This window comes from Mycolicibacterium phocaicum, assembly GCF_010731115.1.
Classification (GTDB): domain Bacteria; phylum Actinomycetota; class Actinomycetes; order Mycobacteriales; family Mycobacteriaceae; genus Mycobacterium; species Mycobacterium phocaicum.
On record NZ_AP022616.1, the window covers coordinates 4,844,676 to 4,900,071 of the forward strand.

Consider the following 55,396-nt stretch of genomic DNA (forward strand, 5'->3'; position numbering starts at 1 on the left):
CGGATGTACCTGATCGGCCCGCGGCCGGCGGTCCTGCAGAACATGCTGGCCCAGCTCGGCCAGGGCGTGCTGGACCATTCGGTGTTCTTCGCGGACACCTCGGCGCGGATCAAGCGCTCGCTGCCGCCGATCTTCCGCACCGTGTACGGCAGCGATGACGCCAACACCGGCACCCAGGTCCGCGACTTCCACCGCGAGATCAAAGGCGACATGCCCGACGGCAGCCGCTACCACGCGCTCGACCCGGAGACCTACTACTGGGCGCACGCGACGTTCGTCGAGCAGGTGCTGTATTTCGCGGACACCTTCGTCAAGCGGCTGACCGAGGCCGAGAAGGAACAGATCTACCTCGAGTCCAAGTCCTGGTACCGCCGCTACGGCGTCAGCGACCGGCCGATGCCGGCCACCTACGCCGAATTCGAGGAGTACTGGGACCGGATGCTGAATGACGTTGCGGTGCCGCACAAGACGGCCCGGTACGGCGTCGGCTATGTGACCAAGGGTTTCCCGGCGCCCAAGGGCGTCAACCCGGCGGTGTGGCGCGTCATCGCGGTGGTGTTCAATCCCGTCGCGGCGTTCCTGACCACCGGCGGCCTCCCGCCGCGGGCGCGGGACCTGTTGGAGCTGCCCTGGTCCGACCGGCAGGAACGCGCCTACCAGCTTTTTGCCGCCGCCTGGCGCACCAAGCCGGTGAACTGGCTGTGGGACCGGTTGCCGATGTCTGTGCGGTACAACAGCTTTGCGCAGCAGGGCTACGCGCGTGCCCGCTGACGCGACGGCCGCGATCCTCGACGCCGCGCTCGTCGAGTTCGAGCAGCACGGCTTCCGCCGTGTCGCGCTCGACGATGTGGCGCGCCGGGCCGGCGTCAGCCGCACCACCATCTACCGGCGGTTCGCGAACCGTGACGAGCTGGTGGCGGCCGTCGTCGAGCGCGAGAACGTCGTGCTGTTCGACGACATCGCGCGCGAGCTGAAAACCGCTGGGCCACAGTCGAATCTGTATGTGGAGGCATTCACGCTGTCGATCCTGCGGTTCCGGCGGCACCGCGTCCTGAACCGGATGATGACGGACGAACCCGCGCTCGTCATCGAACTCATGCAGCGCCACTACGGCGCGGCGGTCGGCCGGATGGCGGCGGCGTTGCGCGTCATCTTCCCGGACGGGTTCGCCGACCGGATCGGCGAGCAGGCGGTCAACGACCTGGCCGACACCATCCTGCGCTACGCCGCGATGGTGCTGCTGTTGCCGAGCGTCGAGGCGCTCGACAGCGCCGAGGAGATCCGTGCTTTCGCCGCACGGCATTTCGTGCCGAGCCTGCCGCCCGCGCTGCAAGGGCAGGCGGGCAAGCCGGCCGCGGAGTCGATGCGCTGACCGCGGCCTAGTGCGCGACGGGCTTCTCGGCGCCCACGCCGGTCAGCGACCGCACCTCCATCTCGGCACTCCGCTCGGGGTCCCCGGTGTCGGACGACGTCAGCGTGCCGATGATGCCGAGCGCGAACGCCAGCGGGATGGACACGATGCCCGGGTTGGCCAGCGGGAAGTACGCGAAGTCCGCACTCGGGATCATCGCCGTCTTGCTGCCCGACACGGCGGGGGAGAACACGATCAGCACGATGGTCGAAATCAGGCCGCCGTACATGCTCCACAGCGCGCCGCGGGTGTTGAACCGCTTCCAGTACAGCGAGTACAGGATCGTGGGCAGGTTGGCCGCGGCCGCCACGGCGAACGCCAGGGCCACCAGGAACGCCACGTTCTGGCCGTTGGCCAGGATGCCGAGCCCGATCGCGAACACGCCGAGCACCACCGCCGTGATCCGGGAGACCCGCACCTGCTCTTCCTCGGTCACCTTGTGGGACTTGAGAACTGACGCGTAGATGTCGTGCGCGAACGACGCCGATGCGGTGATGGTCAGGCCCGCCACGACGGCGAGGATCGTCGCGAACGCCACCGCCGAGATGACGCCGAGCAGGATCACCCCGCCGAGTTCGAACGCCAGCAGTGGCGCCGCGGAGTTCACGCCGCCGGCGGCCTTGAGGATCCGGTCCGGACCCACCAGGGCGGCCGCGCCGTACCCGAGCACCAGCGTGAACAGGTAGAAGGCGCCGATCAACGCGATTGCCCAAACCACCGACCGCCGAGCCTCTTTCGCGGTCGGCACGGTGTAGAAGCGCATCAGCACGTGCGGCAGACCCGCGGTGCCCAGCACCAGCGCCAGGGCCAGCGAGACGAAGTTGATCTTCGAGGTGAGCGAACCGCCGTACTGCGCACCCGGCGCCAGGACGTCGCGGCTGGACACGCCCTTGGTGGTGGCGTGCGAGATCGCGGACTGGGCCGATCCGAGGATGTCGGAGAAGTTGAACCCGAACTTGCCGAGCACCATGACCGTCATCAGCGCGGCGCCCGTGATCAGCAGCACGGCCTTGATGATCTGCACCCACGTAGTGCCCTTCATGCCGCCGACCAGCACGTAGACGATCATCAGGACGCCGACGACGGCGATGACGATCGACTGGCCGCCGCGGCTCTTCACGTCGAGCAGCAGGGCGACGAGGCCGCCCGCCCCGGCCATCTGGGCCAGCAGGTAGAACAACGACACCGTCAGCGTCGAGGTGGCCGCCGCCAGCCGGACCGGGCGCTGCTTGAGTCGGAAGCTCAGTACGTCGGCCATGGTGAATCTGCCTGTGTTGCGCAGCAATTCGGCCACGAGCAGCAGCGCCACCAGCCACGCGACCAGGAAGCCGATGGAGTACAGGAAGCCGTCATAGCCGTAGACGGCGATGGCGCCGGCAATGCCGAGGAAGCTCGCGGCCGACAGGTAGTCGCCGGCGATGGCGATGCCGTTCTGCGGACCGGAGAAACCGCGGCCGCCGGTGAAGAACTCATCGGCGGTGGCGTTGCGCTTGCTGGCCTTGATGACCACGACCATCGTCACGATGACGAACACACTGAAGATGCCGATGTTGGCGACGGGGTTGCCGACGGTCGCGGCGGCGAGAACGGTGGTGTGCATCAGGCGCCCTCGAGCTCGTCACGGATGGTGGCGGCCCGCGGGTCGAGCTCGCGGTTGGCGAAGCGCACGTACAGCCCGGTGATGACGAACGTCGTCAGGAACTGGCCCAACCCGATCAACAGCCCGACGTTGATGTTGCCGAACACCCGGATGGCCATGAAGTCATGGGCGAAGGCCCCGAGCGCGACATAAAGGCCGTACCACACCAGGAAGAACGCGGTCATCGGAAACACGAAGCGGCGCAGCCTGGTTCGCAATTCCTGGAACTCGGGGCTGGCCTGCATGGCGAGGAACTGCTCCCCGGTGGGGGCAACCCTCTCGGGACGGTCGGTTTCGGGCACCGATGGCTCCTGGCAGTTGGCTGTGAGGTGAATCGGGCATGAACCTAATTGAGAGCTGGGTCACCCGCGACCGGTATCGCGTTGTGTTCACCGAATTCGGCCTCGGAGTGCTGCGCTACGGTCGGCGGCAGCCACATCGAGAGAAGGACTCAGGGATGACCAGCGAGCCAGGTTCGGCGTTCGACGCCGGGATCACCACCCGCCGCCAGGTGATGGGCGACGAGTTCGTCGACCGCGCGCTGGCCCGCACCAGCGGCACCGAGTCGGAGCCGATCCAGCGCTTCGTCACCGAGCACGTCTGGGACGCGGTGTGGAACCGGCCGGGGCTGAGCCGCCGCGACCGCAGCCTGCTCAACCTCGGCATGCTGACCGCGCTGCGCGCCCACGAGGAACTCGCCGGCCACGTGCGGGGCGGCCTCAACAACGGCCTCACCCGCGAGGAGATCGTCGAGGCGATCATCCACGCCACGGGCTACTGCGGCGCGCCCGCGGCGCTGAGCGCGATGCGCGTGGTGCAGCAGGTACTGGACGAAACGCGCTAGCCTCGATGTTTCACGATTTGGTCGGTGACACGGGCTGTTAATGCACGGAAGTGCCTGTCCTGCTTGGGAAACTTGGGATTGCGACGTCCAAAGTAACTCCGAGCGGAAAGGCACTCCGTAGGTGAAGCGTAGCCCAGGTGGTGCTGTGGTGGTCGATGGCACTCGCGAACAGTTGGTCTCCTCAGCCGGTGGTGTTCTGCTGCGGCAGACGGTGCACTGTTCGGGACTGGATAAGGCCATGTCAGCGGCGTTGGCGCCGTGGCGGGCGCCGCGGTCGACCCACGATCCGGCCAAGGTTCTGATTGATCTGGCGACCGCGGTCGCGTTGGGCGGTGACTGCGCCGCCGACATCGCTGTGGCGCGGGCCCAGCCGCAGGTGTTCGGTCACGTGGCCTCCGATGCCACCGTGTCCCGATTGATCACCACCCTCGGTGGCGACGTCGATGCGGTGATCGCAGCGATCGGCACCGCGCGGGCCGCCGCCCGTGCTCGGGTCTGGGCCCGTCGACGGCCTGTTGGTGGCGCGGTGGGCGATCAGGTGATCATCGATCTCGATGCCACTTTGGTCACCGCTCACAGCGACAAACAGGGAGCCACCCCAACATTCAAGTACGGGTACGGGTTTCATCCGATGCTCGCGTTCGTCGATCACGGCGACGCCGGATCTGGAGAAGCCCTCGCCGGGCTGCTGCGGCCGGGCTGCGCCGGCTCTAACAACGCAGCTGACCACATCACCGTGCTCGATGCCGCGCTGGCCCAGTTGCCCGAACACGAACGACCGAACGTGGTGGTGCGCACCGATACCGGCGGTGGGGTCAAAGATTTCCTGCACCACATCACCGACCTGAATCTGCAGTACACCGTCGGGTTCTACGGCATGCCCCCGATCGTGGAGGCCCTCTCGAAGGTGCCCCGCCAGGCCTGGCGCGCCGCCCTCGACGGCGATGGCGCACCGCGCAAGGGCGCCCAGGTTGCCGAGCTGACCCGCTACCTACCGACCACGTTGCGGGGCTGGCCGCCCGGCATGCGGGTCATCGCGCGCCGTGAACGGCCCCACCCCGGCGCCCAGCTGCGCCTCACCGACGACAACGGGTGGCGCATCACCTGCTTTGCCACCAACACCCGCGGTTGGTCGATCCCGGATCTGGAGGTGCGCCACCGCCAACGCGCCCGCGCCGAGGATCGCATCCGCAACCTCAAAGACACCGGCCTGACCAATCTGCCCTTTCACCGGTTCGCTCAGAATCAGATCTGGTTGCAGATCGCCATGCTGGCCGCTGACCTGCTGGTCTGGACTCAAGTGCTGGCATTCGCCGGGCAACCCGCCAGACGTTGGGAACCTAAACGACTACGCCTGCGCATACTGGCGGTCGCCGGGCGGATCGTGCGCTCGGGACGACGACGGTTCCTGCGTCTGCCCCGCGGCTGGCCATGGAGTGACCTCATCGAAACTGGCTGGCACGCACTACAGACCACCTGAACACCCACCCACATCCCGACAACCAAGGACCAGGAGCGCCGGCGATAAGCAACGCCGGAACCCCCTGCCGCCCAACGACTTATCCACCAACCCACGAGCAACCCTCGGCCCCGACACCACCCACATGAAAGATCGAGGCTAGGCCCGGCGCAACAGCACCGCCTGCTCGAAAGGCAAGCGCGGGAACACCTTACGTAGCGCTCCGGTGACGAGCGGGGCCGCTTCTTCCTTGCTCACCACCCGCGGGTCGACGACGTCGTACGTCTGGCCGCGCCGGGTGAGCTTGCCGCCGCCGGACTTCGTGATGTTCTTGAGCCAGTCGCGGTCGGGGCCGTAGGTCAGCAGGATGGCGAAGCCGTCGGCGGTGGTGAACACCGTCAGCGGCGTGCGGAACGTCTTGCCGGACTTGCGCCCGACGTGCTCGAGGATGCCGAACGTCGGCGCGCGGCCGGCCCACAGCCGTTGGATGGGGTTGGTGACTCGACGGTTGAACCGGGCGACCGACTGCGGAATCTGCATGTCCCCATCGTGCGCCATCGTGGTTGGGGCGGCCAGGGGAGCGAGTAAAGTTACCGACCGGTAGCGGCGACGACGCTGTGTCGCACACCAGCCCGTAACCCGCTGATTCATCTCCGAGGAGGAATGCATGCCTGCGCCCGCCAACGCTGACGCCCGCCGGATCTATGACCTGGAGCGCAGCCGCGTATTCCACTCGTGGTCGGCCCAGGGGAAGCTCGACCCGATGGTTTTCACCGGCGCCGAGGGCAGCTACCTCATCGACGGTGACGGCAACCGTCTCCTCGACTTCTCGAGCCAACTCGTCTACACCAACATCGGCCACCAGCACCCCAAGGTCGTCGCCGCCATCGCCGAGCAGGCCGCCAAGCTGTGCACCATCGCGCCGCAGCATGCCAACGAGGCCCGCGCCACGGCCGCCGACCTGATCTGCCAGGTCGCCCCCGAGGGCTTCAACCGGGTGTTCTTCACCAACGGTGGCGCCGATGCCGTCGAGCACGCCATCCGTATGGCCCGCGTCTACACCGGCCGCTACAAGACGCTGTCGACCTACCGCAGCTACCACGGCGGCACCGCGCTGACGGTCAACCTCACCGGCGACGTCCGCCGCTGGGGCAACGACTACGGCACCGAGGGCACCACGCACTTCTTCGGCCCGTTCCTGTACCGCAGCCAGTTCAATTCGCTGACGCAGGAGGAAGAGTCCGAGCGCGCCCTGGCGCACCTGCGGTCGGTCATCGAGTTCGAGGGCCCGAGCGCGTTCGCCGCGATCATCCTCGAGTCGGTGCCCGGCACCGTCGGCATCATGCCGCCGCCGCCCGGCTACCTGCAGGGCGTGCGCGAGCTGTGCGACCAGTACGGCATCGTGATGATCCTCGACGAGGTCATGGCCGGTTTCGGCCGCACCGGCAAGTGGTTCGCGCTCGACAACTACAACGTCACCCCGGACCTCATCACGTTCGCCAAGGGCGTCAACTCCGGTTATGTCCCGCTCGGCGGCGTCATCGTCAGCGACAAGATCCTCGAGCGCTTTCTGGACCAGCCGTACGGCGGCGGCCTCACCTACTCGGGCCACCCGCTGGCGTGCGCGGCATCCGTCGCGACCATCACGGCGATGCACGACGAGAAGATCGTCGAGAACGCCGAGCTGATCGGCACCGACGTGTTCGGCCCGGGCCTCGCGGCGCTGGCCGACAAGCACGACATCATCGGTGACGTCCGCGGTCTGGGCGTGTTCTGGGCCGTCGAGCTGGTCAAGGACCGCGCCACCAAGGAGCCGCTGGCGCCGTACGGCGGGTCGTCGCCCGAGATGGGCGCCATCAACGCGCGGGCCAAGCAGAACGGCCTGCTGCTGTTCATGAACTACAACCGCTTTCACCTGGTGCCGCCGTGCAACATCAGCATCGACGACGCCAAGCGCGGGCTGGACATTCTGGACGATGCGCTGAGCGCCGTATAGCCATACGCTTTGGCGCATGGCCTACCTCAAGCCGCCGTGGTTCGTCGTCCATGTCTTCAACCCGATCGCGCGGCTGACCGGTATCGGTGGCAGCCAGACGCTGACGGTCACCCGCAGCTCCAACCATCTGCCGCAGCGCATCCCGGTCGTGGTGCCGACGGTCGACGGGGTGAAGTACCTGGTGTCGACGCGTGGTGAATCGGCGTGGGTGAAGAACGTCCGGGAGAACCCGGTGGTGGCGCTCGGCAAGAAGAACTACCTGGCCAGTGAGGTACCGGTCGCGGACCGGGCGCCGATCATCGCGGCGTACCGGCCGCTGGCGGGCAAGGTCGTCGAGCAGTACTGGCGCGAGCTGCCCGACGACGCCGACCACCCGGTCTTCAAGCTGACGCCGCAGAACTAGCGGACGTACCGCGACGGTGCACACAGATCGCCTTCCCGGCTGTTCTGGCGCTCTGGCGGCACGTTGGGGGAGACGTCGGCGTGTCGGCTCAGGCGTGTCGTATCTCTGATGACACGTGCGATCTCAGCCCGTCAACTTTCCTTGACGTCAAGGAAAGTTGACGGCTCCGGGCGAAAGGTGTCGGGGGAGAGCCTCACAGGAGTGGCCCGTGTGGCTGGTGGGGTAGCCCGTGGGTTGCCCGCTGTCGACATTGACCAATTGGCTGCTCGGGCGTCCTGTCGAGCGACCATTTCGCCCATCTCGGCTGTCACCGGCCCCGAACCCACGCCAACGTGAGCCAGCTCCTACACCCTGTAGTTGGTCCATTCGCGCGCGGCTGGGACACTGGTGGCCATGCGCTCTACCGACGTCTCCGCGAAACTGTTCGCCGACGCGTCGACCGTGATCCCCGGCGGGGTCAACTCGCCTGTGCGGGCCTTCAGCTCGGTCGGCGGTACCCCTCGTTTCATCACCTCGGCGGGCGGCTACTGGCTGACCGACGCCGACGGCAACCGGTACGTCGACCTGGTGTGCTCGTGGGGGCCGATGATCCTGGGCCACGCCCACCCGGCCGTCGTCGAAGCGGTGCAGACCACGGCCGTCAACGGCCTGTCGTTCGGCGCCCCGACGCCCGCCGAGACCGAGCTGGCGCGCGAGATCATCGACCGGGTCGCGCCCGTCGAGCGCATCCGCTTCGTGAACTCGGGCACCGAGGCCACCATGAGTGCCATCCGGCTGGCCCGCGGCTTCACCGGCCGGCCCAAGATCATCAAGTTCTCCGGCTGCTACCACGGCCACAGCGACGCCCTGCTGGCCGACGCCGGCTCCGGCATCGCGACGCTGGGGCTGCCGTCGTCGCCGGGCGTCACCGGGGCGGCCGCCGCCGACACCATCGTGCTGCCGTACAACGACGTCGAGGCGGTGCGCCAGGCCTTCGCCGCGGCCGGTGACCAGATCGCCTGCGTCATCACCGAGGCCAGCCCCGGCAACATGGGCACCGTCCCGCCGGCCGCGGGCTACAACGCCGCGCTGCGGCAGATCACCGCCGAGCACGGCGCGCTGCTCATCATCGACGAGGTGATGACGGGCTTCCGCGTCAGCCGTGGCGGCTGGTACGGACTCGATCCCGTCGCCGCCGACCTGTTCACGTTCGGCAAGGTGATGAGCGGTGGCCTGCCGGCCGCCGCGTTCGGTGGCCGCGCCGAGGTGATGGAACGCCTCGCCCCGCTGGGCCCCGTTTACCAGGCCGGGACGCTGGCGGGGAACCCGGTCGCTATGGCCGCGGGCCTGGCCACGCTGCGCGCCGCCGACGACGCCGTCTACCGTGCCCTCGATGCCAACGCCGACCGGCTGTCCGGGCTGCTGTCCGACGCGCTCACCGAAGCCTCTGTGGCGCACCGGATTTCGCGTGCCGGAAACTTCCTGACGGTGTTCTTCGGCGACGCGCCCGTCACCGACTTCGCATCCGCCAAGGCGACCGAGACCTGGCGCTACCCGGCGTTCTTCCACGCCCTGCTCGACGCCGGGATCTACCCGCCGTGCAGTGCCTTCGAAACCTGGTTCGTCTCGGCCGCACTCGACGACGCTGCGTTCGACCGGATCGCCGACGCGCTGCCCCCTGCCGCGCAGGCCGCCGCCCAAGCTCAGGAGCCCGCATGACCGACAAGACGATCGTGCACGTGATGCGGCACGGCGAGGTCCACAACCCGGACAAGATCCTCTACGGCCGCAAGCCCAATTTTCACCTTTCGGAGCGTGGGCAGGCACAGGCCGCGGCCGTCGCCGGCTGGCTGGCCGAGCGCGACATCGTCTACGTCGTGGCCTCGCCGCTGGAACGCGCGCAGGAGACCGCGACGCCCATCGCGGCCCGGCACGGCCTGCCCATCGACACCGATCCCGAGCTCATCGAGTCGACGAACGTATTTGAGGGACAACGGGTCTCGCCGGGTGACGGCGCCCTGCGCGACCCGCGGAACTGGTGGCACCTGCGCGACCCCAAGACCCCGTCGTGGGGCGAGCCGTACAAGCACATCGCGGCGCGCATGACGGCCGCCGTGGACCGCGCCCGGATCAAGGGCATGGGGCACGAGGCGGTGTGCGTCAGCCATCAGCTGCCGGTCGAGACGCTGCGCCGCGCGATGCTCGGCAAGAACCTGCACCACTTCCCGACCAAGCGGATGTGCAACCTGGCGTCGGTGACGTCGTTCTACTTCCATGGCGACCAGATGGTCGGCTGGGGATATTCGGAGCTGGCCGGACAGTGACTTCGCTGGTGGCCCGTGCCGGGGCAGTGATGGCGGCCGTCCTGACGACGGCCGTGCTGCTCGTCGGCTGCTCCACCGGTGACGACGCCGTCGCGCAGGGCGGCACCTTCGAGTTCGTGGCGCCGGGCGGCAAGACCGACATCTTCTACGACCCGCCGGCGAGCCGCGGCAAGCCGGGTGCGGTGCGCGGTCCGTCGCTCACGGATCCGTCGAAAACCTTGTCCCTGGAAGACTTTTCCGGCCAGGTCGTGGTGATCAACGTGTGGGGTCAGTGGTGTGGCCCGTGCCGCTCGGAGATCGCCGAGCTGGAGAAGGTGTACGAGCAGACCAAGGCGCTGGGCGTCGCGTTCCTCGGCATCGACGTACGCGACAACAACCGGCAGGCCGCCGTCGACTTCGTCGTCGACCACAAGGTGACCTTCCCGTCCATCTACGACCCGGCGATGCGCACCATGATCGCGTTCGGCGGCAAGTACCCGACGACGGTCATCCCGTCGACGCTGGTGCTCGACCGTCAGCACCGGGTGGCCGCGGTGTTCCTGCGGGAACTGCTGGCCGACGATCTCAAGCCCGTCGTCGAGCGGCTCGCCAAAGAGGCCAAGGCATGACCGGCTTCGCCGAAACCGCCGCCGCGGGACCGCTGTTGGTGGCCCTCGGGGTGAGCGTGCTGGCCGGACTGGTGTCGTTCGCCTCGCCGTGCGTGGTGCCGCTGGTGCCCGGGTACCTGTCGTATCTGGCTGCGGTGGTCGGTGTGGATGACGCTGAGGGGACAACAAAAGTGCGTACCGCGCGCTGGCGCGTGGCAGGCGCGGCGGCGCTGTTCGTCGCGGGCTTCACCGCGGTGTTCCTCATGGGCGCCGTCGCCGTGCTCGGCCTGACCACGACGCTCATCGCCAATCAGCTTCTGCTGCAACGCATCGGCGGCGTCATCACGGTGCTGATGGGCCTGGTGTTCATCGGGCTGGTGCCGGCGTTGCAGCGTCAGGTGCGGTTCACGCCGCGCCAGGTGTCGACGGTCGTCGGCGCGCCCTTGCTGGGTGCGGTGTTCGGGCTGGGGTGGACGCCGTGCCTGGGGCCGACGCTCACCGGCGTCATCGCGGTGGCCTCGGCCAGTGACGGCGCCAGCGTCGCCCGCGGCGTCGCGCTGGTGATCGCGTACTGCCTGGGTCTCGGAATTCCGTTCGTGCTGTTGGCCTTCGGGTCGGCCCGCGCGGTGCAGGGTCTGGGCTGGCTGCGCCGGCACACCCGCGCCATCCAGATTTTCGGCGGTCTGCTGCTGATCGTCGTCGGCACCGCGCTCGTCACGGGCGTGTGGAACGACTTCACCTCGTGGGTGCGCGACGCCTTCGTCAGCAACGTGAGGCTCCCGATCTGATGGCACGGGTTTTCGCGCTGTTCCGCAACACCTGGCGGACGCTGACGTCGATGGGCACCGCGCTGGTGCTGCTGTTCCTGCTGGCGCTTGGCGCCATCCCGGGCGCGCTGCTGCCGCAGCGTTCGCTCAACGCCGGCAAGGTCGACGAGTACCTGGCGCAGCATCCGACGATCGGGCCGTGGCTCGACAAGGTGCAGGCGTTCTCGGTGTTCTCGAGCTTCTGGTTCACCTCGATCTACGTGCTGCTGTTCATCTCGCTCGTGGGCTGTCTGACGCCGCGCATGATCGAGCACGTCCGCAGCCTGCGCGCCGTGCCGGTACCCGCGCCGCGGAACCTGGCACGGCTGCCCAAGCACGCCGAAGCCGCCGTCCCCGGCGAGCCCGACGCCGTCGCCGACCGGATGGCCGCCCGGCTCAAGGGCTGGCGCCAGACCACCCGCACACTGGACGACGGCGCGCGCGAGATTTCGGCAGAGAAGGGCTACCTGCGCGAGTTCGGCAACATCGTCTTCCACTTCTCGCTGCTGGGCCTGCTGGTGGCCATCGCGTTCGGCAAGATGTTCGGTTACGAGGGCAACGTCATCGTCATCGCCGACGGCGGGCCCGGGTTCTGCTCGGCGTCGCCGGCCGCGTTCGACTCGTTCCGTGCCGGCAACGTCGTCGACGGCACGTCGCTGCACCCCAGCTGCCTGCGCGTACACGACTTCGACGCCCGGTACCTGCCCAGCGGGCAGGCCACGGCCTTCGCGGCGAATATCGACTACCAGGACGGCGCCGACCTCGTCAGCGGTACCTGGCGGCCGTACCGGCTGGAGGTCAACCACCCGCTGCGCATCGGCGGCGAGCGCATCTACCTGCAGGGCCACGGCTACGCGCCGACGTTCACCGTCACGTTCCCGAATGGGCAGACGCGTACGTCGACGGTGCAGTGGAAGCCCGAGAACGCGCTGACGTTGCTGTCCTCGGGCGTCGCGCGCATCGACCCGCCGGGCGGCAGCTATCCCGACGACCGCGAGCGGCGCAAGCACCAGATCGCCATCCAGGGGCTGTTCGCCCCGACCGCCGAACTCGATGGCAAGCTGCTGTCCTCGAGCTTCCCGGCGATGAACGCGCCCGCGGTGGCCATCGACATCTACCGCGGCGACACCGGGCTCGACAGCGGCCGCCCGCAGTCGCTGTTCTCGCTCGACCCCCGATTGATCGAGCAGAAGCGGCTCACCAAGCAGGCGCGCGTCAACCTGAAGGCCGGCGAGCAGACCAAGCTGGACGACGGCACCGTCATCAAGTTCGACGGCGCGGTGCCGTTCATCAACGTGCAGGTGTCGCATGACCCGGCGCAGGTATGGGTGCTGGTGTTCGCGCTGACGATGATGGCCGGGCTGCTGGTGTCGTTGGTGGTGCGCCGTCGCCGGGTTTGGATTCGGATCGTGTCGGCCGGGCCGGGTACCGTCAACGTCGAGCTCGGCGGCCTGGCCCGCACGGACAACTCGGGGTGGGGCGACGAGTTCGAGAAGCTCACTGAGCGGTTGATTGAGGACAAGCGATGAACACAGAGCACATCGACATCGATCTGGCCCGGTATTCGGACTGGGCGTTCTTCAGTTCCTGGACGGTGCTGTGCCTGGCTTTCGTTCTGCTGGCCGTCGAGCTGGCGTCGAGCCGCGGCCGCAAGGTCGAGACCCGGGAGCTGGTCGGCGCGGGCGTAGGTGCGAACAGCGCCACCCCCGGTGTGATCGTCGACGAACCCAATCGGACGGTTGACGAGCGGATCGGTCGGGTTGGCCTCGCGTTGGTGTATGTCGGCATCGCGATGCTGTTCGTGTGCATCGTGCTGCGCGGCCTCGCCACCATGCGGGTGCCGTGGGGCAACATGTACGAGTTCATCAACCTCACCAGTTTCTGTGGGTTGGTCGCCGCCTCGATCGTGCTGCGCAAGCCGCAATACCGGGCGCTGTGGGTCTTCGTCCTGGTGCCCGAACTGATCCTGCTGGCAGTGTCGGTCAAGTACCTGTACACCAACGCCGCACCGGTGATGCCCGCGCTGCAGTCGTACTGGCTGCCCATCCACGTCTCGGTCGTGAGCCTGGGTTCGGGCGTGTTCCTGGTCGCCGGGGTGGCCAGCATCCTGTTCCTGCTGAAGATGTCGCCGCTGGCCCTTCAGGACAATGGCTTCGGGCGGATGATCCAGCGCCTGCCCGACGCCCAGACCCTGGACCGCATCGCCTACCGCACCACCATCTTCGCGTTCCCGATCTTCGGGTTCGGCGTCATCTTCGGCGCCATCTGGGCCGAGGAGGCGTGGGGCCGCTACTGGGGCTGGGACCCCAAGGAGACGGTGTCGTTCGTCGCCTGGGTCGTCTACGCCGCGTACCTGCACGCCAGGTCGACCGCTGGCTGGCGGGACAAGAAGGCGGCGTGGATCAACGTCGTCGGTTTCGTCGCGATGGTGTTCAACCTGTTCTTCATCAACCTGGTGACCGTCGGCCTGCACTCGTACGCAGGGGTCGGCTGAGCTTGACCTCGTTCCGCGCCCAGGGCCGGTTCAAGGACCCGGCCGATCCCGTTGCCGCCGTCACGCCCACCGCGGCGCCGGAGGCCCGCATCGTCATCGCGCATGCGGTGACCCCTGTCGTGGCGCCGACGCCGACGAAGCCGCGGAGTCTGGACCCCGCCACGGTCGCACTGCTGAGCCGGCCGAGCCGTGCGCCGTCGTCCGGCTGGCGCAAGGCGCTGTACTTCGCGACGGGAACGCTGGTCAACCCCGGCGACAGCCCCAAGACCCTGCACCGCGCCCGGTTGACCGCACAGATCAACCGCCCGCTGCGGGACTGCTACCGGATCGCGGTGCTGTCCCTGAAGGGCGGCGTCGGTAAGACGACCATCACCGCGACGCTGGGTGCGACGTTCGCGTCGATCCGCGGCGACCGGGTCATCGCGGTGGACGCGAACCCGGACCGGGGCACGCTCAGCCAGAAGGTGCCGCTGGAGACGCCGGCGACTGTCCGCCATCTCCTGCGCGACGCCGAGGGCATCTCCAGCTACAGCGACGTCCGCAACTACACCTCGCGCGGCGAGAGCGAACTCGAGGTGCTGGCCTCGGAGAGCGACCCGGCGGTGTCGGAGGCGTTCAGTTCCGAGGACTACGCCCGCACCCTGGCGGTGCTGGAGCCGTACTACCGCCTGGTGCTCACGGACTGCGGCACCGGCATGCTGCATTCGGCCATGGGTGCGGTGCTCGCGCATGCCGACGTGCTCGTCGTGATCAGCTCGGGCTCGGTCGACGGGGCCCGCAGCGCCGCCGCGACGCTCGACTGGCTCGATGCCCACGGTCATCAGGAGCTGGTGCGCAACGCCGTCGCGGTGGTCAACGCGGTGCGTCCGCGGTCCGGCAAGGTCGATCTGCGCAAGGTGGTCGACCATTTCGGTCGCCGGTGCCGGGCAGTTCAGGTGGTGCCGTTCGATCCGCATCTGGAGGAGGGGGCCGAGATCAGTCTGGGCCGGCTCCGGCCGGACACCAGGGATGCGTTGCTGGAATTGGCCGTGGCAGTCGCCGACGGATTTCCGCTGTCGCTGTAGCGCGTCGCTAGGAACCGAGCCGGCGCAGGAATTCCGGATCGTCGTCCGGGCCGATGACGCGCGTGGTCGGGCGCGCGGCGGTGGCGCGGGTGGCACGCCAGCCGACATAGGCCAACAGCGCCAGCAGCGTGATCAGGAGCAGGAACTGCACGTAAAACCTCCTTTATTCGAATATACGCGTCCGTCGGTAAACTCGTGCGGTGTCTGATGCGCCCGCCACCCCGTCCATGCCACGTTTGCTGCTCGACGTTTTTCTCTACGCGCTCGCTCGCCTGCTGCTGGTAGCGGCGATTGCCGGCGCGATCTTCGGTGTCGTCGCGTTGCTGGGTATCCGTGATTTCCCCGCCATGGTGGCGCTGCTGTTCGCGCTGGTTCTCGGCATGCCGCTGGGTATCTGGCTGTTCGCGCCGCTGCGCCGCCGGGCCACCGCCGGGATCGCCGCCGTGGACGAGCGCCGTCGTGCCGAGCGCGAGCAGTTGCAGGCCCGGCTGCACGGCGAGGACTCCGCCGGCGACTGACGCCGATCGCGCTAGGGCTTGATCACCACGAGCACGGCAGTGATCAGGGCGGCCCACACCAGCATCGTCAGTCCGGTGTCCTTGAGCACGGGGATCAGCTCGCGCCCGCCGAGCCCGGAGCGCACCGGCTTGGCCGCGCGGACCGCCAGCGGCGCCGCCGCGAAGCCGACCAGGCACCACGGGGTCGCGAGCGTCAGGACCGCGGTCAGCACGAACGGCAGCAGCGTCAGCACCTGGAACAACTGCCGGGTGCGGGCATCGCCGAGCCGCACCGCGAGCGTGATCTTGCCGGACACCTGATCGGTCGGGATATCGCGCAGGTTGTTGGCCACCAACACCGCCGACGACAACGACCCGACCGCGAGGGCGAGCACGAGTCCCACCCAGTCGACCCGCAGGGCCTGCGTGTACTGCGTGCCCAGCACGGCAACCAGCCCGAAGAACACGAACACCGCAACCTCGCCGAGTCCGCGATAGCCGTAGGGGTTGGTGCCACCGGTGTACAGCCAGGCGCCGGCGATACACGCCGCGCCCACGGCGATCAGCCACGGCTGACTCACCAGGGCCAGCGCCAGGCCGGCACCGGCGCCGATCGACAGGCTGATCACGGCCGCCGCCAGCACCGCCTGCGGTGACGCCAGCTTGGCGCCGACCAGCCGGACCGGCCCGGACCGGTCGTCATCGGTGCCGCGGATGCCGTCGGAGTAGTCGTTGGCGTAGTTGACGCCGATGATCAGCGAAATCGAAACCACAAGGGCCAGAGCCGCTTTCCACCACACCTCACCGCCGACCCAGGCGGCGGCACCGGTACCTGCCAGCACGGGAGCGACGGCATTCGGGAGGGTCCGCGGTCGGGCGCCCTCTATCCACTGCGAAAGACTGGCCACGCGCGCAATCGTCCCACGCCCCTACACTTATCGGCATGAAGGATCGGCTCAGCAAGAACGAGATTCGCAAAGACGTCGTGCAGGAATCCGTCGAAGCCGTCGCGGGCACGGTCGGCGAGGTCATGAACATCGTCGTCACCGCCGTCAAGGACGTCGCGAGCTCCATCGGCGCCCTGGCCACCGACGCATTCGAGATCCGTGACGGCGCCCGGCGCGCCCGCGCGGAACTGGAACTCGACCAGGACGACATCGAGGACACCGACGAGGCGGCCGCGGACGTGCCCGCGCCGACGTCCGTCACGGCGGTGACGCCGGAGGCAGCGGAAGCTCCCAAGACCGACGCCGAGTAGTCGTTGGATGCTGGGAGTCATCGGCGGTAGCGGTTTCTACACGTTCTTCGGGGACGATGCGCGCACCGTCAGCGTCGACACGCCCTACGGCGCGCCGAGTGCGCCGATCACCATCGGGGCCGTCGGCGGGCACGAGGTGGCGTTCCTGCCGCGGCACGGGCTGAAGCACGAGTACTCGCCGCACACGGTGCCCTACCGGGCCAACATGTGGGCGCTGCGCAAGCTCGGGGTGCGGCGGATTTTCGCCCCGTGTGCCGTCGGCAGCCTGACCGCCGACCTCGGCCCCGGTGCCGTGGTCGTGCCGGATCAACTGGTGGACCGCACCCGCGGCCGCGAGGACACCTACTTCGACGCCGGCGGCATCCACGTCGGCTTCGCCGATCCGTACTGTCCGACGCTGCGCGCCGTGGCGGCCGAGCAACCGGGCGTCATCGACGGCGGCACCATGGTGGTCATCCAGGGGCCGCGCTTCTCCACCCGCGCCGAGAGCCAGTGGTTCGCGACCCAGGGGTTCACGTTGGTGAACATGACCGGCTACCCCGAGGCGGTGCTGGCCCGTGAACTCGAAATATGTTATGCGGCAATCGCTTTGGTGACCGATCTGGACGCGGGCATCGAGGCCGGGGCCGGCGTCACCACTGTCGACGTGTTCGCGGAGTTCGAGCGGAACATCCCGATGTTCAAGGCGCTGGTGCAACAGGCCCTTTCGACCGTCCCCGCCGACCGGACCTGCACCCACTGCCTGGCCCATGCCGGGGTGACGCTGCCGTTTGAACTGCCCTGATCGGACCAGCTCTTGACACCCGTCAAGTCGGGGTGGCAAAACTGACGGGGTGACTTCCCGCATCTGCGAACAGCTCGGCATCGACTTCCCGCTCTTCGCCTTCAGTCATTGCCGCGACGTGGTCGCCGCGGTCACCAACGCCGGCGGTTTCGGTGTGCTCGGCGCGACGGCGTACACGCCCGAGCAGCTCGACCGGGAACTTGCCTGGATCGACGACCACGTCGGCGGCCGGCCCTACGGCGCGGACATCATCGTGCCGGCGAAATTCGAGGGCAAGGGCGAGAATCTGTCCGACGGCCAGCTGGCCGACCGAATCCCTTCGGAATACCGGGAATTCGTCACCCAGCTGCTCATCGACCACGGCATCGAGCCCGAGGAACGCGTCCGCACCGGCGGCTCGGTGCTGTCCGGCAACACCGGGCATGACCTGCTCGACGTGGCGTTGAGTCATCCCATCAAACTGATCGCCAACGCCCTTGGGGTACCGCCGGATTACATGATCGAGGCCGGCCGCGAGCGGGGGATTCCGGTCGCCGCGCTCGTCGGCGCCAAGGAGCACGCGATCAAGCAGGTGGCGGCCGGGGTGGACGTCATCGTCGCGCAGGGCACCGAGGCCGGCGGGCACTGCGGCGAGGTGTCGACGCTCGTCGTCGTGCCGGAAGTGATTGAGGCCATTGATGATTCGGTTCCGGTGCTGGCGGCGGGCGGCATCGTCACCGGCCGGCAGATGGCCGCGGCGGTCGCGCTGGGCGCGGCCGGGGCCTGGACCGGTTCGGTGTGGCTGACCACCGAGGAGGCCGAGACCGCGCCGGCCACCAAGCAGAAGATGCTGGCCGCCACGTCGCGGGACACCGTGCGGTCTGCGGGTCGTACCGGAAAGCCTGCGCGTCAACTCGTTTCGGACTGGACGGATGCCTGGGCACCGAATGCCGGTGGCCGCAAGCCGCTTCCGTTGCCGCTGCAGAACATGCTGAGCGAACCGGTGATCCGGCGCATCGACAGGCTGGCCGAGCAGGGGCATCCGGGCGCCCAGCAGCTGGCGACCTACTTCGTCGGCCAGGGCGTCGGCCTGATGAACAAGGTCAAGCCCGCCCGCGAGGTCGTCCGCGAGTTCATCGAGGACTATCTCGCCGCCACGGACCGCCTGAACCGCTCGTTGCCCTAGGGGCTGGGGCGCGGCGACGGCCATTGGTGGGGAAATTAGTCGCCCGCACAAGACGTGGCCGACAGTGCCTGGGTTCAATCGTGATGGCGATCTACCGTTGGAGATTGACCCCAGGGACCTCCGGCGTCCTGAGAACGTCCCTGCTTTCAATGAGGACGACTGTCAGTGCCCGTGATTGAAGTGACGTACTTCCGGGCAGCCTACCGATGTGCGATCAGGGCGTGGAGCGGACGTGTGGGCTCTCTCCGCGGCACTTGCGATCTGAAACTGTCAGCATCGGCTGACAATGTCGCGTTTCGCGACAGCTCCGGATCGACGGTGCCGCACAGAGCGGTTCTCCGCGGCTACGGCTCGATGGCGCGGCGGCCTTCCTTGAGCTGACGACGCTCGTCGGCGGCGTCGATGATCGTGGTGTCGGCACCGCTGAGCGCGGTGTGGTGGTCGACGCCCCGCAGCGGTGTGGTCGGTGCGAACGTCGCGTTCATCTGCGGTGCGGCCCACTGGGGTTCGACGCGCGGATGCACGCCCTGACTCGGCCCCGGCGCCGGCCCCTGGTCCGCGGCGCGTGGACCCGACGACTGCTCGTGCTCGTTCTCGGTCACCGTCGTCCGGGACGTCCGGCGCAGCGTGAAGGTGATCTCCTCGAACTCCTCGATGACCTTCTGCGCCGAGCGCAGCTGCTGCACCGAGGTGTCGATGACGCGGTCCACCACCGGTGCCACGGGAGCCACCAGCGGACGCAGCAGGCGGGCCGCCACCTTGGTGAGGTCGGGCAGCTGCGGCAGCGTCAGGCCACCGGCGGGCTGCGACGTCGCGGGCACCGGCAGGTTCTCGGCGGGTTTGTCGCCGACCGGGACGAGTTCGGCCGTGGCGATCGGTTCGGCCGGCGCGCCGGCGGGTTCGGGCTCCGGTGCGGGCGGCGCGGCGCTCAATGAACGGCGTTGCGGGTCCGGGAATGCCATGAGTTCGTCCCAGTCCGAGTACATGGGCTGCGGCTGCGCATCTGTGGGCCGCAGCACCTCGGCCGTCGGACCCGCGAGCGCGGGCTGTGCCGGCTCACCGGTCAGGGCCTCGGCGACCCGCTGGCGGTGGTATTCGCGGTTGATCTCGGCGTCGGTTTCCAGGGCCAGGCGCATGGCGGCCAGCTGGTGTTCGGCCTTCAGGATCTCGGCTTCGGCCCGCACCTCGGCCTGCTTGACGGCGATGGCGGTCTCGGCGCGCAGCTCGGCCCGCAGCCGGGACTCGTCGTGGCGCTCGCGCAGGGTCCGGTCCTGCCGGGCGTGCAGCAGCATCGGCAGCAGGTACAGCAGGACGCAGACGCCGATCACGGCGATGCGCGCCACCAGAGCGGCGGGCGTCTCGACGGTGTAGCCGTTCATCGCGACCCACCGGGCGCCGAAGCCGCGGTCCGCGCCGGCGCCGGCCGCGTCGCGCGCGGCCGTGACGGCGTGCTCGGCACCGGCGATCCGCGCGTCGAGGCTCGGGGCCTGCTCGTTGCGCGTCGCCAGCGCGGCATCGAGCTCACGCTGGTCGTGTTCGAGGATGTCCTGGGTGTTCTGGGTGATCTGACCGTCACCGGGCACCCCGGTGACCGGCTGCTGGGCGCAGGCCGGCGTCGGGTGGTACTCGCAGCGGGCCACGACCTGGGCATCGTCACGGCGCTGGCGGGCGGAGTCGACGGCCGCGTCCAGTGTGCCGCGGTTGGCGCGCAGCGCATTCAGCTGACCCTGCGCAGCGGCCACCGCCGGCGTGCTCGCGGCGCGGGCCGCGGCCTCGGCGTCCATGCGCTGGGTGATGGCATTGCTGAACAGGGTCATCGCGGCCAGTTCCCCGACCAGGAGGCCGATCGCAACGGCCAGGGCCACCCGGCCGGCAGTGCCGCGGGCGCTGGCGACGGTGCTGCGGATGGCCACGACCACCAGCGCACCGAAAATCAGGGTCACGGGCAGCACGACGGCCAGTGGCAGACCGGTGGACGGGGTCGCGACGGCGGCGGCGACGAGCCAGGCCAGCACGCCTCCCGACCAGGTCAGGGCGGTCACCGCAGGGTGGTTGTCAGGCTGTCTGTGGGCAGGCATGGAAACTCCAACTCTTCCGGTCCGCGTTCCAGGGTCCCAGAGAGCCGGGCCCGCCACCGAATCAAGCGCCGGTGCTGTGACCGGCATCACGGGCCGATCAGGGCTTTTTCTGGTACCGCAGCGTCAATGCCCGCCGGTCCAGCTTGCCGATCCCGCGGCGGGGGAGTTCGGCCACCACGTGCACCTCACGTGGCGCGGCGGTGGCGGCCAGCGTGGTGCTGACGTGTTCCCGCAGGTCAGCGACGGTGGGGGCGGCCGCGCCCGGCTGGAGAACGACGGCGACGGCCACCCGCTGGCCCAGCCGGTCATCGGGTACGCCGAACACCGCGCATTCGGCGATGGCCGGATGGCCGGCCAGCGCCGACTCGACGAGCGCGGGCAGCACTTTCAGCCCACCCGTCGCGATGGCGTCGTCGACCCGGCCCAGCACCCGCAGGACGCCCGAATCATCCACGGCGCCAATGTCATCGGTGACGAACCAGCCGTCCACGAACGGCGACGGGTCGACGGGATTGCGGTAACCCGAGGCCAGTGTGGGGCCGCCCAGGGCGACGCGGCCGGTGTCGTCGACCCGCAGCCGGACGCCGGCCAGCGGTGTTCCGTCATAGACGCAGCCGCCGCAGGTTTCGCTCATCCCGTAGGTGCGGACCACGGAAATGCCTGCGGCCGCGGCCTTTTCGCCGAGGCCCGCGGGCATGGGGCCACCTCCGATCAGGACAGCGTCCAGTTCGGCGAGGGCCGCGGTCGCGGCGGCATCGGCCAGGATCTTGGCCAGCTGCACCGAAACCAGGGACGTGTAACGCCGTCCCGGGCCCAAAGCGCTGACGGCGGAAGGTAATTCGCTGACGTCGAAACCCGGGTCCAGGGCGACGGGCGTGGTCCCGGCCCGCAGGCTCCGCACCAGCACCTGCACGCCGGCTACGTGGTAGGCGGGCAGCGCCAGCAGCCAGCGGCCCGGGCCGCCGAGCCGGTCGTGCGTGGCGTCGGCGCTGGCGTGCAACGCGGAGGCGGAAAGCAAGGCGCCCTTGGGGATTCCGGTGGAACCAGACGTCGAGACCACCAGTGCCACGTCGTCGTCGACGGGCTCGCCGCTGCGCAACGTCTCGGTGAGCAGTGCGGCCTGACGGTCGTCGTCGGCCGGTACCGGCAACAGTGCGCCGGCGCCGTCGAGGGCGCGCGCCAACTCGGGCATGAGGGCGAGGGCCGCCGCGCCGGACCCGACGGCGACCGGACGTAGAACGCCTATGGCGTGCCTCCGTCGGCAGGCCCGCCGTCGGCCGGATCGCGGGGGTCGTCGAGTGGCCAGCCCTTGGCCGCCAACCGCGCTCGCACGCGCTCGACGTCCTCGGCGCGGGGCAGCTCGTCGGTGATGCGGGTGATCAGGACGCCGATGTCGATGTGGTCGAATTCGCCGCGGTTCATCAAACCGCGCGCGACCGACTTCACCTCGTCGTTGGTCAGGCGCCGGGACAGCAGGGCGAGGAGCGGCACCCGGTCGGTGGCGGGGATGCCGTCGGGATACCCGGCTTGCAGCCACGCCACGATCTTGGTGAGAAACGAGTTCATGGCGTCACCTCCTGATCTCGGGAAGAGGGGCGGCCCAGCTGTGCGCTGCGTGCCCCGAAATTGCGCACCGAATCCTATGCCCATGCTGTGACGTGGGCATATCGCCACCGTAGCCCCCGGCGCCGCGCGCAGCACTTTGCCAGACTAATTAGACGAAGCTAACAGGTGAACACTCCATGAACACCTCTGCGAGAGTCGAAAACACCCAGGTCGCGGTCAAGATCGGGGACTTCTGTAACTGGTCAAAAACGCTGCCGTTACACCAGAATGAGCGCCATGAGCGCAGAGTTGGTCATCCTGGTGCTGTTGATCGCAACAGCACTGGCTTTTGACTTCACGAATGGATTTCACGATACCGGTAATGCCATGGCGACCTCGATCGCCACAGGCGCGCTGAAGCCCAAGACCGCCGTGCTGCTGGCCGGCGTCCTCAACTTGGTCGGCGCGTTCCTGTCAGTCGAGGTCGCCGTCACCGTCACCACCTCGGTGCTGAAGATTCAGGACAGTAAGTCCGGGCACCTGCTGAAGTCCATCGACGCGTCGACCGGACTCACCATCATCTTCGCCGGCCTCATCGGCGGCATCCTGTGGAACCTCCTCACCTGGCTGTTCGGCATCCCTTCCAGCTCGTCGCACGCGCTCTTCGGCGGACTGATCGGGGCCGGCCTGGCCGCGCTCGGCACCGCCGGCATCAACTGGACCGGTGTCATCCAGAAGGTCCTGATCCCGGCCGTCGCCGCGCCGTTCATCGCGGGCCTCGTCGCCGCTGTCGGCACCTGGCTGGTGTACCGGATCACGCGCAACGTCATCAAGAAGCGCCGCGAGGAAGGCTTCCGCTGGGGCCAGATCGCCACCGCGTCGCTCGTCGCGCTGTCGCACGGCACCAACGACGCGCAGAAGACCATGGGCGTCATCGCGCTGGCCCTCATCACCACCGGCCACCTGACCGGCGACGTGAAGAAGGACGGCCTGCCGTTCTGGATCATCGCCTCCTGCGCCCTGGCCATCGGCCTGGGCACCTACATCGGCGGCTGGCGCGTCATCCGTACCCTGGGCAAGGGCCTCGTCGAGATCGAGTCCCCGCAGGGCCTGGCCGCCGAGGCCTCGTCGGCCGCGATCATCCTGAGCTCCAGCGCCGCCGGTATGGCGCTGTCGACCACCCACGTCGCCACCGGTTCGATCCTGGGCAGCGGCGTCGGCAAGCCGGGCGCCTCGGTCCGCTGGGCCGTCGCCGGCCGCATGGCCATGGCCTGGCTGATCACGCTGCCGGCCGCCGCTCTGGTCGGTGCCCTGTCGTACTGGCTGTCCTACGGCCTGAAGTCCGCCACCGGTTCCGCGCTGGTCGGCGACGGCACGATCTTCGTCATCCTGGTCGCGCTGTCGGGCTTCATGTACTGGCGTGCGCAGCAGCAGAAGGTCGACCACAACAACGTCAACGCCGATTGGGACGCGTCGACCAACTCCGTGGTGCCCGCCGATGTCCGTGAGGCTGCCGCCAAGTCGCCCGAATCCGCCGGCGTCTGATTCCCCGAGAACCAAGCAGAAGGACTCACAGATGAATTACGTGGAAGCCATCCTCAAGGTCCTCGTCGTGGGCCTGGTCCTCGGTGCCGGACTCCCCGCGGTGTTCGCGGGCGGCCTGGTCGCCTACTCCAACGGCGCCGGCGGCGAGCACTCCGACGGGACGGTCGCGGCCCCCAACCCGATCCTCAAGTTCCTGGGTCTCGCGCTGTTCGTGCTGGTCGGAGCGGTGGTCCTGCTCGCGATCCTGTGGATCACCCGGTCCACGATCATCCACCACACCGGCGTCGACCTGTTCCCCTTTCTGAAGAAGTGAGCTGACGGACAATGACTGAATCCAACGGATTGTTCGAGAATGTCCTGCGCTGGCTGCGGGCGGGATACCCCGACGGCGTGCCGCCCAAGGACTACTACCCGGTGCTGGCGCTGCTGAAGCGGTCGCTCACGGAGGACGAGGTCGTCGAGGCGGCGCGGTCCATCCTGCGCACCAACGACGGTGAGAGCCCGGTCACCGAGGCCGAGATTCAAGCCGCGATCGCAGCCGTCACCAACCAGGAGCCCAGCGCAGACGACATCCACCAGGTGTCCGCGCGGCTGGCCTCGGTCGGCTGGCCGCTGGCGACGCCGGCGCGCTGACGCGCTACAGATTCACCACCCGCGACACCCGGAGTGCTAACTCCGGGTGTCGCGTCGTAGGGGGTGGGTGTCGGGCACCTGGACGAAGATCAGGGTGACCTGATCGGGATCGGTGACGTGCATCTCGTGCAGGCCCCACGGTTCCTGTTGTGCGGCACGGGCAATCGGCACCCCGCGGGACTCCAGTTCGGCCTGGGTCTGATAGACGTCCCGCACCTGCAGCCACAGCGCGCCAGGGAACGGGACCGTCGGGCCGTCGTCGGCACGGCCGTGGCCCGCGAGCTCAATGAGCGACTGCCCGGCGTAAAACACTGTGCCGGCGCCGTATTCGCGTGCGATGGCCAGGCCGACGGCGTCGCGGTAGAAGGCCACGGACTTCGCGTAGTCGACGGGCCGGATCAGGATGCGGCTGGCCAGGATCTCCATCGCGTCACCCGGCCGGTTGTGCGCGTCGACGTTTCATCATCTGGTCGACCAAGCCGGGGACGAAACTGTTGAGCGCGTGCGACGTCACCGCGATCCGGGGCGCGATCCGCACCGGGCGGGTCTTGGCCGCGGTGATCATCCAGTCGGCGGCTTCGTCGGCCGACAGGCCGGGCACCCCGTCGAAGGCGCGGGTCGGCGCGATCATCGGCGTCTTCACCAGCGGGTAGAACAGCGTCGACGAGTGCACTCCGCTTGCGCCCCACTCGGTTTCGATGACACGGCTCACCGCCGTCAGGGCCGACTTGGAGGCGTTGTACACCGCGAACAGTGGCGACGACTCGTTCATCACACCCCACGTGGACACGTTGATGATGTGCCCGTCGCCGCGCGCGAGCATGCCGGGGGCGAAGCCGCGGACCAGGCGCAGCGGCGAGTAGTAGTTCAGCGTCATGGTGCGTTCGACGTCGTGCCAGCGGTCCAGGGACTCGGCCAGCGGGCGGCGGATCGACCGGCCGGCGTTGTTGATCAGGATGTCCACGCCGCCCAGCTCGGCTTCCACGTCGGTGACCAGCTTGTCGATGGCATCCATGTCGGACAGGTCGCACGGCCGCGCGATGGCGTCGCCGCCGCTGTGGGTGATCCGCGCGGCCACCTTGTCCAGCAGGTCGGCCCGGCGGGCGACGATGACGACCGTCGCGCCGAGGCGCGCGAACTTGGCGGCGGCCGCCTCCCCGATGCCCGACGACGCCCCCGTCAGCACGATGCGTTTCCCGGCCAGGTCCACCTCGCCGTGGCCCGACAACCGTTCGATCAGGGGCGGTCGCATGCCGGCGAGCAGCAGGCTCTCGCTGACGCGCCGTAGTGGACTCTTGCTCACCCCCTGAGCTTAGGGCCGGGCCGTCAGCTCGTTCCGGTGACAGGCCAGACGTCGGTGTACACGAGTTCGTCGAGCGGGCGCGCCGTCGTCCAGCCCACGATCTCGAGTTCGGGGCGGTCCGGGAACTCCGGCACCGGGCCGACGCACAGCACCGCGATCGGATCCGCCCCGTCGGGCATCCTCAGCAGTGCGGCCAGTTCCGTCGGCTCGAACAGCGAAACCCAGCCCAGCCCAAGGCCTTCCGCGCGGGCCGCCAGCCACATGTTCTGGATGGCGCAGGACACCGACGCCAGGTCCATGTGCGGCATGGTGCGCCGGCCGAAGATGTGGCGCTCCCGATCGTCACCGAGCGCCACCACGAACAGCTCCGCGCAGTCACCGATGCCCTCGACCTTGAGTGCCAGGAACTCGGCTTCGCGCGGTCCGAGGGCCTCGCCCGTCTGGATCCGCTCGGCGTCGACGAGCTCCTTGATCGCGGTCCGCGTGGCCGGGTCGGTGATGCGCAGGAAGCGCCACGGCTGCATCAGCCCGACGCTCGGCGCCATGTGCGCGGCCTCCAGGATGCGGCGCAGAACATCTTCGGGCACTTGGGAATTCGGTGTGAAGTGCCGCATGTCCCGGCGCTCGGACATGACGCGGTAGACGGCTGCGCGTTCGGCGTCGGAGTAACTCGGCTCGCTCACCCCGGGAGGCTAACAGGGGTCAGCGGGATCCGATCACGTCGGAGTGCCGCCGGTGGGACCGGCGGGACGGGCGCGCTGCCGGCGTGGTTCGGTTGGGGAAGGCGAACCACGCCGCCAGCGCCACGTTGTAGCCGGTGAGGATCGTGTAGAGCACGGAGTCGCGCGCGTCGAAACCCAGCGGTCCCGGGCTGTGGCTCGAGGTGGCCGCGATGCACACCACCGTCACGATGAACCAGCCGACGGCCGCGATGCGGTTGAACAGTGCCGCGCTGCGGCCGAAAGCGGCGAAGACGGTCAGCACGCCGACCACGAGCAGCAGCGAGCAGTGCAGCGGCGTCACCCGCAGCCACATGATCGGTGCCCCGGCGGCGCCGAAATGCGGGTTCGCCATGGACCAGGCCAGGCCGGTGCCGCCGAAGACGCCCAGGGCGAAGCCCTGGGCCCCCAGCGCCCAGCGGCCGATCCGCGCCTGTGCCCCGACGTTCACGTGCCCAGTGTGACGCGAGGCATCCCGCATCGACACGCGCCCAAGCGGATACACAGCGCACTCATGAAAAGCGCACAGCGTCCCGTCGTCCGCCCGACCGACAGGACGCCGGCGGAACTCAGAAGTAGCGCGGGAACTCGCTCCAGTCGGGGTCGCGCTTCTGCAGGAAGGCGTCGCGGCCCTCGACGGCTTCGTCGGTCATGTAGGCCAGGCGGGTGGCCTCGCCGGCGAAGATCTGCTGCCCCACCAGACCGTCGTCGATCAGGTTGAACGAGAACTTCAGCATCCGGATGGCCTGCGGCGACTTGCCGTTGATCTCGGCAGCCCATTGCAGCGCAACGGTTTCCAGGTCCTTGTGGTCGACGACCTCGTTGACGGCGCCCATCTTGTGCATGGTCTCGGCGTCGTAGGCGCGGCCCAGGAAGAAGATTTCGCGGGCGAACTTCTGCCCGGCCTGGCGGGCCAGGTACGCCGAGCCGTAGCCGCCGTCGAAGCTGCCGACGTCGGCGTCGGTCTGCTTGAACCGGGCATGTTCGCGGCTGGCCAGGGTCAAGTCGCAGACCACGTGCAGGCTGTGGCCGCCGCCGGCCGCCCAGCCGTTCACCAGGCAGATCACGGGCTTCGGCATGAACCGGATCAGCCGCTGCACCTCGAGGATGTGCAGCCGTCCGGCGCGCGCGGGGTCGACGGTCTCGGCGGTCTCGCCGGACGCGTACTGGTAACCGCTGCGGCCGCGGATGCGCTGGTCGCCACCCGAGCAGAAGGCCCAGCCGCCGTCCTTGGGCGACGGTCCGTTGCCGGTCAGCAGGATGACGCCGACGTCAGGGCTCATCCGGGCGTGGTCGAGGGCGCGGTACAGCTCGTCGACGGTGTGCGGCCGGAAGGCGTTGCGGACCTCGGGCCGGTCGAAGGCGATCCGGACCGTCGGCTGCGGCTCACCGTCGCGCACGTGACGGTGGTAGGTGATGTCGGTGAGTTCACCGAGTTCGGTCACCGGCTGCCAGAGCTGCGGGTCAAACGGATTGTCTGCGTTCACGCCTCGACCTTAGAGCCGACTGTGTTTGGTCCGCGCCACCCAGGGGTACTAGATCGACACAAACAGCGGCCGTTCGCGGCCCGAATACAGGGAGGTCCTTGATGAAGCGGTCAGCAGGCGTGGTGGTGTCGGGTGTCATTGCCGGACTGATGCTGGTCGGATGCTCGCCGGCCGTGCAGGGTGGCGACACCAAGTGCAAGGACTTCGTCGGTGCCGACGAGAAGACGCAGAACGAGGCGGTCAACAAGATGATCAAGGACCGCAAGGGCGCCGATCCGTCGTCGCTGGAGGTGTCGGGGACGCGCGCGTCGGCGCTGGCGTGGTGCCAGACGGTCGGCCAGCAGGACGCCCCGATCAAGAACGCGCCGCACATCTAGACGGCTGCCCGAGCGTGGGGGTTGACGAGAATTTCTCGTCAACCCCCACACTCGTCTCTAGACGGGGTCGAACCGGAACACCGCGCAGCGGCCGGCGAGCGCTTCGAATTCGTCGGGGTTGGGTCCGGTCACCAGGCCGGCGTTCTTCATGAAGCCGACGCCCGTCGGCACCAGGATGGGGAACTGCCGCAACAGCGGTCGGGCCTCTTCGGCGGGTACCTCGAACAGCCGGACCTCTTCACGGTGCCGGCCCTGCGTGACGGTGGCGGTCGCCGCGGCGCGCGCGTTGCGCACCCAGTCGGCATTGGGGAACCCGCCCACCACGTAGCGCGCGCCGTCGACCTCGAACGGGGTGATGGGCGTCGACCGCGGTTCACCGGACTTGCGGCCGGGCACGGTCAGCACCACGGGACCCTTGATCGGGACCACCCGCATGACCGCCATCATCACCTTGTTCATGGGCTTGAGCCACCACGGTGGCTTGAGATTCGCGTCGCTGTCCCGGGTCATGATTCGAGGCTAGACGAGGCGCCGAAACGGCGGTGGCGTGCTATGTTCGCCCAGCTGAAGGAGGGGTTTCGATGTCGAATCAGTGGCCCCCCGGGCAATTCGGGCCTGGGCAGTTCGGACCCGGTCAACCACCGGGTCAACCGTATGGGCCCAACCCCTACGGGGCTCCCGGCGTGCCGCCGAGCGTGCCCTACCCGCAGTATCCCCAGCCGCAGCCGCAGTACCCCCAGCCGATGGGTTACGGCGCGCCGGTGCCCGCCGGGCCGTCGGGACCGTCAGGCGTGACGGCGATCATCGCCGCGGTGCTCAGCATGCTCGGCGCCCTGTCGACGGCGTTCCAGGCGTTCTCCAGCTGGTACGCGGTCGCGACGCTGGGCGCGCTGATCGGCTCCTACGCGAGTGACACCCGGTCCGAGCTGATGGGCCTGACCACCGGCATGGCCATCGTGCAGACGATTGTGGCGATCGTGCTGCTCACCGGTGGCGTGCTGCTGGTCCTGGGTCGTGCGGTGGGCCGCTGGATCGTCATCGGCGGTTGCACGGCCGTGGTGCTCGCGAATGTGGTCGGCCTGTTCGCCTCGCTGACCATCCTCAAGAGCATTGACTCCACCCTCGGCGGCAGCTACGACGGCATGCAGGCGATGGCGGGGCTGTCGGTGATGAGTGCCGCGATACCGATCGTGTTCGCGCTCGCCACCGGCGTGCTGGCCGCCCTGAATTCGACGCAGGCGTGGTGCCGGTGGAAGAGCGGGCAGTCGGCGCCCGTCGCTCCCGTCGGTTACCCGGGCTATCCGCCGCAGTTCTAGCTAGACGTAGCGGTTGCGCCCGGCGAACCAGCCTGCCGTCAGCTGCACCGCGTACACACTGAAGAACAACACGAACGGGACGTGCCAGTTGCCGGACACGTCATGCAGCAGCCCGAACAGGAACGGGCCGGTGCTGGCGAACAGGTAGCCGAAGCCCTGCGCCATACCCGAGAGCTGTGCGGTGTCCTCGGCGTTGCGGGCGCGCAGCGCGATGATGGTCAGCGCCAGTGAGAACGCGCTCAACCCGATGCCGATCATCGTGCTCCACAGCACCGGCGCCGCCATCGGTGCGATCAGCAGGCCGATGGTGCCGGACACACCCAGCACGCCGAGGCCGACGTTCCACAGGCTCTGGTGCGTGCTGCGCGCGGCCAGCGGCGACAGCAGGAGCGCGATCGGGACGCCGATGAGGGACATCACCCCGGACATCACGCCGGCGCTGGTCTTGTCCATGCCGTTGTCGATGAAAATCTGTGGGAGCCAGCCCATCATGACGTAGGCCAGGAACGACTGGCTGCCCATGTAGACCGTCACGGTCCACGCGAGCGGGTTCCGCAAAAGTGAGCGGCGCTTGGTGGTCTGTGCCGCGGTGGCGGCCCAATCGGCGCGATGGCGCCGGGCGGCGGGGACCCACAGGAGCAGGGCCGCCAGCGCGACGGCCGCCCAGATGGCCAGCGATGGGCGCCAGCCGCCGACGCTGTGTTCGACGGCCGGCGTGACGGCGGCGCCGAAGGCCCCGCCCGCCTGCAAGGCGCTGGTGTAGATGCCGGTCATCAGACCGACGCGCGCGGGGAACGAACTCTTGATGACCACCGGGATCAGCACGTTCGCGAGCGCGACGCCCGACGAGGCGAGCAGCGTGGCACCGAGCATCAGGCCGCCGTCGCCGAACGGCCGCACCGCCAGCCCCACGGCCAGGGCGAGCAATGCGAGCGTGACGGTCCGGCCCAGGCCGAGTCGTTTGGACAGCAGCGGCGCGGTGGCGCCGGCGGCGGAGAAGCACAGCACGGGCAGGGTGGTCAGGATGCCGGCCCAGACCGACGACACCCCGAGTGCGGCGCGCATCTCGCCGAGCAGGGGAGCGACGCTCGTGACCGACGGCCGTAGGTTCAGCGCGGTGACGACGACGGCGACCGCCAGCAGGACGCTACTGGCCAGACGGGTGTTCGGGCTCGCCGGGACGTCCGTGATCTCGATGGCGCCGTCGAGCTCGAGTGCCAATTCATCCTCGTAACGGGCGTGTTTGGTTCCGTTCACGGCAGCACTCATCTTGCTATGATGACATACATCCTATGATTGGTTGAAAGGATGATTTGGTGGCGCTGAACACAGCTCGTCGTACCGGCTTGGTCGAGCAGGTCATCGAACAGCTCCGGGGTTCTGTCTCGGACGGGGAATGGCCTGTCGGGCATCGCATCCCCAATGAGACCGATCTCGTCGAGGCACTCGGGGTCGGCCGCAACACCGTGCGCGAGGCCGTGCGGGCACTGGCCCATGCTGGGCTGTTCGAGGTACGGCAGGGCGACGGCACGTACGTCCGCGCCACCAGTGAGGTGTCAGGCGCGCTGCGCCGGCTCTGCAGCGACGAGCTGCGTGACGTGCTGCAGGTCCGCCGCGGACTGGAAGTGGAAGGCGCCCGGCTGGCCGCCGCCCACCGGACCGACGACGACATCGTCACCCTGCGGCGGCTGCTGGACGGCCGCGACGACGAGCAGCGCGCCGGACATCACGACGAATTCGTCCACGCCGACACCGAATTCCACTGCGCCGTCATGCGGGCGTCGGGCAATGCGATGTTGATCGACCTGTACCTCGGGCTCATCGAGGTCATCACCGCGAGCGTGTCCGTCATGAACGAGACGCCCGTCGAGACCGAGTTCGAGGACCACCACCGGCTGCTCGATCACATCGTCGCCGGGGATCCCGACGGCGCGGCCGCTGCGGCAGCCGAGCTCTTTGACCGCCTCCTCGCCGGGTTGAGATCCACTCGCGAACCGGGGGTACCTACCACTCGCGAGCAGACGTAAAACTGTCGATTTCGGGCGGAAATTGACAGTTTTGCGTCTGCTCGCGGAACTGACTGCTAGCCGACGGAGCGCTCCGAGCCGGCCCAGAACTGGGCGCGGACGGCCTTCTTGTCGGGCTTGCCGAGTGCCGTCACCGGCACGGCGTCGGCGATGACGACCTGCTTCGGCGACTGCACCGAGCCCTTGCGTTCCTTGACCGCCGCCTGAATCTCGGCCGTCATCTTCGCGATGGCCTCCTCGGAGCGGTCGGCGTCCGGGCGCAGCACCACGACGGCCGTGACGGCCTCGCCCCACTTCTCGTCGGGGGTGCCGACCACACACACCTGCGCGATCGAAGGATGTTCGGCGACAACGTCTTCCACCTCGCGGGGGAACACGTTGAAGCCGCCGGTGACGATCATGTCCTTGGTGCGGTCGACGATGAACCAGAAGCCGTCCTCGTCCTCGCGGGCCAGGTCGCCGGTGTGCATCCAGCCGCCGGAGAACGTGTCTGCGGTGGCCTCGGGCAGGTTCCAGTAGCCACCCGACAGCAGCGGGCCGGACACGCAGATCTCGCCGACCTCGCCCTGCTTGACAGGCCGGCCGTCGTCGCCGAGCAGCGCGGTGCGCGCGAACAGCGTCGGCCGCCCGCAGGAGGTCAGCCGCTTCTCGTCGTGCTCGCCCTTGGCCAGGTAGGTGATGACCATCGGCGCCTCGGACTGGCCGTAGTACTGCGCGAAGATCGGGCCGAACCGGCGGATCGCCTCGGCCAGGCGCACCGGGTTCATGGCCGAGGCGCCGTAGTAGACGGTCTCGAGCGACGACAGATCGCGCGTGTGCGAGTCGGGGTGGTCCATCAGGGCGTAGATCATCGACGGCACCAGCATGGTCGCGGTGATCTTCTGTTCTTCGATGACCCGCAGCACCTCGGCGGGGTCGAACTTCTTGAGCACGATCAGCTCGCCGCCCTTGACGATGGTCGGCGTGAAGAACGCGGCGCCGGCGTGCGACAGCGGCGTGCACATCAGGAACCGCGGGTGCTCGGGCCATTCCCATTCGGCCAGCTGAATGGTCGTCATCGTGCTGATGGACTGCGTCGTGCCGATGACGCCCTTGGGCTTGCCGGTGGTGCCACCGGTGTAGGTGAGCCCGCCGACGTGATCGGGCGCCAGGTCGGCGGCCTGCAGCGGCTGCGGCTCGTATTTCGCGGCTTCGGCGGCCAGGTCGATCGCCGAACCGATCAGCGCGTCCGGCACCGGGCCGATCGTCAGGATCTGCTTGAGCGAGGGCACCTTCTCCAGCAGGCCGATGGCCCGCTCCACGAAGGCCTCGGTGGGGTCGATGATCAGCGTCGTCACGCCGGCATCGGTCAGGACGTACGCGTGGTCGTCCAGCGAACCGAGAGGGTGTAGTGCCGTGCGGCGGTAGCCCTGCGTCTGGCTGGCGCCGATGATCATCAGCACCTCGGGCCGGTTCAGCGACAGCAGGCCGCTGCTGGCACCGGAGCCGGCACCGAGCGCCTCGAAGGCCTGAATGTACTGGCTGATGCGGTCGGCGAGCTGGCCGCCGGTCAGCGTGGTGTCGCCGAGAAACAGGACCGGCTTGTCCTTGTTGCGCTTGAGGGCGCCGACGGTCAAGTGCCCGGAATGCAGGGGATGGCGCAGCAGGTCGTCACTCATAGCCTAAGACTAGAACGTGTTCTAGTCCGTAGGTCAAGCCCTGCGGTCTAGCATCCACCTCATGGCCAGCGCAGCGGACCTCGTCATCGTCGGAAACATCCTGACCGTCGACCCCGACCGGCCCACCGCCGAGGCGCTCGCCGTCACCGACGGCCGGATCGTCGCCGTCGGAACGCGTGCCGACGTGCAGCCGTGGATCGGTGCCGACACCGAGGTGCGTGAGGTCGACGGTTGCGTCCTGCCCGGGTTCATCGAGGCGCACGGCCACCCGCTGATGGAGGCCGTGGTCCTGGGCGGCCGCATGGTCGACATCCGGCCCGTCACGATGCCCGATGCCGCGGACGTCGTGGCCGCGATCCACGCCGAGGTCGCCGCCCGCGGCGCCGACGGTGCCTACCTGAACGGCTGGGACCCGCTACTGCAACACGGGCTGCCCGAGCTGACGCAGGCCTGGCTGAACGAAGCGGCGCCCGACACCCCGCTGGTGATCGTGCACAACTCGGGGCACAAGGCGTACTTCAACGCGGCCGCCGCGGCCAACGCCGGCCTGACCCGCGACACCCCGGACCCGCACGGCGCCAAGTACGGCCGCGACGCCGACGGCGAGCTCGACGGCACCGCGATCGAGACCGGCGCGGTGCTTCCCCTGGTGACGGGAGTGCTGACGCCCAGCGACTATCCGGCGCTGCTGCTCGCCGAATGCGCGCGGCTGAACCAGGCCGGGTTGACGACGTGTTCGGAGATGGCGTTCGACCCGATGTTCCGGCCGGTCCTGGAGCAGATGCGCGACAAGCTCACGGTGCGGCTGCGCACCTACGAGATGTCCACCGCGGCGCTGCACACCGATGCGTCGCCCGACAACGGCGACGACATGGTCCGTCAGGCCGGCATCAAGATCTGGGTCGACGGGTCCCCGTGGGTCGGCAACATCGACCTCACCTTCCCGTACCTGGACACCGAGGCCACCCGCACCATCGGGGTGGTGCCCGGGTCGTGCGGACACGCCAACTACACGCGCGAGCAGCTCGCCGAGATCGTCCACACCTTCTTCCCGCAGGGCTGGCAGATGGCCTGTCACGTGCACGGCGATCACGGCGTCGACACCATCCTGGACGTCTACGAGGAAGCGCTGCAGCGCTGGCCCCGCGACGATCACCGGCTGCGGCTCGAGCACGTCGGCGCCATCACACCGGCGCAACTGCAGCGGGCGCACGATCTCGGAGTCACGTGCAGCGTGTTCGTCGACCAGATCCATTACTGGGGCGACGTCATCGTCGACGGCCTGTTCGGCCCGGAAAAGGGCGACGTGTGGATGCCGGCCGGGTCCGCGGTCGCGACCGGCATGCGGATCTCGCTGCACAACGACCCGCCCGTGACGCCCGAGGAGCCGCTGCGCAACATCAGCGTCGCGGCCACCCGGACCGCACCCAGCGGCCGCGTGCTGGCGCCGCAGGAACGGCTCACCGTCGACCAGGCGATCCGGGCCCAGACCATCGACGCGGCCTGGCAGCTGTTCTCCGACGACGTCATCGGTTCGCTGGAAGTCGGCAAGTACGCAGATCTGGTGGTGCTGTCCGCCGATCCGCGCACGGTGCCGCCGGAAGACGTCGCTGACCTGGAAGTCCTCGCGACTTACCTGGCAGGGCAACAGGTTCACGCCAAAGCCGACTGAGCGCGCGGCAGACGTGGCAGGCTCAGCACATGACTGAACTGTCGGCACCCCGATTCCTCGATGAACGTGTTGCCCACTGGGCCGCGACCAAGCCAGACGAAGAGGCGATCACCTATCTGGGCCGGACCTGGACGTGGTCGCAGTGGAACGACCGGGTCCGCCGCCTGGCCGGTGCGCTGGCGGCCTGGGGCGTCAAACGCGGGGACGTCGTGGCGTTCCTGGACAAGAACCACCCGGCCTGCGTGGAGCTGACGCTGGCCGCGGCGTCGCTGGGCGCCGCCAACGCGATCATCAACTTCCGGCTCGCCGCCGACGAGCTGGACTTCGTGCTGAACGACTGTGGCGCAAAGGTTCTCATCGTCGGCGCCGAACTGCGGCCGGCGGTCGACGCCATCGCGGACAAGCTGACGGCCGTCGAGCACGTCGTCAGCGTGACGCCCGAGGGCGGGGACGGCGACGAGTACGAGGTACTCCTGGCCGGTGCGTCCCCGGTGGACCGCTCGCCCGACGTCCAGCCCGACGACGTCAGCATCATCATGTACTCCTCGGGCACGACGGGCCGCCCGAAGGGCGTCGCGCTCACGCAGGCCAACATGATCGCGCACACCATCAACGCCTTCGAGGGCTGGACGGCGGAAGCCGGTGACAAGAACCTGGTGGCGATGCCGCTGTTCCACGTCGGCGGTTCGTCCTACGTGCAGTACGGGTTGCACAACGGCGTGCCGAGCTACATGACGCGCGACGCCGACGGCGCGTCGCTGGCCGGCGGCATCTTGAACGGTGCCAACCGCACGTTCCTCGTGCCGGCGGTACTGGCCAAGGTGCTCGAGTCCGGTCCGGACGCGGTGAAGTTGTTCAGCGCGCTGAAGACGTACGCCTACGGCGCCTCGCCGATGCCGCTGCCGCTGCTGCGCCAGGCCCTGGCTGCGTGGCCCGAGACCGAGTTCATCCAGGTGTACGGCCTGACCGAGGTCTGCGGCGTCGTCAGCCGGCTGATGCCCGAGGACCATCGCGCCGACAACGAGGAGCGACTGGTCAGCGCCGGCGTGCTGATTCCCCAAGCCGAGGTCCGCGTGGTGAACCCGGAGACCCTGGAAGACGCGCCCGCCGGCGAACAGGGCGAATTGTGGTTCCGCACACCGACATTGATGAAGGAATACCTGAACCGGCCGGACGCGACCGCCGAGGCCATCACCGCCGACGGCTGGTTCCGCACCGGCGACATCGGCCGCGTCGACGCCGACGGCTACATCTTCGTCGAGGACCGGCTCAAGGACATGATCATCTCCGGCGGCGAGAACATCTATTCCATCGAGGTGGAGCGCGTGCTCGCCGAACACCCGGCAGTGTCCGAGGTCGCGATCATCGGTGTGCCCGACGAGAAGTGGGGCGAATCGGTGAAAGCCGTTGTGACGCTTGAGGGGGAGGTGTCGGACGCCGACCTCATCGCGTTCGCCCGCGAACGCCTGGCCGCCTACAAGTGTCCGAAGACCATCGACTTCGTCGACGACATGCCGCGCAACCCCACCGGCAAGATCCTCAAGAAGGAGCTCCGCAAGCCATACTGGGAGGGTCGGGACCGCGCCACCGTGTGAGGCACGATAGAGGGGTGCCACCCGCTCTGCCTGCGCTCGACGAACTGCTCGAGCGCCTGTACGTCGTCTCGCTGCCCATGCGGGTCCGGTTCCGCGGCATCGACGTTCGTGAAGTCACGCTGATCGAAGGACCGTGCGGCTGGGGTGAATTCGGCGCATTCGTCGAGTACGGCGCGGCCGAGGCAGCGCACTGGCTCGTCTCCGGCATCGAGGCGGCGTACTCGCCGTCGCCCGCGCCGGTGCGCGACAGCATCCCGATCAACGCCACGGTGCCCGCCGTCGACGCGGCACGGGTGCCCGAGGTGCTGGCCCGGTTCCCAGGCGCCCGCACCGCCAAGGTGAAGGTGGCCGAGCCGGGCCAGACGCTGGCCGACGACGTGGCCCGCGTCGAAGCCGTCCGTGCCCTGGTGCCGGTGGTGCGGGTGGACGCCAACGGCGGCTGGACCGTAGCGGAAGCGGCGGCCGCGGCGCGGGCCCTGACGGCCTCGGGTCCCCTCGAATACCTGGAGCAGCCGTGCGCGACGGTGCCGGAACTGGCCGAACTCCGGCGCCTGGTCGACGTGCCGGTGGCGGCCGACGAGTCCATCCGCAAGGCCTCCGACCCGCTGCGTGTCGTCCGCGAGCGCGCGGCCGATGTCGCGGTGGTGAAGGTCGCGCCGCTGGGTGGGGTGGGGCGGTTGTTGGAGGTGGCCCGTCAGATCGACATCCCGGTCGTGGTGTCGAGCGCGCTGGACTCCGCGGTCGGGATGACGCGCGGGCTCCTGGCCGCCGGGTGTCTGCCGACGCTGCAGCACGCCTGCGGGCTGGGCACCGGCGGGTTGTTCGTGGAAGATGTTGCGGACGTGGCAACTTCGGTCGACGGGTTCCTGCCCGTCGGCCCGGTGGCGCCGGACCCGGCGCGATTGGCCGGTCTGGCGGCGGCGCCCGCGCGTCGGGACTGGTGGATCGGGCGTGTCCGGGAGTGCTATCCGGTGCTGGAAGCTTTGTCCATCAAGTGAATTCGACGAGCGTGACCGGCGCCCGGAAGCGGGCCAACGCGGACAATCGGTAGGACTGCCGGGTGGCCCAGGGCACGAGCTTGCCGCGGCCGGCCGGATAGCGCAGTTCGCGCACGGTGCGGACACCGGGGATGGATTGCAAACGCGGGTATTGATCTGCGGTGAACCAGAACGGCATCGGGGGCACGGTGTAGTGCTCGCTGAGCCGGAAGCCGCGGCGCTGCGAATACGCGCTCAGCAACCGCGGCACACTGTCAAAGACCAACTGTCCGTTGGGAAACCGCGCGGCGCATGCGGCGATGAGGTCGAACACGACATCCGCCGTCAGATACTGGAACAGGCCTTCGGCGGTGATCACCACGCCATCGGAATCGTCGACGGCGTCCATCCAGGAGTGGTCCAGCGCGGACTGCGCGCAGTACCCGAGCCGATCAGGCGTCGGGAGTACCTGCTGCCGGAGCTCGATGATCGGCGCCAAATCCACTGATAACCAAGTCATTTCGCCGTTGTCCACGCGCCAGAAGCTGGTCTGCAGCCCCTCCGCCAGCGCCACGACGGTCGCGCGCGGATGGCCGGCCAGATAGTCGCGGGTGACCGCGTCGAACACCAGGGCCCGCAGTGCGGTGGCCTGATGCGTGCGGCCGAAATCCTGGTAGTCGTAATCGAGGCGGTCCCGCAGCGCGATCGCCATCGGGTCGTCGATGATGCCGTCGGGGCGGGCGGCCTCGGTGGCGCGTTGGTGCAACGTGAGGAGCGCGGTTTCGGATACGCCGTCGAGATGGCGGGCGTCGATGACTGGCATGGCGCCACCGTACGTCCACCGATCGGGTGGCTGTCAAAACCGGTCGCGAAAATCACCCGCCGCGCGGTGCCGCGATAACCGGCTGTCGCATAGGCGATTTCGCCCGGGCCACCGGGCCGGGAACTTTCTCGATGCATCCACCGACTAGCTAGACGTACGGGTGCCGTGGGGGTATCCAGGGCGGTCGCGCCACGACGGTGCGCGGCCTGCTGTGCCGTGCGAGGAGACCGCGACGTGACTGTGCCGATCTGGATGGCCATGCCACCTGAGGTGCATTCGGCGTTGCTGACGGCCGGCCCGGGGCCCGGTTCACTGCTCGCTGCCGCCGCGCAATGGCAACAGCTGAGCCTGCAGTACGGCCAGGCGGCCGCCGAGCTGTCGACCGTCCTGGCCGACGTGCAGGGGAGCAGTTGGGAGGGGCTGAGCGCGGTCCAGTATGTCGCCGCGCACGTGCCCTACCTGGCCTGGCTGGAGGAGTCCGCGCTGACGACGGCCGCGACGGCGGCACAGCATGAAACGGTGGCCGCCGCCTACGGCACCGCCGTCGCGACCATGCCGACGCTGGTGGAACTGGCCGCCAATCATGTGACGAACGCCGCACTGTTGGCGACAAACTTCTTCGGTATCAACACGATTCCCATCGCGGTCAACGAGGCCGACTACGCGCGCATGTGGATACAGGCGGCCGACACCATGATCGTCTACCAAGCGGTCGCCGAGGTGGCCACGGCGGCGGTACCGCCCGCGCAGCCGGCGCCGTCGATCGTCGCGCCCGGTGGTGAAGCCCGGCAGTCGCTGTCGAACGCGCCCACCTCGCCGGGCCAACCACTGAGCGACCTCTGGCAGTTCCTCTCGCAACTGGGCACCACCGGCCAGGTCGACCAGCTGCTCGAGAACTTCACGCGCTTCTTCGAGCAATTGGGCTTCAATCCCGCCACGTCCGCGGTGCTGGCCCTGGTGGCGTTGACGCTCTACGACATGCTCTGGTACCCCTACTACGCCTCCTACCTACTGCCGCTGGCATCGTTCTTCGCGCCGGCACTCAGCGCGCTCGCGGCGCTGGCGCTGGTGAAATCGCCAGTGCTGCCGGCCGCGGACGCGGCGCCGGTGCCCGCCGAACCCGCTGTGGTCCAGCCTGCGGGAGCTGCGCCGCGCGCCCAGGGTGTCCCTCTCGTCCCCGGTGTTCAGGTCGGTATGACACCGGCCTCCGGGCTCTCCGCGCCGGCGCCGACCACTCCCGGGGCCGGCGGCGCCGCGCCCGCAGCCAACCTGGTCTACGCCGTACCCGGGCTGTCGCGACATGGAGCGGGACCAGGGCCGGAATCGGGCAGTGAATCGCCCGATATCAGCACCGACAGCATCGATGCCGCAGCCTCCGCTCGTGCCGTCGCCGGCGTCCGTGACCGGGCCAAACGTGTGCGTCGAGCCCGGCGCGGAGCCCGGGGTTATCGCGATGAGCTTCCTGAGATGAAGGCCGATCTGACTGGCGCCGGCGACAATTCGCCGAGCGCACCCGTCGTCACGGCCGGCGCGCGCGGCGCGGAACCGGTCGGGTTCACCGGTGCGGTGACCACGGCGAGCACCGCACCGAACGGCATGGTGGAGCGGCTGCCGGCGGGTGCGAGCCCGTCGGCGCCACTGCTTCCGGCCACCTGGCTGTCCGGCGTGGAGCACGGGCGCAACCAGCAAGAGCACGAATTGTGAAGGGGCGCGGAACTTTTCTCGAGGTCCCGACGACTACATCAATTGAAGACAACAACTGAACGACTTTCTGCGTTGTGGGGCAACGAATTTCGATGCACACCGGCGTGGTGCAGCAAACTTGGGGAGGCGCGTCGATGACGCTCAATGTGCAGGGACGAGGGCTCGGAGCGCAGGTCGTCGGAATCGATCCGAACAATCTGGGCAACATCTCGACCGACGAGCTCCGCGAAATCGTCTACGAGAACAAGCTTGTCGTCCTCAAGGGAGTCAAGCCGTCGCCCGCGCAGTTCATCGAGCTCGGCCGCATCCTCGGTGAGATCGTCACGTACTACGAGCCCGTGTACCACCACAACGAGCACCCGGAGATCTTCGTCTCATCCACTGAGGAAGGGCAGGGCGTGCCGCGCACGGGTGCGTTCTGGCACATCGACTACATGTTCATGCCCGAGCCGTTCGCGTTCTCCATGGTGATGCCGCTGACGGTCCCGGGCGCCGACCGCGGCACGTACTTCATCGACCTCAACAAGGTCTGGGAATCCCTGCCGCCGGCGCAGCAGGAGCCGGTGCGAGGCACCTTCAGCACGCATGATCCTCGGCGCCACATCAAGATTCGGCCCAGCGATGTGTACAAGCCGATCGGCGAGGTGTGGGACGAGATCAACCGTGCCACGCCACCGATCAAGTGGCCCACGGTGATCCGGCACCCACACACCGGCCAGGAGATCCTCTATATCTGCTCCACCGGCACCAGCAAGATCGAAGACGGCGACGGCGAGGTCCTGGACCCCGCGGTCCTGCATGAACTCCTCACTGCCACCGGCCAGCTCGACGCCGACTTCGCGTCACCGTTCATCCATACGCAGCACTACGAAGTCGGTGACATCATCCTGTGGGACAACCGGGCGCTGATTCACCGGGCCAAACACGGAACCGCGACGGGCACACTGACGACGTATCGGCTGACCATGCTCGACGGCCTCGCGACGCCGGGGTACGCGGCATGAGCGCCACCGAACTGACCGCACCCGTCACCGAATGCGTTGACACCGAGCAGATTCCGGAAGAACTCCTGGCCCGCGTGCTGGAACCCTACTCCTACAAAGGCTGCCGCTATCTCACGGACGCGACATACCGGGCCAGCGGTGATTCGATGTTCGCGACGGGAAATTTCAGCATTCCCGAGTCGGTGTACATCCGCAGCACCGGGCATTTCAACGCCGTCGAACTGGTGCTGTGCTTCAACCAGCTCGCTTACTCGGCGTTCGCGCCGGCGGTCCGCCACGGCGAGATCGACGGGTTCCGGGGCTGGACGCTCGATGACTATTTCGAGAATCAGTTGGCCAGCATGCTGATCCGGTCCACCGCGTCGCGCTACAAACGGCAGATCGATGCGCGCAGGTTCTCCGCCCGACTGACATGCGAAGGCATCGAAGTCGTCGAGCGAAGCTGGCGGTACCTGAAAGTGCCGTGCGCCATCGAGTTCCACGACGACGACGGCGGATCCGCGTCCGGCGAGTTCGAACTCGCGATCCTCAACATTCCGTGAGCACCGTATTGGGGCGGCTGCTCGCGCAGGCGCAGCAGCACCCGCAGGCAATCGCGTTGCGGCGCTGTGACGGAACCAGCGCCGTCACGTACGGCCGGCTCCCTGCGGTGGTGCATCGGCTGGCCGGCGAGTTGCACAAGCACGGGGTCGCTCGCGGTGGCCGGGTATTCGTGATGTCCGACAACGGTCCCGAGACCTATGTCGCGGTGCTGGCATGTGCGCACCTCGGTGCCATCGCGGTGCTGGTGGATCATGGTGTCCCGACCGCGACCGTCGCGCGCTTCGGCGAGATCACCAGCCCCAGTGCGGTTCTCCTGACGCCGGGCGCGGACCCGACGGCACTGCCGGGCGCTCTGAGCGCGATCCCGGCGATCGTCGTCGACGTCGACGACGACGCGGAGCACAGCGACGACGCGCCCGTCGTCGCGCCGGCGGAACTGGGCGCCGACGATCCGCTGGCGATGATCTTCACGAGCGGCACCACCGGTGAGCCGAAAGCCGTACTGCTGGCCAATCGCACGTTCTTCGCCGTGGCCGACATCCTGGCGCGCGAGAACCTCACCTGGATCAGCTGGGTGGTGGGAGAAGCCACGTACTCGCCGCTGCCGGCCAGCCACATCGGCGGCCTGTGGTGGATCCTGAACTGCCTGATGCACGGCAGCGAATGTGTCACCGGCGGTGAGAATTCCACGTCGCTGGCGGAGATTCTCACCGCGAACCAGATTGCCTCGACGTGTCTGGTGCCCACGCTGCTGACGCGACTGGTGTCGGAGGTCAAGGCGGGCGCCCCGCTGCCGCCGCTGCGGATGATCGGCTACGGAGGCTCGCGCGCCATCGCGGCCGACGTGCAATTCGTCGAAGCGGCCGGCGTGCACACGGCTCAGGTCTTCGGCCTGAGCGAAACAGGTTGTACCGCATTGTGTCTGCCGACGTCAGACGGATCGATCAGCCGGATCGAGGCCGGCGCCGTGGGGCGGCCCTACCCCGGGGTCGAGGTCCGTCTGACCGGCGGAGACAGCGCTGACTCGGGCACGTTGTGGATCAAGTCACCGGCAAACATGTTGGGGTACTGGAATAATCCCGAGCACACCGGTGAAGTCCTGGTCGACGGCTGGGTGAACACCGGCGACATCTTCGAGCGCGGTGCCGACGGGTACTTCTACATCAAGGGCCGGTCCGCGGAGATGATCATCTCCGGCGGCGTCAATGTCGCACCCGACGAGGTGGACCGCATCGCCGAGAGCGTCCCTGGTGTCGGCGCGGCGGCCTGCTTCGAAATCCCCGATGCCGAGTTCGGCGCGTTGATCGGCCTGGCGGTGATCCCGTCCGGCGAGCTCGACGAAGGCCAGGCCCGCAAGCTCAAGCAGGCCATCGCGGCGCGCTATCGGGCGGAGTCGGAGTCGATGGCCAGGCCATCGACCATCACGCTGGTGACCGAGATACCGCGGACGCAGTCCGGCAAGGTCATTCGCGCCGCACTGGCAGCGGCGGTTCATGGCTGACGGCCTCCGCGAACGCGTCCTGGCCGCCGTCGCCGACGTGCTCTACATCGACGAATCCGATCTGTTCGACGGCGACGCCACCGATCTGCGCGAACTCGGGTTGGACTCGGTGCGGTTCGTCCTGCTGATGAAACGCCTCGGCGTGGAACGGGAATCGGACCTGCTGAAACGTCTGGCACAGGAGCTGACGATCGCCGGCTGGGCCCGGGAGCTGAAGGGTGTCCGTGGCGGTGTCTGACGACAGCCGGATTCCGCTGAGCATCTCGCAGCAGAACATCTATCACGGGGTGCTGCAGGACCCTGATCCCGCGCTGTACCTGATCGGCAAGAGCTACCGGTTCCGCCCACTGGCGCCGGCGGCATTCCTGTCGGCGCTGGAAGCAATGGTGCTGGACAACCCGATTCAGCTGTGCGTGCTTGAGCCGCCGGCGACCGGTGACGGCCATCCGGAGCTGGTGGCCCGGCTGCGGTTCGAGGACATCGCCTGCGTGCAGCCCGGGTCAACTCGGACGTCGCCGGAGCTGTGGACCGACGGCATACTCGGTACCCCCCTGGTGCGCTATATCGTGCACACCGACGCCGACGGCCGGGTGGTGGGCATGGACGCGCAGAGCCACCACATCCTGCTCGACGGTGCGTCGACCGCGATCATCGAAGCCGACCTGGCCCGGCATCTGGTCGGGGCCGAGCAGAAGGCCGGCGCCGCTGCGGGTTTGGCGCTGGTCGCGGCGGCACACCGCAGTGAGCACGCGAAAGTGGCGGAATCGACCGAACGGCACGTCGCCGCGGTGCGTCGGGAACTGACCGACGAAGCGCAGCGCGGCAATTCGATGACGGGCGCCACCGATGCGGCGCTCGGGACCGCGGGCCGCGGCGTGCTGCGGGAATCATGTCGAGTCGCCGGCCGGGCCTATGACGAGATCGTTGCGCTCGCCGAGACCCGGCAGGTTCCGCTGAACATTCTGGTCGCGACCGCGGCGACGGCGGTGCACGCGAGCCTGCACCAGAACACCGAGGCTCTCCTGGTACACCCGGTGGACAACCGTTTCGGTGCGCCGGAGTTGAATGTTGCTACCTGCCTGGTGAATTCGGTTGCACACCCGGTTCGGTTCGCGCCCTTCGCCGCGGTCCGGGACGTGGTCACCCTGATCGACCGGGGCTACGTCAAAGCGCTGCGGCGCCGGTGGTTCCGTGAAGAGCGGTACCGCCGTATGCATCTGGCGATCACGCGCGGCGCGCCCGTCGAAGCACTGACGGTCAACTACATGCGCGGCCGGTCCGCGGCGGAGCTGAGCCCGTACCTGTCCGAACCCCCGGTGGTCACCGATATCGGTCCGGTGGAAGGGATGACGGTGGCCTGCGTCCACGATGAAGCTCGGCGCACCATCGACTTCGCCATCTGGACCCGGCACGATCAACCCGACGGTGCCGGCCCAGCCGGCGTCGTCGAGCGCATTGTCGTGGCACTGCGAGCGATGGACGCGCACTGGGACCTGCCGATCGCGCTGACCGTCGGCGAGTGGTCCGGGCTCGCCGCCGACGGCCGGCTCGAATCCGGTACCGGGATACCGGTGCAACCACCGGCCGGTGTGGGCGCCTGGTTCCTCGACGTCGATGTCGGCCAGTGCCGCGGGCCCGGCGTCGACCAGTGGATCGCCGAGATCATCCGCCGTGGTGTCCATCCCGGCGACGTACTGGTGTTCGTCGACGACGATTCCCAGCGCGCGGTCGAGCTGCTCATCGCATGCCACCTGGCAGGCTGCGGTTACAGCGTGTGCGCGACACCCGGCGACGTGGTGGCACGCGTCGAGGCCATCGCCGGGCAGTGCGCCACCGGTGCGCACGCGGTCGAGCTTGCCGGCCCTCGTACCGAGTTGGACGGCGCGACAAGACAACTCGTCGACGAACGTATCGGCCAGGTCGGCCGGGACCACCTGCTGGGCACCCGTCTCGCGTACGTGATGCCGACGTCCGGCTCGACGGGGAATCCCAAACTCGTTCCCGTGACGCACGGTTCGCTGGCGATCTTCTGTGCCGCGGCGCGCGAGTCCTACGGCTGGGGGCCGGCGGACACCATCCTGCAGTGCGCCCCGCTGACGTCGGACATCAGCGTCGAGGAGATTTTCGGCGCCCTGTCGGGTGGCGCACGCGTGGTGCGGTCCGCGGCGATGCGCGCCGGTGACGTACCCGCGTTAACGCGCGATGTCGCGGCGCACATCGCAACCGTGCTCGACCTGCCCACCGCGGTCTGGCATCTCCTCTGTGAGGACGACGAGGCGTTGGCGGCACTGGGTGGCTCGGCGCTGCGCCAGGTGATCATCGGCGGGGAGGCCGTCCGTCCTTCCGCTGTCGACAAATGGCTGAATTCGGCTGCGGGCCAAGGTATCTCCCTGGTCTCGACGTACGGCCCGACCGAGACGACGGTGGTCGTCACGCACTTGCCGATCGGTGCCGATGAACCCGCGCAGACCAGGGCGCGGCTGGGGCACCCGCTGGTACCCGGCTCGGTGTTCGTCGCGTTCGGCGAGATCGTTGTCGTCGGGGAGCTGGTGTCGGCCGGTTACCTCGGGCTGGACAGCGCGAGCTTCGGCATCGTGCAGGCGCCGGACGGCTCCCGGCAGCGGGTGTTCGCCACGGGCGACCGTGTGACGCGAGACGGGGCGGGTCATCCCGTGCTGGCCGGGCGCCGGGACGCCGTGGTCAAGATCGCCGGCAAGCGGTTCGATACCGCCGCGCTCCTGCGCCGGTTGGCGGCGGCCCCCGAGATATCCGACGTGGCAGTCGAACTGGCGGGCAATGGCCTGGGTATCTGGTTCCAAACCCCACAGACCCGCACCGGGAACGACGATCCGGCTGCCCGCGCCAGGATTCGGCGCCTGGCGAGAGACCAGGGTGCACCGGCGTTCTCCGTCTTCGGCGTCCCGGGCATCCCACGACAGCCCAACGGAAAAGTCGACCGCGCGAAACTGGCTGCGGACATGGAGGCTCCGTGCGACGACGCCGATCAGGATCCGCGGGCCGTCGCGCTTGCCGAACTGTGGAGCCGGCTGCTGGAACGTCCCATCGGGCCCAGCGCCTCGCTGTTGGACGAGGGCATCGGTTCACTGGACCTGATTCGGATCCTGCCGGAGACGCGACGGTTCCTCGAGTGGCAGCTGTCCATTCTCGATCTGATCGGTGCGGACTCCGCCGCCGGCATCGTCGACCGCCGGCCCGACGTCGACAGCTGGATGGACGAGGAGACTGCGGCCCACATCGCCGCCGACCTGGCGGCGGTGGGGCAGCCGGGACCGGTCTTTGCACGGGCCACCCGCGGGCGCAGTGCGCAGACCGTCGTGATCCTGGGTGCCTCGGGCATTCTGGGCACCGGCTTCGCGCAGGCGATCCTCGACCGCAAGCATGCCGGCCTCGACTGTCCCGACGTCGTGTTCGCCGCCAGATCACCACTGCCCGAACATGACCCGTGGTCCGGCCTGCACTCGGCCGACGGCGTGGACATCGTGCGGATACCTGCCGACCCCACCGCCGCGGAGCTGGGCGACCTTCTCGACGGCGCCCGCACCGTCGTGAACTGCATCGGTAACACGAATGTGTTGGTGCCCTACCGCCGGCTCCGGGCGGCCAACGTTTCGGCGCTGGCGTCGGTCGCGGATGCGTGTGCGCGGCGCGGGGCCGGGCTGGTGCAGCTGTCGACCTTCGTGGTGAACGCCGACGTGGCGGCGCCCCGCGTCACCGACCCCCGCCACGCGCCGTACCCCTACGCCGCGTCGAAGTCTTTGGCGGAGATCGTCGTGTCCCGCGCCGCGGGTGGCCTGGACTTCTCGGTGGTGCGGCTGCCCCGGGTGCTGGGCGACGCCCACCGGCTCGCGCAGTCGTCGGACATCCTGGTCGCGATGGTCGATGCGTGCACCGCGCTGGGCGTATGTCCCGTGGTGCCGGTGACCGAAGAGGTCACCACCGGCGTGGCCGCCGCCCACAGCATTCTCGGGCTGCTTCCGCAGCTGTCACCGGCGGTCGAGCTGGGCCGCGGCATGGCGGTACTACGCGGCGAGAAAGTCTCCTACACAGCGTTTCTCGGCGGCCTCGGATTCGAGGCCATCGCCCTCGCGGAGTGGAAGGACCGGCTGGACCGCAGCGGGTGGGCCGCCCGGAATCCGCAGCGCTGGGCGGTACTCGATGCATGGGTCGGGTTGGGTGCCAGATTGCGGGGCCGCACGTATGCCGACTATCTGGCCGAATATCCCACTGTCGACGTCGATTTCGCGGCTGTCGCGGAATACACCAGTGCGCCTGAGCCACTTCGCGGTGTCTTCGGCGCTGATCAGATTGTGAGGAAATGACATTGACGGATGTGACTGAACCCCGGCACGAGGCGCCGAGCGCCGGCGCCAGCCATCTCGACATCACCGGAATGTCGTGCGTCATGTGTGCCCGCCGCGTGCAGAAGACACTCAACAAGATCGACGGTGTGCACGCGTCGGTCAGTTTCGCCACCAAGACCGCCTCCATCGAGACCGACGGTGACGTCAGCCCGGCCGAACTGTGCGACGCCGTCGTGGCGGCGGGCTACGGCGCCGCACCGCGCGCCGAGGCGCCCGTGGTGGACAGCGCGGCGCGCGGACCACTGCAGCGGTTCGTCGGCGGCCTGCTCGGGCGCGTCTCGCCCTGACCGGCTTGTCCTAATTTGTGGGCCCCTTGGCGTAGACGCCATGGGGCTGGACGTCGCACGATAGAGGCGTGACGCGATCTGTGGTGCTGCTCGGCTTTCGCGGGGTGCAGGCCCTCGACGTCGTCGGCCCGTTCGAGGTGTTCACGGGCGCGACGCTGCAACTGGCCGCGATGGGACGGAGCGACGAGGGCTACGCGCCGGTCTTGGCCGCGGCCGACGGTGGTCCCGTCACCACCTTGACCGGGCTCGAATTCGTCACCAAGCCGCCGCCCGACCCGAACGAACCCGTCGACACCATCGTGCTGCCCGGCGGCATGGGTGTCGATGAGGCTCGGGCCGACCCCGCCGTCATCGACTGGATTCGCACCGCGGCACCGCACGCGCGCCGCATCGTCAGCGTCTGCAACGGCGCGTTCCTGGCCGCGGAGGCCGGCCTGCTCGACGGCTGCCCGGCCACCACGCACTGGGCCTCGGCCGACAAGCTTGCCAGTGAATTCCCTTGCATCGCAGTCGATGCCGACCCGATCTTCATCCGCAGCTCGGAGCAGGTGTGGACGGCGGCGGGCGTCACCGCGGGCATCGATCTGGCCCTGGCGCTCGTCGAAGACGACTACGGCACCGACGTCGCCCAGAACGTCGCCCGCTGGCTCGTGCTCTACCTGCGCCGGCCCGGCGGGCAGACGCAGTTCGCGCCGCCGGTCTGGATGCCGCGCGCCAAGCGCGAACCTATTCGCGACGTGCAGGAGCTCATCGAGGCCGAACCCGGCGGGGCACACAGTGTTCCGGAGCTGGCGCGCGCCGCCGCGATGAGCCCGCGGCACTTCACCCGGACGTTCACCGCCGAGGTGGGGGAGCCGCCGGCGGCCTACGTCGAGCGGGTCCGCACCGATGCGGCTCGCCGGCAGCTCACCGAGACCGACGACACCGTCACCGCCATCGCGGCGCGGTGCGGCTTCGGTAGCGCCGAGACGCTGCGTCGCAGTTTTGTTCGGCGCGTTGGGGTTTCGCCAGATCAGTACCGCAAGACGTTCGCTTAGGGAGAGATCATGCAAGTTGCCATCGTCCTGTACCCGGGGTTCACGGCCCTCGACTTCATCGGGCCGTATGAGTCGTTGCGCTGGCTGCCGGACACCGAGGTCCGGTTCGTCTGGCACGAGCCGGGTCCGATCGTCGCCGATTCCGGCGTGCTGTTGGTGGGCGCCACCCACTCGTTCGACGAGACGCCGACGCCCGACATCATCCTGATCCCGGGCGGCTTCAGTACCCTGGAGCACGCCCGCGACGAGAAGCTGCTGGACTGGCTGCGGCGGGCCCACGAGACCACCACGTGGACGGCGTCGGTGTGCTCGGGTTCGGTGATCCTGGGCGCGTCCGGACTGCTGAAAGGCAAGCGCGCGACGTCGCATTGGGCGGCCGTGCAGCTGCTGCGCACGTTCGGCGTCGAACCCGTCACCGATGAGCGCATCGTGCAGTCCGCCGACCGCGTCGTCACCTGCGCGGGTGTCTCGGCCGGCATCGACCTCGGCCTGTGGCTGGCCGCGCAGATCGGCGGCGAGGACAAGGCCAAGGCCATTCAGCTGTCCATGGAATACGACCCGCAGCCCCCGTTCGACTCCGGGCACATGTCGAAGGCCTCGGCCGCCACCAAGGCCAGTGCAACGGCGCTGATGTCCCGTGAGCTCCTCAAGCCGACGGCACTCAAGCACACCACGGCACTGCTGTGGGAACAGGCCGTCAAGAAGGTCCGTTCCCGCCGTTGACCTCAGGGATTTGTGCACGATTTTCCGCGCCAGCCGCGGAAAATCGTGCACAAATCCCGGGTCCAGTAACCTCGGCCGGGTGAATCTGGCATTCGACGACCGTGGCGGATCCGGCGAGCCGGTGCTGTTCATCGCGGGACGGGGCGGCGCGGGCCGCACCTGGCACCTGCATCAGGTACCGGCGTTCCAGCGGGCCGGCTTCCGCTGCATCACGTTCGACAACCGCGGCATCGGCGCCACCGAGAACGCCATCGGCTTCTCCACCGACCAGGCGGTCGCGGACACCGCATCGTTGATCAACAAGGTCGTCGGCGGCCCGGTGCGCGTCGTCGGCGTGTCGATGGGGTCGTTCATCGCGCAGGAACTCATGGTTGCCCGGCCCGAGCTGGTGTCCTCGGCGGTGCTGATGGCCACGCGCGGCCGGGAGGACCGGGCCCGCACTTTCTTCCGCGAGGCCGAGCGGGCGCTGCTGGCCGCCGGTATCGAGCTGCCGCCTGAGGTGGACGCGAAAAACCGGCTGCTGGAGAACTTCTCACCCAAGACCCTGAATGACGACCGTGCCGTCCAGGACTGGATCGAGATGTTCACCATGTGGCCCACGAAGCCCACCCCGGGCCTGCGGGCGCAGCTTGCCGTTGCGCCGGAGACCAACCGGCTGCCGGCCTACCGCCAGATCGCGGTGCCGGTGCAGGTGATCGGCTTCGCCGACGACGTCGTGCTGCCGCCGCACCTGTCCAAGGAGGTGGCCGACGCGATCCCGCTGGGCCGCTACCTGGAAATCCCCGACGCCGGGCACCTCGGCTTCATCGAGCGTCCCGATGCGGTGAACGCCGCGATGTTGGAATTCTTCGCCGCCAACCCGGTGTGACACGCTGTAGCAATGAACCCGTCGACGATTCAGGCGCGGGTCGTCGTCGACGAACTGATTCGCGGCGGCGTCCGCGATGTGGTGCTGTGCCCCGGTTCGCGTAACGCTCCGCTGGCGTTCGCGCTGGCCGACGCCGACCGGGCCGGCCGCTTGCGGCTGCATGTCCGTATCGACGAGCGCACCGCCGGTTACCTGGCGGTCGGCCTCGCGGTGTCCGCCGGCTCACCGGTGTGCATCGCGATGACGTCGGGCACCGCGGTGGCCAATCTCGGTCCGGCGGTGATCGAGGCCAACTACGCCCGCGTGCCGCTGATCGTGCTGAGTGCCAACCGGCCGTACGAGCTGCTGGGCACCGGTGCCAACCAGACCATGGAGCAGCTCGGCTATTTCGGCAACCAGGTGCGGGCCACCATCAGCCTGGGCCTGGCCGAGCCGACGGCCGACGTCGCCGCCTCCAATGCCCAGTGGCGGTCGGCCACGTGCCGGGTCCTGGTGGCCGCCAAGGGTTCTCGCACCGCCAATGCCGGGCCCGTGCAGTTCGACATCCCGCTGCGGGAGCCGCTGGTCCCGGACACCGCCGAAGATGGCCTCTACGCGCCGGAAGGCCGCCCTGGCGGCAAGCCGTGGACCTATACGCCGCCCGTCACGTTCGACCAGCCCCTCGAGATCGACCTGACGGCCGACACCGTCGTCATCGCCGGCCACGGCGCGGGCCGCCACGAGAACCTCGCGCACCTGCCGACCGTCGCCGAACCGACCGCGCCGCCGGCCGACAACCCGCTGCACCCGCTGGCACTGTCGCTGGTCAGGCCGCAGCAGGTGATCATGCTGGGTCGGCCGACGTTGCACCGGCCGGTCTCCACCTTGCTGGCCGACCCGCACACGCCCGTCTACGCGCTGACCACCGGCCCGCGCTGGCCCGACGTGTCGGGCAATTCGCAGGCCACCGGCACCCGCGCCATCACGTCAGGGACGCCGGCTCCCTCCTGGCTCGAGAAGTGTGCCGAAGCCAACACCCGTGCCGAGCACGCCGTGCGTGCCCAGCTCGCAGCCTATGAGCTGACCACCGGCCTGCACGTGGCGGCCGCCGTCGCCGACGGCCTGCAGCCCGGCGACCAGCTGGTGCTCGGCGCCTCCAACCCGGTGCGTGACGCCGCGCTCGTCGGGCTCAACTCGCACGGCATCTCGGTGCGGTCCAACCGTGGCGTCGCCGGTATCGACGGCACGGTGTCGACGGCCATCGGCGCCGCGCTCGCCCACACCTCGGGCCGGACCGTCGCGCTCATCGGTGACCTGACCTTCGTCCACGACAGCTCGGGGCTGCTGATCGGCCCCACCGAGCCGACACCGAAGGCGCTGACCATCGTGGTCTCCAACGACAACGGCGGCGGCATCTTCGAGCTGCTGGAGCAGGGTGATCCCCGGTTCTCCGACGTGTCGTCGCGCATCTTCGGCACCCCGCACGACGTCGACGTCGCCGCCCTGTGCCGGGCGTACCACGTCGAGTGCCGGCAGGTGGAGGCCGACGGACTGGCCGCCGCGCTGCGCGAACCCTTCGAGGGGATGCGAGTGCTGGAGGTCAAGGCCGACAGGTCCACGCTACGGTCGTTGCACGCTTCGATACGGGCGGCGATCAAGGCCGCGCCGTGATCCCCGAACACCTGCGCTGCAGGTTGAACACGTTGTGGGACAACGTGATCCTGCGGGTGTTCGGCAACGGCGAGGAGACCAGGTCACAGCGCGTCATCCGCCGGATCCGGATCGGGATCGTCATCATGGCCTGCCTGGTGACGTTGCAATCGGTGCTGCTGGTGCTGGGGGCGTGGCGCAACGATCAGCAGATCGAGCACAACATGGGGACCGCGGCCGCCGAGGTGCTCTCGGCCGGTCCCCGGCGGTCCACCATCGAGTTCGTGACGCCCGACCGTGTCACCTACCGGCCCGAGCTGGGCGTGCTGTACCCGTCCGAGCTGGAGACCGGGATGCGCATCTACGTCGAATACGACCGCAGCAACCCGGACCTGGTGCGGGTGCAGAACCGCAACGCGTCGCTGGCCGTCATCCCGGCCGGCTCGATCGCCGTCGTGGGCTGGTTGGTCGCCGGTCTGCTGCTCGGCATCGTCACTCTCGTGCAGCGCCGGCTGGGTTAGGTCTGCCGCCCCGCCGTCAGCTTCGCCAGCCACCCGGTTTCCTGGATGTCGACAACGGCGTTGCCGGTGAGGTCGTACACCGTCGGCGTGCCGGCGTCGCCGTCGCGGATCTCCTGCAGCCGGGTCTCGTTGGTCATGGTCATCTCGTCGGTGTCGACGGCGTGTTCACCGGACTGGATGGTGGCCACGGCTTCGGCGCTGACGCCCGCGTCGGCGGCCCAGCCCGCGAGCTGACCGTCCGACGGTGCCGACCCGCCCGGATTCTGATGGCCCCACAGCGTCGCGACGTACGCCTGCAGCGCCGGCGCCGAGGTGCCGTGCGCGGCGGCCAGGAACATCGCGCCCGCGACCTTGGCCGAATAGCCGTACGCGGTGTCTAGGAAGGTCACCGGGCGGTAGGTGACGGTGAGCAGGCCGAGGGTGATCAGGCTCTTCATCTCCGGCCCGTCGGTGTCCTGCAGGTGCGCGCAGTGGGTGCACTGCGGCTCGGTGTACACCTCGATCTGCGCGGGGGCGTCGGGCCGGCCCGCGATGATGCCGAAGCCGTCCGCGGTGAGGGTGACGCCGGGCAGATCCGGGTCGCGTAGTGCCGATCCGGTGACGGTGCGGCCACAGCCGGTTGATGCGGTGAGAAGCGCCAGCGCGGTGGCCAGAACAAGGATCAGCCGAGGTAGACGCATGCCGGCCCCTTTCTCACCCCGGTCCGCAAGACGATACCGGTGGTACCCGAGTTGTGCGTGTCTTCGCGTCGCGTACCCCTGTCGGTCACCTGACGGTCAGGCTGCGCTGCCAGCCTGCAGGTGTGCGAGTTGCGATCGTGGCGGAGTCCTTTCTCCCGAATGTCAACGGCGTCACCAATTCGGTGCTCCGGGTGCTCGAGCACCTCCACCGGAACGGCCATGAGGCGCTGGTCATCGCGCCCGACACCCCGCGGGGCGAAACGCCCGCAGCCACTTTCCACGGCGATGTGCCCGTGCACCGCATCCCATCCCGGATGTTCCCCAAGGTGACGTCGCTGCCGCTGGGTGTGCCGCGACCGCGAATGGTGCGGGTACTGCGCGATTTTCGTCCTGACGTGGTGCACCTGGCCTCGCCCGCGCTGTTGGGTTACGGCGGCCTGCACGCCGCGCGCTTCCTCGGCATCCCGACCGTCGCGGTGTTCCAGACCGACATCGCCGGTTTCGCGCAGAGCTACGGCGTCGGCATGATGACGAAAACCGCATGGGCCTGGAATCGGCACCTGCACTCGCGCGCCGACCGGACCCTTGCACCGTCCAGCGCGACGATGGAAGACCTTGTCACCCATCGCATCCCGCGGGTGCACAAGTGGGGTCGCGGCGTCGACATCACCGGTTTCGCGCCGTCGGCCCGCAGTTCCGCGCTGCGGGCGCAGTGGTCGCCCGAGGGCAAGCCGGTGGTGGGTTTCGTCGGCCGACTGGCCCCCGAGAAGCATGTGGAGCGGCTGGCCGCGCTGGCGGGCCGCGACGATCTGCAGCTCGTGGTGGTCGGTGAAGGCATCGATCAACCCAAGCTTGAAAAGCTGCTGCCCACAGCGGTTTTCACCGGCGCACTGTACGGCCGGGAACTGGCCACGGCCTACGCCAGCATGGACGTTTTCGTGCACCCGGGGGAGCACGAGACGTTCTGTCAGGCCGTCCAGGAGGCCATGGCGTCGGGCCTGCCGGTCATCGCGCCGAATGCCGGCGGCCCGCGTGACCTGGTGACGCCCATGCACACCGGATTGCTCTTGCCGGTAGCGGATTTCGAGGGGTCGCTGCCGGCCGCGGTCGATCACCTGCTCGCCGAGCGGTCGCGCTACTCGCTCGCCGCCCGCCGCAGCGTGCTGGGCCGCACCTGGCCCGCCGTCTGCGACGAACTGCTCGGCCACTACGCCGCCGTCCTCGGCGAGCGCCGCGCCCTCGCTGCCTAGTCACTGCCTTCTTCCCGCGAGCGGCCGTGTCTGTACGGCGACACACCGTATTTGGTGTACACAAACGTCCCGCTCGCGGCCGCCGAGCGCGACGTATTTGCACACACCGGCCAGCGTGTCGGGGTACAAACACGGCCGCTCGCGGTGCGTGTGGGTTCGCTATGAGCGCACGTGGACCAGGTCGTACACGTACGAGCGGTCGTCCTTGCGACTCACCCACGCACCCTCGGGTGGCAGGTAACCGAACCCCGCGTGGTCGAACGGGCGACTCGACACCGCGCCCCGATCCGTGCACACCACCCACCCGAAGTGCGGCAGCCGCCGGCACCAGATGTCCAGATCGACCCGCTTGTACGACGGAAACCCGTGCGCCTCGCCGTCTTCGGCGAACTCATGGGTCAACCCGTCGTCCCGTCGGACGAATTTCAATCCCGCCATCGGAGTTCCTTCGTTCAGCCTTGCGCCAGCTCGGACACCGGCTGCCACTCTTCCCAGGTGCGCAACCGGTTTTCGTAATCGGCCTTCGCGATCTGCAGCGGTGCGCTGCCGAAAAATACTCGCAGCGGCGGCTTTTCGGCGTCGACGATCTTGAGCACCGCGGCCGCTGAGGCCTCCGGGTTGCCCGGTACCGCATTGCGCTCGCCGCGCCAGCGCGCGACGTCCGCCCGAAGTCCGTCGTACTCCGGCAGTTCCGTGGTCCGCTTCGCCGACGCGCCGCCCCAGTCGGTCGCGAAACCACCCGGCTCGATCAAGGTGACATGAATACCGAACCGCTCCACCTCGGCGGCCAGCGACTGCGAGA

The 55,396-nt window shown here is 68.8% G+C and carries 59 protein-coding genes (2 of these 59 only partly in view); 39 read left to right on the forward strand and 20 right to left on the reverse strand.

The annotated features are described in order from the left end of the window. On the forward strand, positions 1–771 hold the 3' portion of the coding sequence (locus G6N46_RS23200; protein ID WP_138250616.1) for an oxygenase MpaB family protein. 87 nt of this gene lie to the left of the window's left edge; 771 of the gene's 858 nt are visible here — the last part of the coding sequence; the start codon falls outside the window, past its left edge; the stop codon is at positions 769–771. After that, a complete protein-coding gene (locus G6N46_RS23205) occupies positions 761–1,372 on the forward strand; it encodes a TetR/AcrR family transcriptional regulator (protein ID WP_138250615.1) in 612 nt (203 codons plus the stop codon). The genes G6N46_RS23200 and G6N46_RS23205 overlap by 11 nt, the downstream gene beginning before the upstream one ends. Before the next feature lie 7 nt (positions 1,373–1,379). On the opposite strand, the gene G6N46_RS23210 is transcribed toward G6N46_RS23205, so the two are convergent. Together G6N46_RS23210 and G6N46_RS23215 are read right to left on the reverse strand one after the other, a co-directional pair. After that, positions 1,380–3,011 (reverse strand): monocarboxylic acid transporter, encoded by a 1,632-nt coding sequence (locus G6N46_RS23210; protein WP_138250614.1) that lies wholly within the window; start codon positions 3,009–3,011, stop codon positions 1,380–1,382. Further along, positions 3,011–3,352 carry a DUF485 domain-containing protein gene (locus G6N46_RS23215; protein ID WP_167526429.1) on the reverse strand — a complete coding sequence of 114 codons (342 nt, stop codon included), beginning with the start codon at positions 3,350–3,352 and terminating at the stop codon, positions 3,011–3,013. The genes G6N46_RS23210 and G6N46_RS23215 overlap by 1 nt, the downstream gene beginning before the upstream one ends. Positions 3,353–3,507: 155 nt before the next feature. Between G6N46_RS23215 and G6N46_RS23220 the strand changes: the two genes are divergently transcribed. Together G6N46_RS23220 and G6N46_RS23225 are read left to right on the forward strand one after the other, a co-directional pair. Beyond that, entirely contained in the window at positions 3,508–3,894 is a 387-nt protein-coding gene (locus G6N46_RS23220) for a carboxymuconolactone decarboxylase family protein (RefSeq protein WP_064858689.1), read from the forward strand. 121 nt (positions 3,895–4,015) lie between these two features. Beyond that, entirely contained in the window at positions 4,016–5,374 is a 1,359-nt protein-coding gene (locus tag G6N46_RS23225; protein ID WP_322790404.1) for an IS1380 family transposase, read from the forward strand. A 138-nt stretch (positions 5,375–5,512) separates the two neighbouring features. On the opposite strand, the gene G6N46_RS23230 is transcribed toward G6N46_RS23225, so the two are convergent. After that, complete coding sequence (locus tag G6N46_RS23230) at positions 5,513–5,893, reverse strand: nitroreductase family deazaflavin-dependent oxidoreductase (RefSeq protein WP_138250580.1); 381 nt, start codon at positions 5,891–5,893, stop codon at positions 5,513–5,515. Between the two features lie 127 nt (positions 5,894–6,020). Between G6N46_RS23230 and G6N46_RS23235 the strand changes: the two genes are divergently transcribed. The 9 genes from G6N46_RS23235 (at position 6,021) to G6N46_RS23275 (ending at position 15,006) form a co-directional block, all read left to right on the forward strand. Continuing rightward, positions 6,021–7,349 carry an aspartate aminotransferase family protein gene (locus tag G6N46_RS23235; RefSeq protein WP_064858637.1) on the forward strand — a complete coding sequence of 443 codons (1,329 nt, stop codon included), beginning with the start codon at positions 6,021–6,023 and terminating at the stop codon, positions 7,347–7,349. 16 nt (positions 7,350–7,365) lie between these two features. Continuing rightward, complete coding sequence (locus tag G6N46_RS23240; protein WP_061004059.1) at positions 7,366–7,752, forward strand: pyridoxamine 5'-phosphate oxidase family protein; 387 nt, start codon at positions 7,366–7,368, stop codon at positions 7,750–7,752. 393 nt (positions 7,753–8,145) lie between these two features. Next, positions 8,146–9,450 (forward strand): glutamate-1-semialdehyde 2,1-aminomutase, encoded by a 1,305-nt coding sequence (gene hemL, locus G6N46_RS23245; RefSeq protein WP_138250579.1) that lies wholly within the window; start codon positions 8,146–8,148, stop codon positions 9,448–9,450. Further along, positions 9,447–10,055: a histidine phosphatase family protein gene (locus G6N46_RS23250; protein ID WP_073695362.1), complete on the forward strand. Its 609-nt coding sequence runs from the start codon at positions 9,447–9,449 to the stop codon at positions 10,053–10,055. Before hemL ends, G6N46_RS23250 begins: the two co-directional genes overlap by 4 nt. A 29-nt stretch (positions 10,056–10,084) precedes the next feature. Next, complete coding sequence (locus G6N46_RS23255; protein WP_138250613.1) at positions 10,085–10,663, forward strand: TlpA disulfide reductase family protein; 579 nt, start codon at positions 10,085–10,087, stop codon at positions 10,661–10,663. Next, the gene (locus tag G6N46_RS23260) at positions 10,660–11,430 is read left to right on the forward strand and encodes a cytochrome c biogenesis CcdA family protein (protein ID WP_073695361.1); all 771 of its coding nucleotides are present in this window, start codon (positions 10,660–10,662) and stop codon (positions 11,428–11,430) included. The genes G6N46_RS23255 and G6N46_RS23260 overlap by 4 nt, the downstream gene beginning before the upstream one ends. After that, complete coding sequence (gene resB / locus G6N46_RS23265) at positions 11,430–12,977, forward strand: cytochrome c biogenesis protein ResB (protein ID WP_138250578.1); 1,548 nt, start codon at positions 11,430–11,432, stop codon at positions 12,975–12,977. The genes G6N46_RS23260 and resB overlap by 1 nt, the downstream gene beginning before the upstream one ends. Further along, entirely contained in the window at positions 12,974–13,942 is a 969-nt protein-coding gene (ccsB, locus tag G6N46_RS23270; RefSeq protein ID WP_138250577.1) for a c-type cytochrome biogenesis protein CcsB, read from the forward strand. Before resB ends, ccsB begins: the two co-directional genes overlap by 4 nt. Positions 13,943–13,944: 2 nt before the next feature. Continuing rightward, positions 13,945–15,006, forward strand: coding sequence for a nucleotide-binding protein (locus G6N46_RS23275; RefSeq protein WP_138250576.1), 1,062 nt, complete (start codon positions 13,945–13,947; stop codon positions 15,004–15,006). 7 nt (positions 15,007–15,013) lie between these two features. Here the strand turns inward: G6N46_RS23275 and G6N46_RS28320 are convergent, their stop codons facing one another. Further along, a complete protein-coding gene (locus G6N46_RS28320; protein WP_020101230.1) occupies positions 15,014–15,157 on the reverse strand; it encodes a hypothetical protein in 144 nt (47 codons plus the stop codon). A gap of 76 nt (positions 15,158–15,233) precedes the next feature. Here G6N46_RS28320 and G6N46_RS23280 point away from each other — a divergent pair, with 76 nt between their 5' ends. Next, a complete protein-coding gene (locus G6N46_RS23280) occupies positions 15,234–15,524 on the forward strand; it encodes a DUF4229 domain-containing protein (RefSeq protein WP_138250612.1) in 291 nt (96 codons plus the stop codon). An 11-nt stretch (positions 15,525–15,535) separates the two neighbouring features. Here G6N46_RS23280 and G6N46_RS23285 read toward each other — a convergent pair whose 3' ends face one another. Then, the gene (locus G6N46_RS23285; RefSeq protein ID WP_138250575.1) at positions 15,536–16,411 is read right to left on the reverse strand and encodes a 1,4-dihydroxy-2-naphthoate polyprenyltransferase; all 876 of its coding nucleotides are present in this window, start codon (positions 16,409–16,411) and stop codon (positions 15,536–15,538) included. Between the two features lie 35 nt (positions 16,412–16,446). On the opposite strand from G6N46_RS23285, the gene G6N46_RS23290 reads away from it, so the two are divergent. The 3 genes from G6N46_RS23290 to G6N46_RS23300 are packed head-to-tail and all read left to right on the forward strand — an operon-like array spanning position 16,447 to position 18,710. Next, positions 16,447–16,761: a hypothetical protein gene (locus G6N46_RS23290; RefSeq protein ID WP_138250574.1), complete on the forward strand. Its 315-nt coding sequence runs from the start codon at positions 16,447–16,449 to the stop codon at positions 16,759–16,761. Positions 16,762–16,768: 7 nt separating this feature from the next. Further along, positions 16,769–17,545: an S-methyl-5'-thioadenosine phosphorylase gene (locus tag G6N46_RS23295; protein ID WP_138250573.1), complete on the forward strand. Its 777-nt coding sequence runs from the start codon at positions 16,769–16,771 to the stop codon at positions 17,543–17,545. A 49-nt stretch (positions 17,546–17,594) separates the two neighbouring features. Next, positions 17,595–18,710 (forward strand): NAD(P)H-dependent flavin oxidoreductase, encoded by a 1,116-nt coding sequence (locus G6N46_RS23300; RefSeq protein ID WP_138250572.1) that lies wholly within the window; start codon positions 17,595–17,597, stop codon positions 18,708–18,710. Between the two features lie 344 nt (positions 18,711–19,054). Here G6N46_RS23300 and G6N46_RS23305 read toward each other — a convergent pair whose 3' ends face one another. The 3 genes from G6N46_RS23305 to G6N46_RS23315 all read right to left on the reverse strand — a co-directional run bounded on the left by G6N46_RS23305 (position 19,055) and on the right by G6N46_RS23315 (position 22,354). After that, complete coding sequence (locus tag G6N46_RS23305) at positions 19,055–20,788, reverse strand: DUF4407 domain-containing protein (protein WP_170215074.1); 1,734 nt, start codon at positions 20,786–20,788, stop codon at positions 19,055–19,057. A 97-nt stretch (positions 20,789–20,885) separates the two neighbouring features. Then, entirely contained in the window at positions 20,886–21,980 is a 1,095-nt protein-coding gene (gene menE / locus G6N46_RS23310) for an o-succinylbenzoate--CoA ligase (RefSeq protein ID WP_206666789.1), read from the reverse strand. A gap of 50 nt (positions 21,981–22,030) precedes the next feature. After that, the gene (locus G6N46_RS23315; protein ID WP_064861220.1) at positions 22,031–22,354 is read right to left on the reverse strand and encodes a DUF3349 domain-containing protein; all 324 of its coding nucleotides are present in this window, start codon (positions 22,352–22,354) and stop codon (positions 22,031–22,033) included. 276 nt (positions 22,355–22,630) lie between these two features. On the opposite strand from G6N46_RS23315, the gene G6N46_RS23320 reads away from it, so the two are divergent. Genes G6N46_RS23320 through G6N46_RS23330 form a run of 3 tightly spaced genes read left to right on the forward strand, consistent with a single transcriptional unit; the run spans position 22,631 to position 24,511 of the window. Further along, positions 22,631–23,878 (forward strand): inorganic phosphate transporter, encoded by a 1,248-nt coding sequence (locus tag G6N46_RS23320; RefSeq protein ID WP_135356137.1) that lies wholly within the window; start codon positions 22,631–22,633, stop codon positions 23,876–23,878. A gap of 31 nt (positions 23,879–23,909) precedes the next feature. Then, entirely contained in the window at positions 23,910–24,191 is a 282-nt protein-coding gene (locus G6N46_RS23325) for a hypothetical protein (protein WP_064861222.1), read from the forward strand. Between the two features lie 11 nt (positions 24,192–24,202). Then, positions 24,203–24,511 (forward strand): DUF3349 domain-containing protein, encoded by a 309-nt coding sequence (locus G6N46_RS23330; protein ID WP_135356138.1) that lies wholly within the window; start codon positions 24,203–24,205, stop codon positions 24,509–24,511. A gap of 36 nt (positions 24,512–24,547) precedes the next feature. Here G6N46_RS23330 and G6N46_RS23335 read toward each other — a convergent pair whose 3' ends face one another. The 5 genes from G6N46_RS23335 to G6N46_RS23355 all read right to left on the reverse strand — a co-directional run bounded on the left by G6N46_RS23335 (position 24,548) and on the right by G6N46_RS23355 (position 28,020). Further along, on the reverse strand, positions 24,548–24,937 hold the full coding sequence (locus G6N46_RS23335) for a VOC family protein (RefSeq protein ID WP_133425404.1): 390 nt from the start codon (positions 24,935–24,937) through the stop codon (positions 24,548–24,550). Positions 24,938–24,941: 4 nt separating this feature from the next. Then, positions 24,942–25,814, reverse strand: a complete 873-nt coding sequence (locus tag G6N46_RS23340) for an SDR family oxidoreductase (protein WP_133425403.1) — start codon at positions 25,812–25,814, stop codon at positions 24,942–24,944. 23 nt (positions 25,815–25,837) lie between these two features. Next, positions 25,838–26,497, reverse strand: coding sequence for a 5,6-dimethylbenzimidazole synthase (gene bluB / locus G6N46_RS23345; RefSeq protein WP_138250570.1), 660 nt, complete (start codon positions 26,495–26,497; stop codon positions 25,838–25,840). Between the two features lie 19 nt (positions 26,498–26,516). Further along, positions 26,517–26,984: a hypothetical protein gene (locus tag G6N46_RS23350; protein ID WP_064858447.1), complete on the reverse strand. Its 468-nt coding sequence runs from the start codon at positions 26,982–26,984 to the stop codon at positions 26,517–26,519. Positions 26,985–27,102: 118 nt separating this feature from the next. Continuing rightward, complete coding sequence (locus G6N46_RS23355; RefSeq protein ID WP_064858448.1) at positions 27,103–28,020, reverse strand: 1,4-dihydroxy-2-naphthoyl-CoA synthase; 918 nt, start codon at positions 28,018–28,020, stop codon at positions 27,103–27,105. 101 nt (positions 28,021–28,121) lie between these two features. Here G6N46_RS23355 and G6N46_RS23360 point away from each other — a divergent pair, with 101 nt between their 5' ends. Further along, positions 28,122–28,397, forward strand: coding sequence for a hypothetical protein (locus tag G6N46_RS23360; RefSeq protein WP_061004016.1), 276 nt, complete (start codon positions 28,122–28,124; stop codon positions 28,395–28,397). Between the two features lie 57 nt (positions 28,398–28,454). On the opposite strand, the gene G6N46_RS23365 is transcribed toward G6N46_RS23360, so the two are convergent. After that, positions 28,455–28,907: a nitroreductase family deazaflavin-dependent oxidoreductase gene (locus G6N46_RS23365; RefSeq protein WP_064858449.1), complete on the reverse strand. Its 453-nt coding sequence runs from the start codon at positions 28,905–28,907 to the stop codon at positions 28,455–28,457. A gap of 71 nt (positions 28,908–28,978) precedes the next feature. Here G6N46_RS23365 and G6N46_RS23370 point away from each other — a divergent pair, with 71 nt between their 5' ends. Next, on the forward strand, positions 28,979–29,713 hold the full coding sequence (locus G6N46_RS23370) for a hypothetical protein (RefSeq protein WP_131808717.1): 735 nt from the start codon (positions 28,979–28,981) through the stop codon (positions 29,711–29,713). Here G6N46_RS23370 and G6N46_RS23375 read toward each other — a convergent pair whose 3' ends face one another. Further along, positions 29,714–30,982 carry a CynX/NimT family MFS transporter gene (locus G6N46_RS23375; RefSeq protein WP_138250569.1) on the reverse strand — a complete coding sequence of 423 codons (1,269 nt, stop codon included), beginning with the start codon at positions 30,980–30,982 and terminating at the stop codon, positions 29,714–29,716. It lies immediately after the preceding gene. Positions 30,983–31,029: 47 nt separating this feature from the next. On the opposite strand from G6N46_RS23375, the gene G6N46_RS23380 reads away from it, so the two are divergent. Beyond that, positions 31,030–31,740 (forward strand): FadR/GntR family transcriptional regulator, encoded by a 711-nt coding sequence (locus G6N46_RS23380; RefSeq protein ID WP_138250568.1) that lies wholly within the window; start codon positions 31,030–31,032, stop codon positions 31,738–31,740. Between the two features lie 56 nt (positions 31,741–31,796). Here the strand turns inward: G6N46_RS23380 and fadD8 are convergent, their stop codons facing one another. Next, positions 31,797–33,398: a fatty-acid--CoA ligase FadD8 gene (gene fadD8 / locus G6N46_RS23385; protein WP_138250567.1), complete on the reverse strand. Its 1,602-nt coding sequence runs from the start codon at positions 33,396–33,398 to the stop codon at positions 31,797–31,799. A 61-nt stretch (positions 33,399–33,459) separates the two neighbouring features. Between fadD8 and G6N46_RS23390 the strand changes: the two genes are divergently transcribed. From G6N46_RS23390 to G6N46_RS23400, 3 genes are read left to right on the forward strand one after another with little or no spacing between them, the layout of a single operon-like run. After that, positions 33,460–35,070, forward strand: a complete 1,611-nt coding sequence (locus tag G6N46_RS23390) for an amidohydrolase (RefSeq protein WP_138250566.1) — start codon at positions 33,460–33,462, stop codon at positions 35,068–35,070. A gap of 29 nt (positions 35,071–35,099) precedes the next feature. Further along, positions 35,100–36,665 carry a long-chain-fatty-acid--CoA ligase gene (locus G6N46_RS23395; RefSeq protein WP_138250565.1) on the forward strand — a complete coding sequence of 522 codons (1,566 nt, stop codon included), beginning with the start codon at positions 35,100–35,102 and terminating at the stop codon, positions 36,663–36,665. 14 nt (positions 36,666–36,679) lie between these two features. Next, positions 36,680–37,663, forward strand: a complete 984-nt coding sequence (locus tag G6N46_RS23400) for an o-succinylbenzoate synthase (protein ID WP_268815742.1) — start codon at positions 36,680–36,682, stop codon at positions 37,661–37,663. On the opposite strand, the gene G6N46_RS23405 is transcribed toward G6N46_RS23400, so the two are convergent. Continuing rightward, on the reverse strand, positions 37,656–38,465 hold the full coding sequence (locus G6N46_RS23405; RefSeq protein WP_138250564.1) for a class I SAM-dependent methyltransferase: 810 nt from the start codon (positions 38,463–38,465) through the stop codon (positions 37,656–37,658). The two genes, G6N46_RS23400 and G6N46_RS23405, sit on opposite strands and share 8 nt — an antisense overlap. Before the next feature lie 252 nt (positions 38,466–38,717). Between G6N46_RS23405 and G6N46_RS23410 the strand changes: the two genes are divergently transcribed. The 12 genes from G6N46_RS23410 to G6N46_RS23465 all read left to right on the forward strand — a co-directional run bounded on the left by G6N46_RS23410 (position 38,718) and on the right by G6N46_RS23465 (position 52,664). Beyond that, entirely contained in the window at positions 38,718–40,169 is a 1,452-nt protein-coding gene (locus G6N46_RS23410; protein WP_073695347.1) for a PPE domain-containing protein, read from the forward strand. 134 nt (positions 40,170–40,303) lie between these two features. Further along, entirely contained in the window at positions 40,304–41,173 is an 870-nt protein-coding gene (scoE, locus tag G6N46_RS23415) for a (3R)-3-[(carboxymethyl)amino]fatty acid oxygenase/decarboxylase (RefSeq protein ID WP_138250562.1), read from the forward strand. Next, positions 41,170–41,715 carry an FcoT family thioesterase gene (locus G6N46_RS23420; RefSeq protein WP_138250561.1) on the forward strand — a complete coding sequence of 182 codons (546 nt, stop codon included), beginning with the start codon at positions 41,170–41,172 and terminating at the stop codon, positions 41,713–41,715. Before scoE ends, G6N46_RS23420 begins: the two co-directional genes overlap by 4 nt. Continuing rightward, positions 41,712–43,217: a fatty acid--CoA ligase FadD10 gene (gene fadD10, locus G6N46_RS23425; protein ID WP_138250560.1), complete on the forward strand. Its 1,506-nt coding sequence runs from the start codon at positions 41,712–41,714 to the stop codon at positions 43,215–43,217. Before G6N46_RS23420 ends, fadD10 begins: the two co-directional genes overlap by 4 nt. Then, entirely contained in the window at positions 43,210–43,455 is a 246-nt protein-coding gene (locus tag G6N46_RS23430) for an acyl carrier protein (protein WP_064858455.1), read from the forward strand. The genes fadD10 and G6N46_RS23430 overlap by 8 nt, the downstream gene beginning before the upstream one ends. Further along, a complete protein-coding gene (locus tag G6N46_RS23435; RefSeq protein ID WP_407665146.1) occupies positions 43,448–47,557 on the forward strand; it encodes an AMP-binding protein in 4,110 nt (1,369 codons plus the stop codon). Before G6N46_RS23430 ends, G6N46_RS23435 begins: the two co-directional genes overlap by 8 nt. Before the next feature lie 11 nt (positions 47,558–47,568). Then, on the forward strand, positions 47,569–47,886 hold the full coding sequence (locus G6N46_RS23440) for a heavy-metal-associated domain-containing protein (protein ID WP_234880768.1): 318 nt from the start codon (positions 47,569–47,571) through the stop codon (positions 47,884–47,886). A 68-nt stretch (positions 47,887–47,954) separates the two neighbouring features. Further along, positions 47,955–48,923: a GlxA family transcriptional regulator gene (locus tag G6N46_RS23445; RefSeq protein WP_138250557.1), complete on the forward strand. Its 969-nt coding sequence runs from the start codon at positions 47,955–47,957 to the stop codon at positions 48,921–48,923. Between the two features lie 9 nt (positions 48,924–48,932). Beyond that, positions 48,933–49,646, forward strand: a complete 714-nt coding sequence (locus tag G6N46_RS23450; protein ID WP_138250556.1) for a DJ-1/PfpI family protein — start codon at positions 48,933–48,935, stop codon at positions 49,644–49,646. 79 nt (positions 49,647–49,725) lie between these two features. After that, on the forward strand, positions 49,726–50,514 hold the full coding sequence (locus G6N46_RS23455; RefSeq protein WP_138250555.1) for an alpha/beta fold hydrolase: 789 nt from the start codon (positions 49,726–49,728) through the stop codon (positions 50,512–50,514). Between the two features lie 12 nt (positions 50,515–50,526). Continuing rightward, positions 50,527–52,164: a 2-succinyl-5-enolpyruvyl-6-hydroxy-3-cyclohexene-1-carboxylic-acid synthase gene (gene menD / locus G6N46_RS23460; RefSeq protein WP_138250554.1), complete on the forward strand. Its 1,638-nt coding sequence runs from the start codon at positions 50,527–50,529 to the stop codon at positions 52,162–52,164. After that, positions 52,161–52,664, forward strand: coding sequence for a DUF3592 domain-containing protein (locus G6N46_RS23465; protein ID WP_138250553.1), 504 nt, complete (start codon positions 52,161–52,163; stop codon positions 52,662–52,664). Before menD ends, G6N46_RS23465 begins: the two co-directional genes overlap by 4 nt. On the opposite strand, the gene G6N46_RS23470 is transcribed toward G6N46_RS23465, so the two are convergent. Then, entirely contained in the window at positions 52,661–53,344 is a 684-nt protein-coding gene (locus G6N46_RS23470) for a DsbA family protein (RefSeq protein WP_138250552.1), read from the reverse strand. The two genes, G6N46_RS23465 and G6N46_RS23470, sit on opposite strands and share 4 nt — an antisense overlap. A gap of 122 nt (positions 53,345–53,466) precedes the next feature. Between G6N46_RS23470 and G6N46_RS23475 the strand changes: the two genes are divergently transcribed. Continuing rightward, positions 53,467–54,594 carry a glycosyltransferase family 4 protein gene (locus tag G6N46_RS23475; RefSeq protein WP_138250551.1) on the forward strand — a complete coding sequence of 376 codons (1,128 nt, stop codon included), beginning with the start codon at positions 53,467–53,469 and terminating at the stop codon, positions 54,592–54,594. 159 nt (positions 54,595–54,753) lie between these two features. Here G6N46_RS23475 and G6N46_RS23480 read toward each other — a convergent pair whose 3' ends face one another. Both G6N46_RS23480 and G6N46_RS23485 read right to left on the reverse strand, forming a co-directional pair. Continuing rightward, positions 54,754–55,032, reverse strand: a complete 279-nt coding sequence (locus G6N46_RS23480; RefSeq protein WP_138250550.1) for a hypothetical protein — start codon at positions 55,030–55,032, stop codon at positions 54,754–54,756. A 14-nt stretch (positions 55,033–55,046) separates the two neighbouring features. Beyond that, positions 55,047–55,396, reverse strand: the end of a protein-coding gene (locus tag G6N46_RS23485; RefSeq protein WP_138250549.1) for an SDR family oxidoreductase. The gene runs 475 nt beyond the window's last position; the window shows 350 of its 825 coding nt (coding positions 476–825); its start codon lies beyond the right edge, outside the window — the gene reads right to left on this strand; it ends in the stop codon at positions 55,047–55,049.

Coding starts and splice junctions, on each gene's coding strand:
- G6N46_RS23210 (WP_138250614.1), bottom strand. CDS start 3,011: ATGCACACCACCGTTCTCGCCGCCGCGACCGTCGGCAACCCCGTCGCC.
- G6N46_RS23220 (WP_064858689.1), top strand. CDS start 3,508: ATGACCAGCGAGCCAGGTTCGGCGTTCGACGCCGGGATCACCACCCGC.
- G6N46_RS23230 (WP_138250580.1), bottom strand. CDS start 5,893: ATGCAGATTCCGCAGTCGGTCGCCCGGTTCAACCGTCGAGTCACCAAC.
- G6N46_RS23235 (WP_064858637.1), top strand. CDS start 6,021: ATGCCTGCGCCCGCCAACGCTGACGCCCGCCGGATCTATGACCTGGAG.
- G6N46_RS23240 (WP_061004059.1), top strand. CDS start 7,366: ATGGCCTACCTCAAGCCGCCGTGGTTCGTCGTCCATGTCTTCAACCCG.
- hemL (WP_138250579.1), top strand. CDS start 8,146: ATGCGCTCTACCGACGTCTCCGCGAAACTGTTCGCCGACGCGTCGACC.
- G6N46_RS23250 (WP_073695362.1), top strand. CDS start 9,447: ATGACCGACAAGACGATCGTGCACGTGATGCGGCACGGCGAGGTCCAC.
- G6N46_RS23255 (WP_138250613.1), top strand. CDS start 10,085: ATGGCGGCCGTCCTGACGACGGCCGTGCTGCTCGTCGGCTGCTCCACC.
- G6N46_RS23260 (WP_073695361.1), top strand. CDS start 10,660: ATGACCGGCTTCGCCGAAACCGCCGCCGCGGGACCGCTGTTGGTGGCC.
- resB (WP_138250578.1), top strand. CDS start 11,430: ATGGCACGGGTTTTCGCGCTGTTCCGCAACACCTGGCGGACGCTGACG.
- ccsB (WP_138250577.1), top strand. CDS start 12,974: ATGAACACAGAGCACATCGACATCGATCTGGCCCGGTATTCGGACTGG.
- G6N46_RS23280 (WP_138250612.1), top strand. CDS start 15,234: ATGCCACGTTTGCTGCTCGACGTTTTTCTCTACGCGCTCGCTCGCCTG.
- G6N46_RS23290 (WP_138250574.1), top strand. CDS start 16,447: ATGAAGGATCGGCTCAGCAAGAACGAGATTCGCAAAGACGTCGTGCAG.
- G6N46_RS23295 (WP_138250573.1), top strand. CDS start 16,769: ATGCTGGGAGTCATCGGCGGTAGCGGTTTCTACACGTTCTTCGGGGAC.
- G6N46_RS23305 (WP_170215074.1), bottom strand. CDS start 20,788: ATGCCTGCCCACAGACAGCCTGACAACCACCCTGCGGTGACCGCCCTG.
- menE (WP_206666789.1), bottom strand. CDS start 21,980: ATGCCCGAGTTGGCGCGCGCCCTCGACGGCGCCGGCGCACTGTTGCCG.
- G6N46_RS23315 (WP_064861220.1), bottom strand. CDS start 22,354: ATGAACTCGTTTCTCACCAAGATCGTGGCGTGGCTGCAAGCCGGGTAT.
- G6N46_RS23320 (WP_135356137.1), top strand. CDS start 22,631: ATGAGCGCAGAGTTGGTCATCCTGGTGCTGTTGATCGCAACAGCACTG.
- G6N46_RS23325 (WP_064861222.1), top strand. CDS start 23,910: ATGAATTACGTGGAAGCCATCCTCAAGGTCCTCGTCGTGGGCCTGGTC.
- G6N46_RS23330 (WP_135356138.1), top strand. CDS start 24,203: ATGACTGAATCCAACGGATTGTTCGAGAATGTCCTGCGCTGGCTGCGG.
- G6N46_RS23335 (WP_133425404.1), bottom strand. CDS start 24,937: ATGGAGATCCTGGCCAGCCGCATCCTGATCCGGCCCGTCGACTACGCG.
- G6N46_RS23360 (WP_061004016.1), top strand. CDS start 28,122: ATGAAGCGGTCAGCAGGCGTGGTGGTGTCGGGTGTCATTGCCGGACTG.
- G6N46_RS23365 (WP_064858449.1), bottom strand. CDS start 28,907: ATGACCCGGGACAGCGACGCGAATCTCAAGCCACCGTGGTGGCTCAAG.
- G6N46_RS23370 (WP_131808717.1), top strand. CDS start 28,979: ATGTCGAATCAGTGGCCCCCCGGGCAATTCGGGCCTGGGCAGTTCGGA.
- G6N46_RS23375 (WP_138250569.1), bottom strand. CDS start 30,982: ATGAGTGCTGCCGTGAACGGAACCAAACACGCCCGTTACGAGGATGAA.
- fadD8 (WP_138250567.1), bottom strand. CDS start 33,398: ATGAGTGACGACCTGCTGCGCCATCCCCTGCATTCCGGGCACTTGACC.
- G6N46_RS23390 (WP_138250566.1), top strand. CDS start 33,460: ATGGCCAGCGCAGCGGACCTCGTCATCGTCGGAAACATCCTGACCGTC.
- G6N46_RS23395 (WP_138250565.1), top strand. CDS start 35,100: ATGACTGAACTGTCGGCACCCCGATTCCTCGATGAACGTGTTGCCCAC.
- G6N46_RS23405 (WP_138250564.1), bottom strand. CDS start 38,465: ATGCCAGTCATCGACGCCCGCCATCTCGACGGCGTATCCGAAACCGCG.
- G6N46_RS23410 (WP_073695347.1), top strand. CDS start 38,718: ATGGCCATGCCACCTGAGGTGCATTCGGCGTTGCTGACGGCCGGCCCG.
- scoE (WP_138250562.1), top strand. CDS start 40,304: ATGACGCTCAATGTGCAGGGACGAGGGCTCGGAGCGCAGGTCGTCGGA.
- G6N46_RS23420 (WP_138250561.1), top strand. CDS start 41,170: ATGAGCGCCACCGAACTGACCGCACCCGTCACCGAATGCGTTGACACC.
- G6N46_RS23430 (WP_064858455.1), top strand. CDS start 43,210: ATGGCTGACGGCCTCCGCGAACGCGTCCTGGCCGCCGTCGCCGACGTG.
- G6N46_RS23450 (WP_138250556.1), top strand. CDS start 48,933: ATGCAAGTTGCCATCGTCCTGTACCCGGGGTTCACGGCCCTCGACTTC.
- menD (WP_138250554.1), top strand. CDS start 50,527: ATGAACCCGTCGACGATTCAGGCGCGGGTCGTCGTCGACGAACTGATT.
- G6N46_RS23470 (WP_138250552.1), bottom strand. CDS start 53,344: ATGCGTCTACCTCGGCTGATCCTTGTTCTGGCCACCGCGCTGGCGCTT.
- G6N46_RS23480 (WP_138250550.1), bottom strand. CDS start 55,032: ATGGCGGGATTGAAATTCGTCCGACGGGACGACGGGTTGACCCATGAG.